At 74.8% G+C, this 57,671-nt stretch carries 25 protein-coding genes (1 of these 25 running past the window's edge); 13 read left to right on the forward strand and 12 right to left on the reverse strand.

Annotation, left to right across the window (positions count from 1 at the left end; genetic code table 11):
• The 4 genes from K7396_RS33075 to K7396_RS33090 all read left to right on the forward strand — a co-directional run.
• On the forward strand, positions 1-8,263 hold the end of the coding sequence (locus tag K7396_RS33075) for a non-ribosomal peptide synthetase (protein WP_152104485.1). The gene continues 10,367 nt to the left of window position 1, outside the view; only the last 8,263 of its 18,630 coding nucleotides appear in the window; the start codon falls outside the window, past its left edge; the stop codon is at positions 8,261-8,263.
• Between the two features lie 11 nt (positions 8,264-8,274).
• On the forward strand, positions 8,275-28,308 hold the full coding sequence (locus tag K7396_RS33080) for a non-ribosomal peptide synthase/polyketide synthase (RefSeq protein ID WP_152104484.1): 20,034 nt from the start codon (positions 8,275-8,277) through the stop codon (positions 28,306-28,308).
• 260 nt (positions 28,309-28,568) lie between these two features.
• Complete coding sequence (locus tag K7396_RS33085) at positions 28,569-28,772, forward strand: MbtH family protein (protein ID WP_152104527.1); 204 nt, start codon at positions 28,569-28,571, stop codon at positions 28,770-28,772.
• Positions 28,773-29,617: 845 nt separating this feature from the next.
• Positions 29,618-30,256 (forward strand): GNAT family N-acetyltransferase, encoded by a 639-nt coding sequence (locus tag K7396_RS33090; protein ID WP_086717392.1) that lies wholly within the window; start codon positions 29,618-29,620, stop codon positions 30,254-30,256.
• Positions 30,257-30,276: 20 nt separating this feature from the next.
• Here K7396_RS33090 and K7396_RS33095 read toward each other — a convergent pair whose 3' ends face one another.
• Positions 30,277-31,032 (reverse strand): dienelactone hydrolase family protein, encoded by a 756-nt coding sequence (locus tag K7396_RS33095; protein ID WP_086717391.1) that lies wholly within the window; start codon positions 31,030-31,032, stop codon positions 30,277-30,279.
• Positions 31,033-31,207: 175 nt separating this feature from the next.
• Here K7396_RS33095 and K7396_RS33100 point away from each other — a divergent pair, with 175 nt between their 5' ends.
• The gene (locus K7396_RS33100) at positions 31,208-31,690 is read left to right on the forward strand and encodes a hypothetical protein (RefSeq protein ID WP_167392743.1); all 483 of its coding nucleotides are present in this window, start codon (positions 31,208-31,210) and stop codon (positions 31,688-31,690) included.
• Here the strand turns inward: K7396_RS33100 and K7396_RS33105 are convergent.
• Together K7396_RS33105 and K7396_RS33110 are read right to left on the reverse strand one after the other, a co-directional pair.
• Positions 31,639-32,217 carry a hypothetical protein gene (locus tag K7396_RS33105; RefSeq protein ID WP_086717390.1) on the reverse strand — a complete coding sequence of 193 codons (579 nt, stop codon included), beginning with the start codon at positions 32,215-32,217 and terminating at the stop codon, positions 31,639-31,641. The genes K7396_RS33100 and K7396_RS33105 overlap by 52 nt on opposite strands.
• A gap of 116 nt (positions 32,218-32,333) precedes the next feature.
• Positions 32,334-33,125 carry an SDR family NAD(P)-dependent oxidoreductase gene (locus K7396_RS33110; protein ID WP_086717393.1) on the reverse strand — a complete coding sequence of 264 codons (792 nt, stop codon included), beginning with the start codon at positions 33,123-33,125 and terminating at the stop codon, positions 32,334-32,336.
• Between the two features lie 201 nt (positions 33,126-33,326).
• On the opposite strand from K7396_RS33110, the gene K7396_RS33115 reads away from it, so the two are divergent.
• The 4 genes from K7396_RS33115 to K7396_RS33130 all read left to right on the forward strand — a co-directional run bounded on the left by K7396_RS33115 (position 33,327) and on the right by K7396_RS33130 (position 39,758).
• Complete coding sequence (locus K7396_RS33115; protein WP_086717389.1) at positions 33,327-33,896, forward strand: TetR/AcrR family transcriptional regulator; 570 nt, start codon at positions 33,327-33,329, stop codon at positions 33,894-33,896.
• Between the two features lie 359 nt (positions 33,897-34,255).
• Positions 34,256-36,919 (forward strand): LuxR family transcriptional regulator, encoded by a 2,664-nt coding sequence (locus K7396_RS33120; protein WP_152104483.1) that lies wholly within the window; start codon positions 34,256-34,258, stop codon positions 36,917-36,919.
• A gap of 452 nt (positions 36,920-37,371) precedes the next feature.
• On the forward strand, positions 37,372-38,604 hold the full coding sequence (locus K7396_RS33125) for an acyl-CoA dehydrogenase family protein (protein WP_086719284.1): 1,233 nt from the start codon (positions 37,372-37,374) through the stop codon (positions 38,602-38,604).
• Positions 38,601-39,758: an acyl-CoA dehydrogenase family protein gene (locus tag K7396_RS33130; RefSeq protein ID WP_086719283.1), complete on the forward strand. Its 1,158-nt coding sequence runs from the start codon at positions 38,601-38,603 to the stop codon at positions 39,756-39,758. Before K7396_RS33125 ends, K7396_RS33130 begins: the two co-directional genes overlap by 4 nt.
• A gap of 107 nt (positions 39,759-39,865) precedes the next feature.
• Here the strand turns inward: K7396_RS33130 and K7396_RS33135 are convergent, their stop codons facing one another.
• From K7396_RS33135 to K7396_RS33150, 4 genes are all read right to left on the reverse strand, one after another.
• A complete protein-coding gene (locus K7396_RS33135) occupies positions 39,866-42,796 on the reverse strand; it encodes a helix-turn-helix transcriptional regulator (RefSeq protein ID WP_143589148.1) in 2,931 nt (976 codons plus the stop codon).
• A gap of 117 nt (positions 42,797-42,913) precedes the next feature.
• Positions 42,914-45,076 carry a 3-hydroxyacyl-CoA dehydrogenase NAD-binding domain-containing protein gene (locus K7396_RS33140; protein WP_152104482.1) on the reverse strand — a complete coding sequence of 721 codons (2,163 nt, stop codon included), beginning with the start codon at positions 45,074-45,076 and terminating at the stop codon, positions 42,914-42,916.
• Between the two features lie 61 nt (positions 45,077-45,137).
• Positions 45,138-46,343 carry an acetyl-CoA C-acetyltransferase gene (locus tag K7396_RS33145; RefSeq protein WP_152104481.1) on the reverse strand — a complete coding sequence of 402 codons (1,206 nt, stop codon included), beginning with the start codon at positions 46,341-46,343 and terminating at the stop codon, positions 45,138-45,140.
• 103 nt (positions 46,344-46,446) lie between these two features.
• A complete protein-coding gene (locus K7396_RS33150; RefSeq protein WP_086715035.1) occupies positions 46,447-47,595 on the reverse strand; it encodes a CaiB/BaiF CoA transferase family protein in 1,149 nt (382 codons plus the stop codon).
• A gap of 779 nt (positions 47,596-48,374) precedes the next feature.
• Between K7396_RS33150 and fabG the strand changes: the two genes are divergently transcribed.
• Both fabG and K7396_RS33160 read left to right on the forward strand, forming a co-directional pair.
• Positions 48,375-49,136, forward strand: a complete 762-nt coding sequence (gene fabG / locus K7396_RS33155) for a 3-oxoacyl-ACP reductase FabG (RefSeq protein WP_086715033.1) — start codon at positions 48,375-48,377, stop codon at positions 49,134-49,136.
• Positions 49,133-51,139 carry an AMP-dependent synthetase/ligase gene (locus K7396_RS33160; RefSeq protein ID WP_086715031.1) on the forward strand — a complete coding sequence of 669 codons (2,007 nt, stop codon included), beginning with the start codon at positions 49,133-49,135 and terminating at the stop codon, positions 51,137-51,139. The genes fabG and K7396_RS33160 overlap by 4 nt, the downstream gene beginning before the upstream one ends.
• Before the next feature lie 145 nt (positions 51,140-51,284).
• Here K7396_RS33160 and K7396_RS33165 read toward each other — a convergent pair whose 3' ends face one another.
• Together K7396_RS33165 and K7396_RS33170 are read right to left on the reverse strand one after the other, a co-directional pair.
• Entirely contained in the window at positions 51,285-52,427 is a 1,143-nt protein-coding gene (locus K7396_RS33165; protein ID WP_086715029.1) for a serine hydrolase domain-containing protein, read from the reverse strand.
• Between the two features lie 443 nt (positions 52,428-52,870).
• Entirely contained in the window at positions 52,871-53,629 is a 759-nt protein-coding gene (locus tag K7396_RS33170; RefSeq protein ID WP_086715027.1) for a class I SAM-dependent methyltransferase, read from the reverse strand.
• 221 nt (positions 53,630-53,850) lie between these two features.
• Here K7396_RS33170 and K7396_RS33175 point away from each other — a divergent pair, with 221 nt between their 5' ends.
• Positions 53,851-54,390: a hypothetical protein gene (locus K7396_RS33175; protein ID WP_086715025.1), complete on the forward strand. Its 540-nt coding sequence runs from the start codon at positions 53,851-53,853 to the stop codon at positions 54,388-54,390.
• Positions 54,391-54,411: 21 nt separating this feature from the next.
• On the opposite strand, the gene K7396_RS33180 is transcribed toward K7396_RS33175, so the two are convergent.
• The gene (locus tag K7396_RS33180; RefSeq protein WP_373866903.1) at positions 54,412-54,609 is read right to left on the reverse strand and encodes a helix-turn-helix domain-containing protein; all 198 of its coding nucleotides are present in this window, start codon (positions 54,607-54,609) and stop codon (positions 54,412-54,414) included.
• A gap of 40 nt (positions 54,610-54,649) precedes the next feature.
• Positions 54,650-55,807 carry a serine hydrolase domain-containing protein gene (locus K7396_RS33185; protein WP_086715023.1) on the reverse strand — a complete coding sequence of 386 codons (1,158 nt, stop codon included), beginning with the start codon at positions 55,805-55,807 and terminating at the stop codon, positions 54,650-54,652.
• A gap of 177 nt (positions 55,808-55,984) precedes the next feature.
• Here K7396_RS33185 and K7396_RS33190 point away from each other — a divergent pair, with 177 nt between their 5' ends.
• The gene (locus K7396_RS33190) at positions 55,985-56,653 is read left to right on the forward strand and encodes a hypothetical protein (protein WP_174886888.1); all 669 of its coding nucleotides are present in this window, start codon (positions 55,985-55,987) and stop codon (positions 56,651-56,653) included.
• Here K7396_RS33190 and K7396_RS33195 read toward each other — a convergent pair.
• On the reverse strand, positions 56,650-57,636 hold the full coding sequence (locus tag K7396_RS33195; RefSeq protein WP_086715021.1) for an IS481 family transposase: 987 nt from the start codon (positions 57,634-57,636) through the stop codon (positions 56,650-56,652). The genes K7396_RS33190 and K7396_RS33195 overlap by 4 nt on opposite strands.
• Positions 57,637-57,671 lie beyond the last annotated feature (35 nt).

Raw genomic sequence — 57,671 nt, forward strand, 5'->3', positions numbered from 1 at the left:
CCGCGAGGACCACCTCTTCGACGGCGTCGACCTGTCCCGTACGGTCGGCTGGTTCACCACCCTGTTCCCCGTCGCCCTGGACGTCCCGGACGGTGGCTGGGCCGCGGCGCTGAAGTCCGTCAAGGAGCAACTGCGCGCGGTGCCCGGCCGGGGGCTCGGCCACGGGGCGCTGCGGCACCTCGCCGGAGCCGCCGGACTCACCGGTGCCCCGCAGCCGCTGATCAGCTTCAACTACCTCGGCCAGTTCGACTGGTCCGGCGACGGCGGGCTGATCCGCGCGGTGCACGGCGGGCTGGGCGGCGCCGACGCGCCCGAGTCCGTCCGGCCGCACCTGCTGGACGTGGTGGGCCGGGTCGAGGAGCGCTGCCTCGAACTCACCTGGTACTACAGCGGCGCGGTGCACCGCGAGGAGACAGTGTCCGCGCTGGCCACCGGCATGCTCACGGCGCTGGAGGACATCGTCGCGCACTGCGCGGCCCCGGACGCCGGCGGCCGCACCCCCTCCGACTACCCGCTCGCCCGCCTCGACCAGGCGGGAGTGGACCGGGTCGCGGCGGACGGCCGCGCGGTGGAGGACATCTACCCGCTGACGCCCATGCAGGCGGGCATGCTGTTCCACAGCCTGATGGACCCCGACTCGCACACCTACTTCAACCAGGTCCAGCTGGTGCTGTCCGGCGTCACCGACCCGGCCGCGCTCGCCACGGCCTGGCAGCAGGCGGCCGACGCCAACCCGATGCTGCGCACCCGTCTGGTGTGGGAGGAGACCGCCGAGCCGCTCCAGGTCGTCCAGGCGCGGGCCACCGTGCCCGTCGCCCACCACGACTGGACCGGGTGGAGCGACGAGGACCGCGAGCACGCACTGACCGCCCTGCTCGCCCAGGACCGGGCGGCCGGTCTCGACCTCGCCGCCGCCCCGCTGATGCGGCTGGCCCTGATCAAGCTGTCCGAGGACCGGGTCCGGCTGGTCTGGACGTTCCACCACATCCTGCTCGACGGCTGGAGCGCGGCCCAGGTCTTCGACGAGATCTGCGAACGGTACGCGGCGCTCACCGCGGGCCGCCGCCCCGAGGTCCCGGCCCGCCCGCCCTTCGGCAGCTACCTGCGCTGGCTCGCGGAGCAGGACAGCACCCGGGCCGAGCGGCACTGGCGCACCGCGCTGGCCGGCTTCACCTCGCCGACCGAACTCCCGCGTGACCGCAAGCCCCTGGAGGCCCACCGCGCCTCGTCGTCGGGCTCGGTCCACGTCACGCTGGACGAGGCGGACTCCGCCCGCCTGCGGGAGACCGCGCAGCGCGCCGGCCTCACCATGAACACGGTGCTGCAGGGCGCCTGGGGCCTGCTGCTGTCCCGCTACAGCAACAGCGACGACGTGGTCTTCGGCACCACCGTCTCCGGGCGGCCCGCGGCCCTGCCCGGGGTGGAGGCCATGGTCGGCCTGTTCATCAACACCCTCCCCACCCGGGTGCGTACCGACGGGCGGCGCGGGCTGCTGGACTGGCTGCGCGACCTGCAGACGGCCCAGTCGGAGTCGCGGCGCTACGACTTCGTCTCCCTGACCGACCTCCAGACCTGGAGCGAGGTCCCGCGCGGGACGAACCTGTTCGACAGCATCGTGGTCTTCGAGAACTACCCCTTCGACAGCGACGCCCTCGCCCGGCACGGCCTGGGCATCCAGCAGGAACGCGACCTGGAGCCGACCAACTACCCGCTCAGCGTGATCGTCGCCCCCGGCGACCGCCTCACCGTGGCCCTGGACTACGACCCGGCGGCCTTCGACGCGGCGACCGTCGAGCGGATGGGCACCTGCCTGCGGGTGCTGCTCACGGAGATGGCGGCCGACCCGGACCGCCGCCTGGGCGACCTGCCGCTGCTCACCGGCGACGAACGCGGGCGCATCCTGCGCGAGTTCGGGGGAGCGGCCGCCACGGCGCCGCGCCGCGTCCTGCCCGAGGTGTTCGAGGCGCAGGCGGGCCGCACCCCGCACGCCACCGCCGTGCTGGCTGGCGACGACCGGCTCACCTACCGGGAGCTGAACGAGCGCGCCAACCGGCTGGCCCGGCTGCTGGTCGCCGCCGGCGCCGGCCCGGAGCGGTTCGTCGCCCTCGCCCTGCCCCGCACGGCCGACCTGATCACGGCCCTGCTGGCGGTGCTCAAGAGCGGCGCCGGCTATCTGCCGGTCGACCCCAAGTACCCGGCCGAGCGGGTCTCCTTCCTGTTCGACGACATCGGTCCGGACATCGTGCTCACCACCGCCGCGCTGGCCGGCCGGCTGCCCGACGGGCCCGCCACCCGGATCGCGCTGGACGACCCCGCGACCGCGGACCGGCTCGCCGCGCAGTCCGCCGCCGACCTCGGCGACGGCGAGCGGAGCGGCGCGCTGCTGCCCGCCCACCCGGCCTACGTCATCCACACCTCGGGCTCGACCGGCCTGCCCAAGGGCGTGGTGGCGACGCATGGGTCGGTGGTCGCGCTGGCCGACTGGGCGGCCGGCGAGTTCGGCGGCCGGGGCCTGTCCCACGTCGTGGCGTCCACCTCGCTCAACTTCGACGTGTCGGTCTTCGAGATCTTCAGCCCGCTGCTGTCCGGCGGCTGCGTCGAGATCGTGAGCGACCTGCTGGCTCTCGCCGAACGCTCGGCGCCCTGGACCGCGAGCCTGCTCAGCGCCGTGCCCTCCGCCCTCGGCCAGCTCCTCGCCGAGGACACCGTGCACGTCACCGCGGACACCGTGGTGCTGGCCGGCGAGGGGCTCGCCGCCCGTACCGTGCGGGAGGTGCGCGCCGCCGTCCCCGGCTGCCGGGTCGCGAACATCTACGGCCCCACCGAGGCCACCGTCTACGCCACCGCCTGGTACTGCGACCCCGCCGACCCCGACCGCACCCCGCCGATCGGCAGCCCCGTCGCCGGCGCGCGGGCCTACGTCCTCGACCCGCACCTGCGGCCGGTCCCGGTCGGCGTACCCGGCGAGCTCTACCTCGCCGGAACCGGCGTGGCGCGCGGCTACTTCGCCCGGCCCGGACTGACCGCCCGGCGCTTCCTGGCCGACCCGTTCGGCCCGGCCGGCGAGCGGATGTACCGCACCGGCGACCTCGTGCGCTGGGACGCCGACGGGCAGTTGGAGTACCTCGGCCGTGGTGACGACCAGGTCAAGGTGCGCGGCTTCCGCATCGAACTCGGCGAGGTCGAGGCCGCGCTGGCCCGGCACCCCGACGTCGCCGAGGCCGCCGCGCGGGTGGTCGAGACGGGCGGGCACAAGCGCCTGGTGGGCTATGTGGTCACCCGCGGCACGGCGGAGGCCGACCCCGCCGCGGTGCGCGCCTTCCTCGCCCGGAGCCTGCCCGACCACCTCGTGCCCGCGGTCGTCGTCCCCCTGGAGCGGCTGCCGCTGGGAGCCACCGGCAAGCTCGACCGGCGTGCCCTGCCGGCGCCCGACTGGTCCGCCCCGGCCACCGCGCACGTCCCGCCGCGCACCGACACCGAGAAGGCGCTCGCCGGGATCTGGGCCGAGGTGCTGGGCGTGGCCCGGGTGGGCGCGGAGGACAACTACTTCGCGCTCGGCGGGGACTCGATCCTCAGCATCCAGATCGTCTCCGCCGCCCGCCGCGCCGGCCTCGCGCTGACCCCGCGGCACCTGTTCGTCCACCAGACCGTCGCCGCGCTGGCCGCGGCCGCCGAGGCGCTGCCCGCCACGGTGTCCACCGCCGAACAGGGCCCCGTGGTGGGCGAGGTGCCGCTCACCCCCGTCCAGCACTGGCTGTTCGACAGCGTCCCCGACCGCCCCGGCCACTTCACCCAGTCGCTCTCCTTCCAGCTGGCCGCCGAGGTCGACGAGGGCGCGCTGCGCGCCGCCCTGGCCGCGGTGCTGGAACACCACGACGCCCTGCGCACGGTGTACGAGACCACCGGCGACGGCCACCGGCGCCAGTACACCGCGGCGCCCGGCGCGGCACCCGACCTGGCGGTCCACGACCTCTCCGGCCTGGAGCCGCAGGACCGCGCGGAGGAACTGCGCCGGCTGACCGACGCCCTGTGCGCCGGCTTCGACCTCGCGCAGGGGCCGCTGCTGAAGGCCGCGCTGTGCCACCGCGGCGAACAGGACCGCCCGGTCCTGCTGCTGGCGGCCCACCACCTGGTCGTCGACGCGGTGTCCTGGCGGATCGTCCTGGAGGACCTCGACACCGCCTACCGCCGGACGCGAGCGGGGGAGCGGGCCGGGCTCGGCCCCAAGACCACCTCGTTCCGCGCCTGGGCGCAGCGGCTGCACGACCACACCGCCGCCGGCGGCTTCGACGGCGAACTCGCCCACTGGAGCGCCGCGGACGGCCTGACGGACCTGCCCACCGACCACACCGGCCGCAACTCCGCGGACTCCGAGGACACCGTGACCGTCCGCCTGGAGGCCGAGGAGACCCGCCGGCTGCTCCAGGACGTCCCGGACGTCTACCGGACCCGGATCAACGACGTCCTGCTGTGCGCCCTGGGCCGGGTGCTGGCCCGCTGGACCGGCCACGACCGGGTGCGGATCGGGCTGGAGGGCCACGGCCGCGAGGAGATCTTCGACGACATCGACCTCTCCCGCACCGTCGGCTGGTTCACCACCATGTTCCCGGTCGCCCTGGACCTGCCGCCGCACGCGGACCTCGCCGCGGCGCTGAAGTCCGCCAAGGAGGGCCTGCGGGCCCTGCCGGGACACGGCCTGGGACACGGCGCGCTGCGCCATCTGCGCACCCCGGAAGAGGGCGCGGAGCTGCCGGCCGACCCGCAGATCGCCTTCAACTACCTCGGCCAGCAGGACTGGAGCGCGTCCGCGGGCGACGGTCTGCTGCACGCGCCGTACGGCGGGCTGGCGGGCGACATGGACCGGGCGGCCGACCGGCCGCACCTGATCGATGTCGTCGGCCTGGTCGCGGACAAGCGCCTGGAGTTCACCTGGTCCTACTCGGCCAACCTGCACCTGCGCGCCACCGTGGCCGCGCTGGCCGAGGAGATGACCGCCGAACTGCGGGAGATCGTGCGGCACTGCGCGGAGCCGGGCGCCGGCGGGCGCACCCCCGCCGACTTCCCGCTGGTCCGCCTCGACCAGGAGACCGTCGACCGGCTCGTCGGCGACGGCCGGGACGTCACGGACGTCTACCCGCTGACGCCGACCCAGACCGGCCTGGTCTTCCACGGGCTCGACGAGCCCGACCAGGGGCTCTACGTCGAACAGGCCACCTTCGTCCTGGACGGCGTCCCCGACACCCACCTGCTGGCCGCCGCCTGGCAGCAGGTCGTCGACCGCACGCCCGTGCTGCGCAGCGCGGTGATCCTGCACGAGGTGCCGGAGCCCCTGCAGACCGTCCACCGCTCCGTCACCCTGCCCGTCACCGAACTCGACTGGAGCGCGCTGACACAGGAGCGGCGCGACGCCGAACTGGCGCGGCTGCTCGCCGACGACCGGGACCGCGGGCTCGCCCTCGACCGGGCGCCGCTGCTGCGGCTCACCCTCGTCCGGCTCTCCCCGGCCGAGGTGCGGGTCGTGTGGACCTTCCACCATGTGCTGCTCGACGGCTGGAGCGTCTTCCAGGTCCTGTCGGACGTCTTCGCCTGCCATGCGGCGCTGACCCGCGGCGACGCCCCGGACCTGCCCGACCGCAGGCCGTTCGCCGACTACGCGGCCTGGCTCGCCGCCCGCGACACGGCCCCGGCCGAAGCCCACTGGCGCACGGCGCTGGCGGGCCTGACCGCACCCACCCCGCTGCCGTACGACCGGCGCCCGGCGCCCGGCGCGGCCACCCGCGCCGGCACCTGGCTCTCCGAGCGGCTCGGCGAGCGGGAGAGCGTGGCGCTCCAGGACTTCGCCCGGCGCCACCACCTCACCCTCAACACCGTCGTCCAGGGGGTCTGGGGCCTGCTGCTGTCGCGCTGGAGCAACGAGCGGGAGGTCTGCTTCGGCACCACCGTCTCGGGCCGGCCCGCCGACCTGCCCGGTGCCGACGCCATCACCGGCCTGTTCATCAACACCCTGCCGGTGCGGTGCGCCGTGGACGGCGGCGCGGCCCCGGCCGACTGGCTGGGCGCCCTGCAGTCCGTACAGGCCGACGCCCGCGGCCACGACCACGTCCCGCTGTCCGACCTGCGGGCCTGGAGCGAACTGCCCGCCGGAACACCGCTGTTCGAGAGCCTGGTGGTCTTCGAGAACTACCCGATCAACGACACCGCGGCCACCGCGCACGGCCTGCGCGTCCGCGACCTGCACGCCCTGGAGGCCACCAACTACCCGCTCACCGTGGTCATCTCGCCCGACACCCGGCTGAGCGTGGAACTCGGCTACGACCCGCGGTACTTCGAGGGGTCCACCGCCCGGTCCCTGGCCGCCCAGCTGGTGCACACCCTGGGCGCCCTGGCGGCCCCCGGCGGCGCGACGACCGTGGACGGGATCGACATCCTGCCGCCGCAGGAGCGCGCGCGGCTGACCGTCGGTTCCGCGCCGGAGCCCGAGGACGCCGTGCCGCCCGCCACCCTGGCCGCGCTCGTCGAGGCGGCCGTCGACCGGTTCCCCCAGGAGCCCGCGGTGACCGCCCCGGACCAACAGCTGACCTTCGCGCAGCTGGAGGCGCGGGCCAACCGCCTCGCGCACCACCTCCTGGCCCGCGGGACCGGCCCCGGTGACCTCGTCGCCCTGGTCCTGCCGCGGTCGGCCGACATGGTCGTCGCCCAGCTCGCCACCGCCAAGACGGGCGCCGCCTACCTGCCGGTGGACCCCGGGTACCCGGCCGAGCGGATCGCGCTGATGCTGCGCGACGCCGCACCGGCCGTCACCCTGGAGGCCGCCGAGGTCCACGGCCTCCTGGCCGGCGGGGACGACGACGCACCCGCCCACCGGCCCACCGACCGGGACCGGGTCCGCCCGCTCGACCTCGACGACCCCGCCTACGTGATCTACACCTCCGGCTCCACCGGCACCCCCAAGGGCGTGGTCGTCACCCACCGCGGCCTGGCGGCCTTCGCCGCGGCCGAGGCCGACCACTACCAGGTCCGGCCGGGCGACCGGGTGCTGGCCTTCGCCACGCCCAGCTTCGACGCCTCGGTGCTGGAGCTGTGCATGGCCCTGCCGGCCGGTGCCAGCCTCGTGGTGCCGCCGCCCGGACCGCTGCTCGGCGAGCAACTCGCCGAGGTGCTGCGCCGGGAGGGCATCACCCACACCCTGCTGCCGCCCGCCGCGCTCGCCACGGTGCCGCCCGCCACCGCGGGGAGCCTCCCGGACCTGCGCACCCTCATCGTCGGCGCGGACGCCTGCGGCGCCGACCTGGTCGCCCGCTGGGCCCCGCACCACCGGATGATCAACTCGTACGGGCCCACCGAGACCACGGTGGTCGCCACCTGGTCCGGGCCGCTGGTGCCCGACGGCACCGCGCCGCCCATCGGGCGCCCCCGCGCGGGCAGCCGCAGCTATGTGCTCGACGCGCGGCTGCGGCCGGTCGCCGACGGGGTCCCCGGTGAACTGTGGATCAGCGGACCGTCGCTGGCCCGCGGCTACCTCCACCGTCCCGGCCTGACCGCCACCCGGTTCCTCGCCGACCCGTTCGGCGCACCGGGCGCGCGGATGTACCGCACCGGCGACCTGGTCCGCCGCGACGCCCACGGCGAACTCCACTACCTCGGCCGCACCGACCACCAGATGAAGCTGCACGGCCACCGGATCGAGGCGGGCGAGGTCGAGTCCGTCCTGGTGGGCCACCCGGCCGTCCGGGACGCCGTGGTCGCCGTACGGGAGGACGAGCCCGGGACGCCGCGCCTGGTCGCCCACCTGCTCGCCGCACCGGACACCGACGTCCCGGCCGGCGCCGAACTGCGCGCGTACGCCGCCCGGACGCTGCCCCCGCACATGGTCCCCTCGGCCTTCGTCGTCCTGGAGCGCTTCCCGCTCACCGAGAACGGCAAGACCGACCGCGCGGCCCTGCCCGCGCCCGGCCCCGACCCGCACGAGCCCGCCGCCCAGGTCGCCCCGCGCACCCCCACCGAGCAGTTCCTCGCGGACGTCTGGTCCGAGGTCCTGGAGACGGCCGTGGGCGCCGAGGACGACTTCTTCGCCCTCGGCGGCGACTCGCTGCGCAGCCTGCGCATCGCCTCCCGGGTCAACGAGACCTTCGGCGTGGAACTCACCCCCCGGGACGTGCTGACCACCCGCACGGTCGCCGCCCTGGCGGACCTGGTGGAGGAACACGTCCTGCGCGAACTCGAAGACGCCGCACGCGGCACCAGCGACCACAACGAACGGTGAGGAACGACGACATGACGTCTTCGCATTCGAAGAAGGACCGTGCCGCGGCCCTGCCCCAGGAGTTGCAGGAGGCGCTGCGCCGCCGCCTGGCGGGCCAGGCCCCGCCGCCCGCCGCCAAGGCCCGGCAGCAGATCCCGCGCGCCGACCGGTCGCGGCCCCTGCCGCTCGCCTTCGCCCAGCAGCGGCTGTGGTTCCTCGACCAGCTCCGGCCCGGCGACTCCCGCTACAACAGCGCCGTCGCCCTGCGGCTGACCGGCCCGCTGGACCGGGCCGCGCTGTCCCGGGCGCTGGACGCCGTGGTGGAGCGCCACGAGTCCCTGCGGACCACGTTCGACGACATCGACGGCCGGCCCGTGCAGACCGTGCACCCATCCGCCCCCGTGCCGCTGCCGGTACGCGACCTGGCTGCCGAGCACGCCCCCGCACCCGGCGAGGCCGGCCCGGCCGCACCGGGCCCCGACGCGCTGGACGGCGCGCTGCTGGCCGAGTACTCCCGCCCCTTCGACCTGCGTACCGGTCCGCTGCTGCGGGCCCTGCTGCTCCGCCTGGCCGACGACGCGCACGTCCTGCTGCTCACCGCGCACCACATCGTCACCGACGGCTGGTCCATGGGCGTGCTGCTGGACGAACTGTGCACGCTGTACGACGCCCTGGCCCACGGGGAGAGCCCTGCCCTCGACCCCGTCGCGACGCAGTACCCGGACTTCGCCGTGTGGCAGCGCGAGCGGCTGTCCGGCGCCCTGCTGGCCGAGCAGCTCTCCTACTGGACCAAACAGCTCGACGGGGCCGTCCCGTTGGAGCTGCCGCTGGACCGTCCCCGCAGCGGGGAGGAGGCCGGTGACGGCGCCGTCCACGCGTTCCGGGTCCCGGCGGCCACGGCGGCCCGGCTGCGGGAGGTGGCGGCGCAGCAGCACACCACCCTGTTCGCGGCGCTGATCGCGGCCTGCCAGGCGCTGTTCGCCCGCTGGTCGGGCCAGGACGACATCGCCGTCGGCTCGCTGACCCCCGGCCGCGGCCGCACCGAACTGGAGCGCGCGGTCGGCCTCTTCGTCAACACCGTGGTGCTGCGCGCCCCCGTCGACACCGCGCGCTCCTACCGCGAACTGCTGGACACCTCCGCCACCGCCGTCCTCGACGCGTTCGCCCACGGCGACACCCCCTTCGAGCGGCTCGTGGAGGCCGCGGGGGCGGTCCGCGAAGCCGGCCGCAACCCGCTGTTCGACGTGATGGTCCTGCTCCACCCCGCCCCGCCCGCGGCCCCCGGCCTGCGCGGGATCACCGCCGGCACCGTGACCGTGCCCCGCCGCGCGGCCACCTTCGACCTGAGCGTCGAGTTCGTCCCCGACGGCGACGAACTGACCGGGCTGCTGGAGTACCGCACCGACCTCTTCGACGCCGCCACCGCCGAACGGATGGCCGAACAACTGGTCCTGCTGCTCGGCGGCGTCGCGGCCGAACCGGACCGCCCGCTGGGCGAGATGTCCCTGCTGTCGGAGCGGGAACACCACCGGCTGACCACCGAATGGAACGACACCGCCCTGCCCGTCGCCCCCACCACCTACCCCGCCGCCTTCGAGGCGCAGGCGGCCCGCACCCCGCACGCCACGGCCCTGGTGGCCGGGGACACCACCCTCGACTACGCCGCGCTCAACACCCGCGCCAACCGGCTCGCCCACCACCTCATCGAGCGCGGCGCCGGCCCCGAACAGCTCGTCGCGCTGCGGCTGCCGCGCACCGCCGACATGATCGTGGCGATCCTCGCCGTCCTCAAGACCGGCGCCGGATACCTGCCGGTCGACCCCGAACTCCCCGACGAGCGGAGGCGTCTGCTGCTCGACGACGCCCGGCCGGCGCTGGTGCTCGACGAGGCGGCGCTGCGCGCGGCACCGGCCGCGGCCCCCGCGCACGACCCCACCGACGCCGACCGCCGTGCCCCGCTGCACCCCGGCCACACCGCCTACGTCATCTACACCTCCGGGTCCACCGGACGCCCCAAGGGCGTGTCCGTGGAGCACCGTGCGCTGATGAACCTGCTGGCCGGCCACCGGCACGGCTTCGTCGCCGAGGCCGGCGGCGGCCCCCTGCGGACCGCCCTGACCGCCTCGTTCTCCTTCGACACCTCCCTGGAGGGCCTGCTGCTGATGGCCGACGGCCACCGGCTGCACCTGGTCGACGAGGCGACCCGGCTCGACCCGGCCGCCCTGGTCGAGTACGTCGTCGAGCACCGCGTCGACTTCCTCGACCTGACGCCCTCCTACCTGCGCCAGCTCCTGCCCGCCGGGCTGCTCACCGACCCGCGCCACCGCCCCCGGGTGCTGATGCTCGGCGGCGAGGCCGTCGGCCCCGCGCTGTGGCGGGAACTCGCCGGCCTGGACGACGTCGCCGCCTACAACTTCTACGGCCCCACCGAGTGCACCGTCGACGCCCTGGCCTGCCGTATCGACGGCACCACCCGTCCGGTGGTGGGCCGGCCGCTGGCCAACGTGCGCGCCCATGTCCTCGACCACCGCCTGCGGCCGGTGCCGCCCGGTGTCGGCGGCGAGCTGTACCTGGCGGGCGACCAGCTCGCCCGCGGCTATCTCCACCGGCCAGGACTGACCGCGGCCCGGTTCGTGGCGGACCCGTTCGGGCTGCCCGGCAGCCGGATGTACCGCACCGGCGACCTGGCCCGCTGGACCGCCGACGGACGGCTCGACTACCTCGGCCGCGCCGACGACCAGGTCAAGATCCGCGGCCACCGCATCGAGCCCGGCGAGGTCGAGGCGGCGCTGCTGGACCTGCCCGGCGTCGCCGAGGCGGCCGTCGTCGCCGTCGCCGGCGAGGGCGGCCACGCCCGGCTCGCCGCCTACGTGGTGCCCGCCGCGCAGGCCGGCCCCCCGGCCGCCTCCGAACTGCGGGCGGCCCTCCGGCGCACCCTGCCGGGCCACATGGTGCCCGCCGCCTTCGTCGTCCTTAACGCCCTGCCGCTCAACACCAGCGGCAAGCTGGACCGCCGCGCGCTGCCCGCCCCCGACCTCGACGCGGCCCCGCGCGAGCGGGAGTTCGTGGCCCCGCGCACCCCGGCCGAGCGGGAGCTCGCCGGGATCTGGTCCGCGGTGCTCGGCCTCGCCCGGGTGGGCGTCACCGACAACTTCTTCGAGCTCGGCGGCGACTCCATCCTCAGCATCCAGGCCGTCTCCCGGGCCCGCGCCGCCGGACTGAGCCTGACCTCCCGCGACGTCTTCCTGCACCAGACCATCGCCGAACTGGCCGCCGCCGTGGCCCTGCGCACCGCCCCGGAAACCGCACCGCGGCGGCCGCACCACGAGGGACCGGCCCCGCTCACCCCCATCCAGGAGTGGTTCTTCGCCACCCACGGGCCGCAGCGCCGCTTTTCCATGTCGATGCTGCTCGACCTGCCGCACGACCTCGACCACGGCGCCCTGGAGCGCGCCCTGTACGCGGTCGCCGCCCACCACCCGGCGCTGCGCACCCGGTTCGTCCGCACCGGCGACACCTGGCACCAGCACCCCGTCGACACCGTGGCGCCCGGCCTCCTGGCCGTCCACGACCTGTCCGGGGCCACCGGCGCCGCCCGGGACGCCGCGCTCACCGAGGCGGCCGACGCCGCCCGCGCGGGCCTCGACGCCGCCACCGGCACCCTGCTGCGCGCCGTCCTGTTCCCGGCGGAGCCCGGCAGCCGGCCCCGGCTGTTCCTGACGGCCCACCACCTGGCCGTGGACAGCGTCTCCTGGCGCATCCTGCTCGCCGACCTGGAGAGCGCCTATCGCCGGGCCACCGCCGGCGAGCCCGTCCAACTGGAGCCCGCCACCACGCCGTTCACCGACTGGGCCGCGCAGCTCGCCCGGCAGGTGCAGGGCGGCGCACTCGACGGCGACCTGCCGTACTGGCGAGCCGAGAGCGAAGCGGTACGCACCCCGCTGCCCGTGGACCGCCCCGGTCCCGCCCACGCCGGCTCGGTCCGCACCGTGCGCGCCCGCCTCGACCGCGACACCACCGACGCCCTGCTGCGCCGGGTGCCCGGCGTCTACCGCACCCAGGTCAACGACGTCCTGCTCAGCGCGCTGGGCCGGGTGCTCGCCGACTGGGCGGGCACCGACCGGGTGACGGTGGCCCTGGAGGGCCACGGCCGCGAGGACATCGACGCCCACGACGGCCAGGACGGGCCCGGCTTTGCCGCCGACCTGTCCCGCACCGTCGGCTGGTTCACCACCCAGTACCCGGTCACCCTCACCCTGGACGGCGCCGCACCGGAGCCGGACTGGGGCGCCACGCTCAAGGCGGTGAAGGAACAGCTGCGGGCCGTCCCGCGCCGCGGCCTCGGCTACGAGGCGCTGGCCCGCCTGGGGTCACCGGACCCGGCCGCGCGCGCCCTGCGCGAACTGCCCCTGCCGCAGGTCTGCTTCAACTACCACGGCCAGTGGGAGAGCGCCCCCGGCCGGGACTTCGCGCCCGCCGGCGAGGTCCCCGGCCGCGACCAGGCCGCCGACGCGCCGCTCGACCACCTGCTGGACGTCTCGGCCGTGGCCGCCGACGGCGAGCTGGAGCTGACCTGGCACTACAGCGACCAGGTGCACGACGAGAGCACGGTACGGGAACTGGCGGACGGTACGGTCCGGGCGCTGGCAGCGATCGCCGCCCACTGCGCACGGCCGGAGGCGGGCGGCCGCACCCCCTCCGACTTCCCCCTCGCCCGGCTGGACCAGGCCGGCGTGGACCGCCTGGCCGGGGACGGGCGCGCCGTCGAGGACATCCTCCCGCTCACCCCGCTCCAGGAAGGCATGCTCTTCCACCGGCTGATGGGCGGGGCGGACGACGTCTACCTCGACCAGGCCACCCTGCTGCTGGACGGCGTCGCGGACCCGCGGGCGTTCGCCCGGGCCTGGCAGCGGATCGCCGACCGCACGCCGGTGCTGCGCACCGGTGTCGTCTGGGAGGACGTGCCCGTACCGCTCCAGATCGTGCACCGGCGGGCGACCGTGCCCACCGTCCACGTCGACTGGCGCGAGCTGGACGACGAGCGGCAGGAAGCCGAACTCGCCCGGCTCCAGGCCGAGGACCTCGCCCTGGGCCTGGACCTCGGCACCGCCCCGCTGATGCGGCTCACCCTCATCCAACTGCCCGGCGGCAGGCTGCGGCTGCTGTGGACCTCGCACCACCTGATCCTGGACGGCTGGAGCCTGGCGCAGGTACTGACCGAGGTGTGCGAGGAGTACGCCGCCCTCGGCGCCGGCCAGGACCGGACACCCCCCGTGCGCCGCCCCTTCGGCGACTATGTCCGCTGGCTGTCCGGCCGGGACGGCCGCGAGGCCGAGGAGCACTGGCGCAGCGTCCTCGCGGACTTCGCCACCCCGACCCCGCTGCCCTGCGACCGCCCGCCCCGCGAGGCCCACCGGGCCCGCTCCGCCGCGGTGGTCACCGCGAGCCTGCCCGTCGCACTGTCCGAGCAACTGCTGGACACCGCCCGCCGCGGCGGACTCACCCTCAACACCCTCGTCCAGGGCGCCTGGGCGCTGCTGCTGGCGCGCTACAGCGGCGAGCGGGACGTGGTGTTCGGCACCACCGTGTCCGGCCGCCCGGACGCCCTCCACGGCGTCGAGTCCATGGTGGGCATGTTCATCAACACCCTGCCCACCCGCGTACGCGTCGACCAGGACCGCACCGCCGCCGACTGGCTGCGCGACCTCCAGGACGCCCAGTCCGAGTCCCGGCGCTTCGAGGCCGTCTCGCTGGCCCAGCTGACCTCGCTCAGCGACGTCCCGGCGGGCACCGCGCTGTTCGACAGCATGGTCGCCTTCGAGAACTACCCGTTCGACGACGCCCGGACGTCCGGCGCCGGGGTCCGCATCCTCGACGTCGCCTCGCGCGACGCGACCAACTTCCCGCTGGTCCTGCGCGCCCACCACAGCGACCGCCTCGGCTTCGACCTCGCCCACGACCCGGACCTCTTCGACCCCGCCACCGCCCGCGCGCTCGCCGACCGGCTGTGCCTGCTCCTCGCGGAACTCGCCGCGGGAACGGACCGGCCGCTGCACGAGCTGGCGTGGACCACCGCGGAGGAACGCCGCCGGATGCTGGTGGACTGGAACGGCACCGAAGAAGGGCGGCCCGGCGCCACCCTGCTCGACCTGTTCGAGGACCGGGCGGCCCGCACGCCCGGCGCCCCCGCGGTCACCTGCGCGGGAAGCACCCTGTCCTACGCCGAACTCGACGCGCGGGCGGGCCGGCTGGCCCACCGGCTGGCCGAGGCGGGAGCCGGCCCCGAGCGCTTCGTAGCGCTCGCCCTGCCCCGCTCCCCGGAGATGATCGTGGCGATCGTCGCGGTGCTGAAGACCGGCGCCGCCTACCTGCCCGTCGACCCGGAGCTGCCCGAGGGCCGCATCGCCCACCTGCTCACCGACGCCGCCCCGGCCCTGCTGGTGACCACCGGGGCCGTCGCCGGACGGCTCGGCGACGCCGCCTGCCCCCGGCTGCTCCTCGACGACCCGGGCGTCCGCGCCGACCTCGAACGGCGCCCCGCCACCGGCCCGGAACCGGCCCGCCGCCCGCTGCCCGAGCACCCCGCCTACGTCATCTACACCTCCGGCTCCACCGGCCGCCCCAAGGGCGTGGTCGTCCCGCACGCCAACGTGGTGCGGCTCTTCTCCCGCACTCAGGACTGGTTCGTCTTCGACGAGCACGACGTGTGGACGCTGTTCCACTCCTACGCCTTCGACTTCTCCGTCTGGGAGATCTGGGGCGCGCTGCTGCACGGCGGCCGCCTCGTCGTCGTCCCGCACGAGGTCACCCGTTCCCCCGAGGAGTTCCTGCGCCTGCTGGCCGACGAGCGGGTCACGGTCCTCAGCCAGACGCCCTCGGCGTTCTACCCCCTGATGCGCGCCGACGCCGAACACCCCGAGACCGGGGCGCGGTTGGCGCTGCGGCGGGTGATCTTCGGCGGTGAGGCACTGGACCTGGGACGGCTGGCCGACTGGTACGCCCGGCACCCGGACACCGCGCCCGTCCTGGTCAACATGTACGGCATCACCGAAACCACCGTGCACGTCTCCTACGCGCCCCTCGACCGCGCCACGGTCACCGCCGCCACCGGCAGCACCATCGGCCGCGGCCTCCCCGACCTGCGCGTCCGGGTCCTCGACGGCCGCCTCGCCCCGGTGCCGCCCGGTGCCGTCGGCGAGATGTACGTGGCCGGCGAGGGTCTGGCCCGCGGCTATCTGAACCGGCCGGGACTGACCGCCGCGCGGTTCGTGGCGGATCCGTTCGGCCCGCCCGGCACCCGGATGTACCGCACCGGCGACCGGGCCCGCTGGCGGCCCGACGGCACCCTGGAGTACCTCGGCCGGGCCGACCAGCAGGTCAAGATCCGCGGATTCCGGATCGAACCCGGCGAGATCGAGGCGGCCCTGACCGCCCACCCGGACGTCGCCGAGGCCGTCGTCGGGGTGCGCGAGGACACGCCCGGGGTACGCCGGCTGGTGGCCCATGTCGTGGGCGCGGGCCGGACCGCCCCGTCCGCCGCCGCGCTGCGCGCCCACCTGGCCGCGACCCTGCCCGCGCACATGGTGCCCGCCGCCTATGTCGCCCTGGACGCGCTGCCGCTGACCGTCAACGGCAAGCTCGACCACCGTGCTCTGCCCGCGCCCGGCCCGGACGGCTTCGCCGCCGGCGAGGACCGCACCGCACCGCGCACCGAGGCGGAGCGCCTCGTCGCCCGGGTGTGGGGCGAGGTGCTGGACACCGGGGACATGGGCGTGGAGGACAGCTTCTTCGCCCTGGGCGGCGACTCGATCCTCGCCATCCGCGTCACCTCCCGGCTGCGCGCCGCCCTCGGTGCCGAGGTCTCGCCCCGGCTGCTGTTCACCCACCCCACCGTCGCCGAACTGGCCGCCGCCCTGCCGGACCCGGCCGCCGCCCACCGGGCCCCGGACGACGGGATCCCCGCGGCCGACCGCACCGCCGCGCTGCCGCTGTCGTTCCCCCAGCAGCGCCTGTGGTTCCTGGACACGTTCGAGCCGGACAGCACCGCCTATGTGACCTTCTTCGTGCTGCGCCTGCGCGGCCCCCTCGACGAAGCGGCCCTGCGCACCGCCCTGGACGCCCTGGTGGCCCGGCACGAACCGCTGCGCACCACCTTCGCCGAACAGGACGGCCACGCCCGCCAGCACGTCCACGCCCCCCGGGCGGTCGACCTGCCGCTGGACGACCTGTCCGCCGTCCCGGCCCACGCCCGCGACGGCGCGCTCGACGCGCTGCTGGCACGCGAGGGCGCCGTCCCGTTCGACCTGGGCAACGGGCCGCTGCTGCGGACCCGGCTGGTCCGGCTCGGCGACGGCGAGCACGTCCTGACCCTGGCCATGCACCACATCGTCACCGACGGCTGGTCCACCGCGGTGCTCGGCCGGGACCTGGGCGAGCTCTACGCGGCCGCCCTCCAGGGCCGCCGCCCCGACCTGCCCGAACTGCCGCTCCAGTACGCCGACTACGCGGCCTGGCAGCGGGCCCGCGCCGCCGACACCGGGGACGCCCCACTCGCCTACTGGCAGCACAAGCTGTCCGACGTGGCGCCGCTGGAGCTGCCCACCGACCGGCCGCGGCCCGCCGTCCGCACCGAGAACGGCGCGCTGCTGGAGTTCTCCCTGCCCGCCGGGCTGACCGACCGGCTGCGGGAGACCGGCCGCCGCGCCGACGCCACCCTCTACATGACCCTGCTCGCGGCCTGCAAGGTGCTGCTCGCCCGCTGGGCCGGCCAGGAGGACGTCGCGGTCGGCACGGTGGCCTCCGGGCGCGAACGCCCCGAACTGGAGCACCTGGTCGGGATGTTCGTGAACACCCTGGTGCTGCGCAGCCGGGTGCCAGGGGACCTGCCGTTCACCGCGCTGCTGGCCGAGGTGCGCGCCACCGTCCTGGACGCGTTCGCCCACCAGGACGTGCCCTTCGAGCAGCTCGTCGATGTGCTCCAGCCCGAACGCGACACCAGCCGCACTCCCCTCTTCCAGGTCATGGTGGCCCTGCACAACCTGGGCGGCGAGGCACCGCACCTGCCGGGCCTCGACGTCGAGACCGTCCAGCCGCCCGGCCGGCACGCCGCCTTCGACCTCGGCTTCGACTTCGTGGAGCGCGACGGCGGCCTCACCGGCTATGTCGAGTACAACACCGACCTGTTCGACGCGGACACCGTCGAGCGGGCGACCGCCCGGCTGCGCCTGCTGCTGGAAGCGGTCGCGGACGATCCCGCCCGCACGGTCGGCGACCTGCCGCTGCTGTCCGGCGCCGAGCGGCGCCGGGTGCAGGAGGAGTGGCAGGGCGAGACCCTGCCCGTCCCTGACCGGACGTTCGTGGACCTCTTCGAGGCACAGGCGGCCCGCACCCCGCACGCCACCGCCCTGGTGGCCCGGGACGCCACCCTCGACTATGCCGCCCTCAACGACCGCGCCAACCGGCTGGCCCACCACCTGATCTCGCTCGGCGTCGGCCCGGAGCGGGTGGTCGCCGTCCAGCTGCCGCGCACCTCGGACATGCTGGTGGCGCTCCTCGCCGTCCTCAAGGCGGGCGGCACCCAGCTCTCCCTCGACCCCGGACTCCCCGCCGAGCGCCGCGCGTTCCTGCTCTCCGACGCCGCGCCGCGGACCGTCCTGACGGCCGACGCGCTGCGCGGCATCGCCCTGGAGCGGCAGCCCGCCCACAACCCCACCGACGCCGACCGCATCTCGCCGCTGTACGGCGCCCACACCGCGTACCTCAACTACACCTCGGGCTCCACCGGCCGGCCCAAGGGCGTCGCCGTCGAACACCGCCAGCTCGTCAACCTCTGCCACGACCACCTGGCCGGGCTCGTCACCCCGCACACCGCCGACGGCCGGCCGCTGCGCTTCGCGCTGAGCGCCGCCTTCTCCTTCGACACCTCGTGGGAGGGCCCGCTGCTGCTGGCGCTGGGCCAGGAGGTCCACCTCGTCGATGAGGACGTGCGCCTGGACCCGGCCGCCTTCGTCCGGCAGGTCGCCGAAGGCCGCCTGGACTGCGTCAATGTGACACCGTCCTTCCTGCACGAAATGCTGGCCGCCGGACTGCTCACCGGCGGCCACCACCGCCCCCGCCTCGTCATGGTCGGCGGCGAGGCCGTCGGCGCCCCGCTGTGGCGGGAGCTGCGGGAGACCGAGGGCGTCACCGCCTACAACGTCTACGGCCCCACCGAGTGCACCGTCGACGCCGTGTACGGGCCCTTCGACGGCGACGCCGAGCGTCCCGTGATCGGCCGTCCGGGCCGCAACCTGCGCGCCCATGTGCTCGACGGCGCCCTGCGGCCGGTCCCGGTCGGGGTGCCGGGCGAGCTGTACCTCGCCGGCGCCCAGGTCACCCGCGGCTACCTGGGACGCCCCGGGCTCACCGCCGCGCGCTTCGTCGCCGACCCGTTCGGCCCGCCCGGCACCCGGATGTACCGCACCGGCGACCGCGCGCGCTGGGACCGGCACGGCCGACTGGAGTACCTCGGCCGCACCGACGAACAGGTCAAGATCCGGGGCTTCCGCATCGAACCAGGCGAGATCGAGGCCGCCCTGCTCGGCGACCCCGGGGTGGCCGACGCCGTGGTGGTGGCCGCCGACCACGCCGGACGGGCCCGGCTGGTGGCCTACGTGGTGCCCGCCGGGGAGCGGACGCCCCCGGCCGAGGAGCTGCGGGTCCGGCTGCGCCGCACCCTGCCCGACTACATGGTCCCCGCGGTGTTCGTCCCCCTGGAGCGGATCCCCCGGACCAGCAGCGGCAAGACCGACCGGCGCGCCCTGCCCGCGCCCCCCGCCCAGCCCGACACCACGACCCCGTACACGGCACCGCGCACCGACACCGAGACCTGCCTCGCCGGCATCTGGGCGGAGGTGCTCGGCGTCCCCCGGGTCGGCGTCGAGGACAACTTCTTCGCCCTGGGCGGCGACTCGATCCTCAGCATCCAGATCGTGTCCCGGGCCCGCCGGGCCGGACTCGGGCTCACCTCCAAGGACGTCTTCCGGCACCAGACGGTCGCCGAACTCGCCCTGCGCACGGCCGCCGTGAGCCCGCCGCCCGCCGAGGACACCGCGGCGCCGGCCGGCCCCGCGCCGCTCACCCCCATCCAGCACTGGTACCTCGACGACCGCCGGCCCGGGGACGCCCTGCGCTTCACCATGACCAACCGGCTGGAGCTGGCCCCGCACGCCGACGAGGCGGCGCTGCGGCACGCGACCGCCGCACTGGTGGCCCACCACGAGGCGCTGCGCACCCGCTTCCACCGCACCGACGGCACCTGGCACCAGGAGGTGCTGCCGGACGCCCCCGGGGACGTCTTCGCGCGCCACGACCTGACCGGCCTCGACGCTCCCGGGCGGGAGGAGGCCGTCCAGCGCGCGACCGCCGCCGCCCAGTCGTCCCTCGACGTCACCGAGGGCCGGGTCGTGCAGGTCCTGTACTTCGACTGCGGACCCGATGCCCCCGCCCAACTCGTCGTCACCGTGCACCACTTGGTGGTCGACGGCGTCTCCTGGCGCATCCTGCTCGGCGACCTGGAGGCCGCCTACCGCGATGCCGCCGCCGGCCGGCCGCCCGCCCTCGCCCCGGCGAGCAGCGGCTACGGACACTGGGCGGCCCGGCTGGAGCGGCACGCCCGCTCCGGCGCCCTCGACGGCGACCTGGCGTACTGGACCCGGGCCTGCCGGGCGCAGGCCGGCCTTCCCACCGACCGGCCGGGCGGCAACACCCACGGCACCGCCGCCACCCTCACCGTCGGCCTGGGCCGCGCCGAGACCGACGCGTTGCTGCGCCAGGTCCCCGACGTCTACCGCACCCAGGTCAACGACGTCCTGCTCAGCGCCCTCGGCCGCACCCTGGCCCGCTGGAGCGGCCAGGACACCGTCCTGATCGGCGTGGAGGGCCACGGCCGCGAGGACCTCTTCGACGACCTGGACCTCTCCCGCACCGTCGGCTGGTTCACCGCCGAGTTCCCGCTCGCGCTGAACGTCGCCCCCGACGCGGACTGGCGCGACACCGTCCGCTCCGTCAAGGAGCAGCTGCGCGCCGTACCGCTGCGCGGCCTGAGCTACGGCGCCCTGCGCCACCTCCTGCCGCAGAGCCCGCTGCCGGACGCCCCGGCGCCGCGCATCGGCTTCAACTATCACGGCCAGTGGGACATCGCCGCCGCCGGCCGCCCCGACGACGACGGCCTGTACCGGGCCGCCCTGCCGCCCGCCGGCCAGGACACCGACCCCGACGAGACCCGCACCTACCTGCTCGACGTGACCGGCGTGGTCCAGGACGGCCGGCTCGAACTCGGCTGGACCTACCCGCCGGAGCGCTACGACGAGGCCACCGTCCGCCGCCTCGCCGAGGACACCCTCGCGGCGCTCACCGAGATCGTCGCGCACTGCGCCCTGCCGGACACCGGCGGCCGCACCCCGTCCGACTTCCCGCTCGCCGGACTCGACCAGCACCAGGTGGACCTGATCGCGGGCGACGGACGGGACGTGGCGGACATCCATCCGCTCACCCCGCTGCAGGCCGGCATGCTCTTCCACGGGCTGGTCGACTCGGCGGGCGCCTACTTCGACCAGATGGCGGTCCGGATCGCCGGCGTCGCCGACCCGCGGGCGTTCGCCGCGGCCTGGCAGCGCGTCGCCGACCACACCCCGGCGCTGCGCAGCAGCGTCCGCTGGCAGGGCCTGCCCCAGCCGGTGCAGGTCGTGCACCACCGCGCCGTCCTGCCCGTCGCCCACCACGACTGGCGGACCCTGACCCCCGACGAGCGCGACCGTGCCCTCGGCCGGCTGCTCGCCGAGGACCGGGCGGCCGGGATGGACGTGACCACCGCCCCGCTGAGCCGGATCGGCGTGGCCGCGCTGCCCGGCGACGAGGTCCTGCTCGTGTGGTCCTCGCACCACCTGATGCTCGACGGCTGGAGCACCGGCGCGCTCTTCGCCGACGTGTGCGCGCAGTACGCGGCGACGGTCGGGGGACGCACCGTCCGCCCGCCGGCCCGCCGCCCGTTCCGCGACTTCCTGCAGTGGCTCGCCCAGCAGGACGAGGAGGAGGCCGAGCGGCACTGGACCGGCACCCTCGCCGGGTTCACCGCCCGCACCCCGCTGCCCTACGACCGGCCGCCCGTCGAGGCGCACCGCGCCCGGTCCGACGCCCTGGTGCACCTGGAGCTCGCCGCCGAGGTCTCCGACCGGCTGCGCGAGACCGCCGCGCGCAACGGCCTGACCGTCAACACGGTCGTGCAGGGCGCCTGGGCGCTGCTGCTGGCCCGCTACAGCGGCCGCCGGGACGTGGTGTTCGGCACCACGGTCTCCGGCCGCCCGGCCGAACTGCCGGGCGTGGAGTCCATGATCGGCATGTTCATCAACACCGTGCCGACCCGCGTCCGGACCGACGGAGACCAGGGCGTCCTGCCCTGGCTGCGCGACCTCCAGGACCGGCAGAGCGAAGCGCGGCGCTTCGACTTCGTCTCCCTCGCCCGCATCCAGGCCCTCAGCGAACTCCCGCCGGGCGAGGCGCTGTTCGACAGCATGATGGTCTTCGAGAACTACCCCTTCGACGAGGCGGCCGCCGCCGACGCGGGCATCCGCATCCGGGACGTACGCGCCGAGGACGCCACCAACTTCCCGCTGTGCCTGCGCGCCTACCTCGCCGACCGCCTCGGCTTCGACCTCGCCTACGACGGGGCACTGTTCGACCGGACGACAGTGGAGCGGGCCGCGGCCCACCTGGAGGCCCTGCTGACCGCGGTCGCCGACGGCACCGACCGCTCCCTGGACGACCTGGGCCTGCTCACCGCCGCCGACCGCGCGGTCCTGCACCGGTGGAACACCACCGCACGCCCCACCGCGCCCGGCTCGCCGGTGGACCTGTTCGCCGAGCAGGCGCGGCGCACCCCGGACGCCGTCGCCCTCGCCGAGGTGGACGGGCAGGAGGTCACCTACCGTCAACTGGCCGACTGGTCGGACCGGGTGGCCGCCCGGCTCCGGGCGGACGGCCTGGCCCCCGAGAGCCGGGTCGCCCTGCTGATGGACCGCTCGGCCGCCCTCGTGGTGGCCCAGCTGGCGGTGCTCAAGGCCGGCGGCGCCTACGTGCCCGTGGACGGCCGCGCCCCCGAGGAGCGCCGGCGGACGCTGCTCGACCAGGCGGGCGCGACGACCCGGCTGACCGCCGAGGACGTCGCCGTCGCCCGCACCGCCGAACCGGCCGGCGCCCCCGCCCCGCCGCCCGCCGACCCGGACCGGCTCGCCTACGTCATGTTCACCTCCGGCTCGACCGGCACCCCCAAGGCCGTGGGCGTACGCCACCGCGACGTGGCGGCGCTCGCCACCGACAGCCGCTTCACCGGCCCCGGCTGCGCACGGGTCCTGCTGCACTCCCCGGTGGCCTTCGACGCCGCCACCTTCGAGGTCTGGGCGCCGCTGCTGAACGGCGGACGCGTCGTGGTGGCCCCGCCGGGCGCCGTGGACGCGGCCCTGCTGCGGCGGCTGGCCGCCGGGGGAGAGGTGACGGCCCTGTGGCTGACGGCCGGCCTCTTCCGGCTGCTGTCCCAGGACGCGCCCGACTGCTTCGACGGGCTGCGCCAGGTGTGGACCGGCGGCGACGTGGTCCCGGCCGCCGCCGTGCGCCGGGTACTGGCCGCCTGCCCCGCCCTGACCGTGGTCGACGGCTACGGCCCGACCGAGACCACCACCTTCGCGACCTCCTTCGCCATGACCGACGCCGCCGCGGTCCCCGACACCGTCCCCATCGGCCACCCGCTGGACGACATGCGGGTCCATGTCCTCGACGCCCGGATGCGGCCCGTACCGCCGGGCACCGCGGGCGAACTCTTCCTGGCGGGCGAGGGCGTGGCCCGCGGCTACCTCGGCCGCCCCGGCGCGACCGCGGACCGCTTCGTCGCGGACCCCTCCGGCCCGCCCGGCGGCCGGATGTACCGCACCGGGGACCTGGCCCGCCGGCGGCTCGACGGCACGGTGGAGTTCCTGGGCCGCGCCGACGACCAGGTCAAGATCCGGGGCTTCCGGGTCGAACCCGGCGAGGTGGAAGGCGTGCTGGCCGCCCACCCCGGCGTCGCGGACGTGGCGGTGGTGGCCCGCGAGGAACGGCCCGGCGCCAAGCGCCTGGTCGCCTATGTCGTGGGGCACGCCGGCCTCGACACCGAGGCGCTGCGCGCCCACGCCCGACGGACCCTGCCCGACTACCTGGTCCCCACCGCCTTCGTCCCGCTGACGGCGCTGCCGCTCAGCACCAACGGCAAGGTGGACCGGGCGGCCCTGCCCGCGCCCGGCACCGACCGGCCCGCGCCCCGTGCCCCGCGCACCGAGGCCGAACGCCGTACGGCCGCGATCTGGGCCGAGGTGCTCGGCGTACCGGACATCGGGATGGAGGACGACTTCTTCGCGCTCGGCGGCGACTCGATCCTCAGCATCCGCCTCACCTCCCGGCTGGCGGAGGCGTTCGGGACCGACCTCACCCCGCGGGCGGTCTTCACCCACCCGACCCCGGCCGGGCTCGCCGCCCTCCTGACACAGGGGGAGCAGGCCCCCGCGGGGCACGACGCGATCCTCCCGGCACCCCGGGACACCGCGCCGCCGCTGTCCTTCGCCCAGCAACGCCTGTGGTTCCTCGACGCGTTCGCGCCCGGCAGCACCGAGTACATCACCCCGCTGGCCCTGCGCCTGCGCGGCCGCCTCGACACCGCCGCGCTCGGCGCCGCCCTGACCGCGCTGGCGGCCCGGCACGAGTCGCTGCGCACCACCTTCGACTCCGAGGACGGCCAGGGCATCCAGGTGATCCACCCGCCGCAGGACGTGCCGCTGCCGCTGCACGACCTGTCGGAGCTGCCCGCCGGCGACCGCACCGCGCGGCTCGAACGGCTGCTGGCCGAGGACCGCACCCGCCCCTTCGACCTGCGCGAGGGACCCCTGCTGCGGGCCCAGCTGATCCGGCTGGCCGACGACGAACACGTCCTGACGCTGACCCTGCACCACATCATCACCGACGGCTGGTCGACCGCGGTCCTCACCGGCGACCTGGCCCACCTCTACCGGGCCGCGCTCGGCGCCACCACGGCCGAACTGCCGCCGCTGCCCGTGCAGTACGCCGACGTCGCCCACTGGCAGCGCACCGCGCACGGCACGGCCGCCGAGGAGCAACTGCGGTACTGGCAGCAGCGCCTGACCGGCGTCGAACCGCTGAACCTGCCCACCGACCGGCCCCGCCCGGCCGTACAGACCAGGAACGGCGCGACGGCCCCGATCGTCCTGCCGCCCGAAACGGCCCGCAGGCTGGCGGAGTTCGGCAGGTCCCGGCAGACCACCCTGTTCACCACGCTGATCGCCGCCGCCCAGACCCTCTTCGCGCGGCTGTCCGGACAGCGCGACATCGCGGTGGGAACCGTCACCTCGGGCCGCGACCGCGCCGAGACCCAGCGCCTGATCGGTTTCTTCGTCAACACGCTGGTGCTGCGCTCGACCGTCGATCCGGACGCGGACTTCCCCGCGTTCCTGGCACAGGTGCGGGAGACGGTGCTCGACGCCTTCGCCCACCAGGACGTGCCGTTCGAGCAGGTGGTGGACGAGGTCCAGCCCGTCCGCGACACCAGCCGCACCCCGCTCTTCCAGGCCATGGTCGTGCTCCAGAACGCGCCCGGCGCGGCCCTGGACCTGCCCGGCCTCGACGTGAGCGACATCGAACCGGACACCCACCACGCCGGTTTCGACGTCACCCTGGAGTTCGCCGAGACCGACACCGGCGCCCTGCACGGGCTGCTCACCTACAACACCGACCTGTTCGACGACGCCACCGCCCAGCGGATGGCCGACCAGCTCACCACGCTGCTGACCGGCATCGCCGAGGACCCGCACCGGCCCCTCGGCGCCCTGCCGCTCGCCCCCGACGACGCGCTGCGCCGCCTGCTGGCCCACGGCAGCGGCACCGCCCGTCCGGTGCCCGCGGCCACCCTGCCCGAGCTGTTCCAGCGGCAGGCGGCCCGTACACCCGACGCGCCGGCGCTGGCCGACGGCACCCGCGAGCTGACCTACGCGGAACTGGAGCGCGCGGCCAACCGGCTGGCGCACCACCTGATCGGCCGCGGGGTCGGCCCCGAGAGCGTGGTGGCGCTGGCGCTGCCCCGCTCGGCGGAGACGGCGGTGGCCCAACTCGCCGTCACCAAGGCCGGCGGCGCCTTCCTGCCCGTGGACCCGGCCTACCCGGCCGAGCGGCGGGAGTTCATGGTGCGCGACGCGGGCGCCGCCGTGGTCCTCGACGACCCGGCCGGCATCTGGCGCACCGAAGGACCCGACACCGCGCCCACCGACGCGGACCGGATCCTGCCGCTGACGGACGCCCACCCCGCGTACGTCATCTACACCTCCGGCTCGACCGGCACCCCCAAGGCCGTGGTGGTCCCGCACACCGGACTCGCCTCGTTCGCCGCGGCCGCCGCCGCCCGGTACCAGGTGCGCGCGGGCGACCGGGTCCTGCAGTTCGCCTCGCCCAGCTTCGACGCCTCCGTCCTGGAGCTGTGCGTCTCCCTGCTCGCCGGGGCGACGCTGGTCGCGGGCGAGGAGGGACCGCTGGTCGGCGACCGGCTGGCCCAGGTGCTCGACGAGCGGCGGATCACCCACACCCTGATCCCGCCCGCCGCCCTGGCCACCGTGCCGCCCGAGACCGCCGGCGCCCTGCCGCACCTGCGCACACTGATCGTCGGCGCCGAGGCCTGCCCCGCCGACCTGGTGGAGCGCTGGGCCCCCGGCCGCCGCATGATCAACTCCTATGGCCCGACCGAGGCGACGGTGGTGTCCACCTGGACCGGCCCGCTGGCCCCGGAAGCGGGCGCCCCGCCCATCGGCCGCCCTGTCGGCACCAGCCGGGCCTACGTCCTGGACGCCGCCCTGCGCCCCGTACCGGTCGGGGTGACCGGTGAGCTGTACGTCGCCGGGCCCGGCCTCGCCCGCGGCTACCTGGCACGCCCGGGACTGACCGCGTCCCGGTTCGTCGCCGACCCGTTCGGCGCCCCCGGCGAGCGGATGTACCGCACCGGCGACCTGGTGCGCTGGGGCGCCGACGGCGACCTGCGCTACGCCGGACGCGCCGACGACCAGGTCAAGGTGCGCGGCTTCCGCATCGAGCCCGGCGAGATCGAGAGCGCGCTGCGGCGCAGCCCGCACGTACGGGACGCGGTGGTCGCGGTACGCGCCGCGGCCGGCCAACAGCCCGCGGGACCCGCACGGTTGGTCGCCTACGTCGTCCCCGCCGACGGCACCCCGCGGCCGCTGCCCGTCCCGGAGCTGCGCGACCACCTGGCCGGGCTCCTGCCCCCGCACATGGTCCCGTCGGTGTTCGTCCCCCTGGACCGGCTGCCGCTCACCCCGAACGGCAAGACCGACCGGCGCGCCCTGCCCGACCCCGACCCGGCATCCGTCACCACCGGCCCGCACATCGCGCCGCGCACCGACACCGAACGCCACATCGCCCAGATCTGGGCCGATGTCCTCGGCCTCGACACCGTCGGCGCCGACGACAACTTCTTCGACCTCGGCGGCGACTCCATCCTGAGCATGCAGGTGGTGTCCCGGCTGCGCCGGGCCGGCCTGCACCTGGCCACCAAGGACCTGTTCACCCACCAGACGGTCGCGGAACTGGCCACCGTCGTCACGACCGAAGCGGACCGGACCGACAGCGGCCCGGTGACCGGCGACCTGCCGCTCACCCCCATCCAGCAGTGGTTCCTCGCCACCCCCCGGGCCAACCACCACCACTTCAACCAGTCGGCGCTGCTCGAACTCGACGGCGCCCCCGACCCGGCCGCCCTCCGGACGGCGCTGGCCGCCCTGCTGGAGCACCATGACGCGCTGCGCATGCGGTTCACCGAGGACGGCGGCGGCTGGCGCCAGCACAACCCGCCGCCCGCGGAGCCGCACGGCCTCCTCGTCCGGCACGACCTGACCGGCCTGCCGTCCGACGAGGCCGACACCGCCATGGAGAAGGCGGCCGACGACCTGCACACCGGCTTCGACATCGGCGAGGGCCCGCTGCTGCGGGCGGCGCTGTTCACCGGCGACCCGGACCGCCCCGCCTTCCTGCTCCTGGTGGCCCACCACCTGGTCGTGGACGCGGTGTCCTGGCGCATCCTGCTGGACGACCTGGAGACCGCCTACCAGCAGGCCGCGGCGGGGCGGGCGGTCACGCTCGACGAGCGCACCACCGCCTTCCGGGACTGGGCCAGGGGCCTGGCCGCCCATGTCGCCGACGGCGGGCTGGACCACGAACTCCCGTACTGGGAGGACGTGGTGACCTCGGCCCCGCTGCCCGTCGACCATGACACCGACACCCCGTCGGGCGCGTCCCGCACGGTCTCCGTGACCCTCGACGAGGCGGACACCACGGCGCTGCTGCGCGCCGCCCCCACCGCCTACCGCACCCGCATCAACGACGTCCTGCTGGCCGCCCTGGCCCTGGCGCTGGCGCGCTGGACCGGCCAGGAGCGGGTCTGCGTCGACCTCGAAGGACACGGCCGTGAAGACGTCCTGGAGGGCGTGGACCTCTCGCGCACCGTCGGCTGGTTCACCACCGTCTACCCGGTCGGCCTCCAGGTCTCCGACCCCGCGGACCTCGGTGCGGCGCGGGACTGGCGGGCCCTGGTCAAGTCGGTCCGGCGCCAGTTGCGCGCCGTCCCCGGCAACGGGCTCGGCTTCGGCGCCCTGCGCACCCACGGCCCCGCCGAGGTGCGCGAGCGACTGGACCGCACCGGCCGCGGGCAGGTCGTGTTCAACTACCTGGGCCAGTGGGACGCGCGGCCCGGCGGCGGCGCGGACGGCGCGCTCGTCCGCACCGAGCACGGTTCCTTCGGCCAGGACCACGACCCCCGCGACGGCGGCTCCCACCTGCTGGAGGCCGTCGGCGCGGTGCAGGACGGCCGGCTCGCCTTCACCTGGCACTACCGCCCCGACATCCACGAGGAGGCGACCGTACGGGCGGTGGCCGACGACTTCGCCGAGGCCCTGCGCCGGATCGCCCAGCACGCCCGGGACGGCGCATGAGGGGCCCGGCGGCCGGTCCGCCCGCACCCCGCCGCACCGCGCGTACGGCGGATTGCCGAAAAGCACCCCGTGCACCGGCCGTTGACGGCAGCCTGAAGGAGATCAACCCCCGCCCGCCCTGCGCCCCCGGCCCCACCACCTGACCGCCCGGCCCGCCACCCGACCGCGCCCCGTGGCCCACCGCCACCCGACGCACCCGCCCGACCCGACCGACCGGACCCGCACGAACAGCAAGTCAACCCACGATGGGAGAGCGTGACATGGACGAGAACGCCCGCTACCAGGTGCTGCGCAACGACGAGGACCAGTACTCGCTGTGGCTGGCCGACCTGGAGGTCCCCGACGGCTGGCAGCCCGTGGGCAAGGAGGGCACCCAGGACGAGTGCTCCGCCTACGTCGACGAGGTCTGGACCGACATGCGCCCCCGCAGCCTGCGCGAGCGCATGGACCACGCCGCCTCCTGACCGCCCCGCCCCGCAGGGCCGCGGCCGACCGCCGCGCCCTGCCCCACCCGCACCACCACCGTGCGGGCCGCGACACGGCCACCGGCCGGCGCGGCCCGCACGGCCCGTTCACCGCCTGCCTCGTGCCGCCGCACCGCTCCCGGGCGTTGAGCCGCCGCACCGGCCGACCGCTCGCCGCGCACCGCGCCGCCCGCCGGATGTCCCGGCCGGCCGCCGGGCCCCCTCCGCGCCGCCCGGCCGCCCTGCGCTCCCTCCAAGACATCGCCCGGCCGCCGCGGAGTCCTCGCTGCTCACCGCCGCCGGAATCGTTTTCCCGGAGCCCGCTTCCCCTTTCCCGCCCGGCCACCGCCGGCGCCGCCTTGCGGCAGGCATCCCGTTGCCTACGGAAAATGGCAGGGTACGCCTTAATTACCTGGCATATCGGATTTGGCGCCAGGTAGTGACGATAGGGCGTTATTACGCTATACCAGTGACATGCGCCGCACAGGCCGGATGCCTGGGAGCGGAGTTCAAGACTTTTTACGGGGTGAGGGAACTGCGGATCGCGGGGGATTTTCTCAGTGGCCGGTCCGTGACCTGGGCCTGTTTCGCCCGGCCGGCGCGCCGGGCACCGTTCCGCTCCGTCACCGGACCGCGGCGGTCGACGGCATGACGGGATAACTGCCGCCGCAGGGCGCGGAGTTCACACGATTTCACGCACTTTCCCACATGCCCGGACACGGCCTGCGTCGCGCCCCACCTCATGACCGGCGCATTCCCCGGAAGCCGGCTCTTCCGTTCCGCGCGGGCATTGCCTTTCACCCCACCTGGATCACTTGCGTTTTCCCATGAGAAGGGACCTTGGAATGACCCCGACCCTGCGCACCGAACGACTGGTTCTTTCGCCCTACCGGCCCGAGGACGAGGAGGTCTTCGTGGCCCTGCTCGGCGACGAAGAGGTCTGCCGCTGGATGGGCCAGGACCGCGTACCCGAAGAAGAGGTCCGGGGCATTTTCCAGGCGATTCTCCACGAGATCTATGGAAAGAACCTGTTCGACGTGTGGGCCGTGTGGTCCGACGGCGTCTTCGTGGGCCACGCGGAGATCAAGAAAACCGGCAATGTCGACGGCTACGAGATGGTCGCCGCCCTGGTCAAGGAGAGCCGGGGGAGGGGCGTGGGCAACGAATTGATCCGCGGCCTGCTGCGCTACGCCGCCGACACCCTGCAACTCGACGAGGTCTACGGCATGGTGGGCGCCGAGAACGCCGCCAGCCTGGCCCTGGGCAGGAAGCTGGGATTCACCCACGTCCGCGATGTGGTCGGGGACGACGGCACGGTGACGAAGATGCTGGTCCTCCCCACCGGCAACAGCCGGTCCCCGGGCGCCGGCCCTTCTCCGGACCGCGGCCGTGCCCTGGGCGGTGTCCCCTCCCAGGGCAGCAGCCCCTCCCGGGGCGCCGATTCGTCCCCGGGAGCCGGCCCTACCGCCGTGTCGGTGGGCTGAGCGCGCCCCGTACGCACCCTCTAGAGGCACTGCCCGAAGAGGTCCAGTAGGTTGCGCCAGTGACGGGCGTCCGCCTCGGCGTGGTACGCGGCGGTGTCGGCCTGGGTGTAGCCGTGGTGGGCGCCTTCGTAGAGCTCGCTGCGGTAGCGCACGCCCGCGGCGTCCAGCGCCTGCTCCAGGTGCTCGATCTGCTCGGGCGTCATGGACTGGTCCTGGTCGGCGTGCCCGAAGTGCAGCCGCGCGGTGATCCGGCCGGCGAGCCGGTGCGGGCTGTCCTCGGCGTCGGTGGCCAGGCGCCCGGCGTGGAAGGCGGCCGCGGCGGCGATCCGGTCGGGGTGGGCCGCGGCGGTGCGGACCGCGAGGACGCCGCCCATGCAGTAGCCGGTGGTGCCCACGGGGCCGTCGGTGGCCAGCGGGGAGGCGGCCAGCCAGTCGAGGTAGGCCCCGGCGTCCCGCATCGCCGGCTGGGGCGTGAGGGTCTGCATGATCGGGAAGAGCCGCTCGAAGATCTCCGGCCGCTGGGACGGGTCGATGACGTCGGGCAGCTCCACCAGCGGGGCGCGGCCGGAGCGGTAGAAGACGTTGGGCACCAGCACCGTGTAGCCGTGCCCGGCCAGGCGCTTGGCCATCTCCTCCAGCGAGGGCCGCAGCCCGAAGGCGTCCATGTACAGCAGGACGCCGGGGTGCGGCGCGCCGTCGTCGGGATGGGCGAGGTACGCGTCGGCGACGCCGTCCGGAGTGGGGATGTCCAGGGAGCCACCGTGCACGCTCGTCATGTCCGCGCCTTTCGTCGGGTCCGGGGGCGGCGCAGGGCGGGCCGCCCGTCCGCCGGCCGGGCCGGCGTCGTTCCCACCGTAGTCAGCCGATCTGTCCGGAGCCCACCACCCGTGCCCCGCAAGTCTGTGCCCGCACGCACAAGTCCCGTGCGTTTCGCCTGTGTTGGAATCAGGCATGGCCACCACTCCTCCCGGCCCCGTGTCGGTTTCCCCCAACGATCCCGCGAACCGGCCGCGGGCCGAGGTCGAGCGGTTGTGCGACGAAGCGACGCGGCAGAAGGACCTCGCGCACCGCCGGGCCGAATTCTGGGTCAAGGCCGATATCGCGCTGGGCTTCCCCGCGGCGCTCCTGGCCGGCGTGTCCGGGGCCGCGGGGCTGGCGTCGGCGAACGCCCGGGTGCCCGCGGCGCTGGTGGCCCTGGTGGCCGCCGGGTTCGCGGCGGGGGCGGGCTTCCTCCGGAGCGGCAGCCGGCGCCTGGCCAACAAGCGCGCCCGGCAGGCATGGGCGTTCGTCGAGGCCAGGGCCCGGATGAAGCTGGCGAAGGAACGGGTGCTGCCCGAGGATCTCGGTGAGGTGCTGGAGAGCCGTCAAGCCGCGCTCGCCGCCTACGAAGGGGAGGAGTCCCCGCCCGGTCCGGCGTCGGCGCTCCCGGGCTGACGCCGGGCATCCCGTTCGGCCAGCTTCTTGAGGGTCAGCAGCTGCTTGCGCATCATGACGAGGTCGCCCCAGGCGAGAAGCCGGCGGCGCAGCCGGCGGGGGAGCGGCCCCCCGGCCTCGGTGACGACCTTCACCACCAGGCGGCAGCCCCCTTCGCGCGGGCTCAGGGTGTAGCTCACCGCCATCTGCCCGTGCCGCTCGGCGAGCCGCGCCGGGAGCACACCGGTGAGGTGGGTGCCGGTCTCGAAGCCCGCGATCTCGAACACCAGGAAGGGCTGTCCCGGGGCCGGTTCCGGCAGCTCCGGGACGAGCGTGCGCGGGCTTCGCTGTCCGCGGAAGTCGATCCAGTCGTAGCTGTACGGCGCGATCGTCAGCTGCCGCACCCAACGGAAGGCCAGGCCCGGCGGTGCCGCCACGTCCACGGCCCGGAACCACGCCTCGGCAGGCCCCGCCACCAACGCGTCGCAGGGGTAGGGTGCGGCCCGCTCCGGCCGGGTGGCGCCCCAGACTGTGCCGCTCAGGTCCATGCCGCGACCCTACGTGACCGCGCTCGCGGCCACCGCGCCCGTGGCCGGGCCCGGTGCGCTTCGCTCCGCGCCGTCCGAGCGAGGCGCACCGGCCACACGGATCGGGCCACGACGGGTCAGCGCTGGTGGCGCTGGGCCTGGGCGATCTGCCGGACGAGGGCGGCCGGCGCGGCCCGGCGCTGGACGGCGGCCGCCAGGGTGGGGAAGAGCCCGCCGATGGCGCTGCCCAGGCGCAGTTCGAGCGGGGCCACATTGACTTCGGCGCGGTCGCGTTCGATCGCCTTGAGGGTGCCGGCCACGACCTGTGCGGGGCTGACGGTGCGGATCCCGGCGGGTGGTGTGGCGCCCGAGTCGGCGAACATCCCCGCGTCGCGGACGAAGCCCGGCTGTACGAGGGACACCCCGACGCCCGTGCCGTGCAGGTCCTGCCGCAGGCCGTGCGTGAAGCCGCGCAGGCCGAACTTCGCGGCGCTGTAGAGCGAGGTGGAAGGGGAGGCCGTCCGGCCCGAGATGGAGCCGATCATGACCAGGTGGCCGCGCCCGGCGGCCACCATGCGCGGGGCCAGGAGCCGGGCGAGCATGAGCGGCGCGCGCAGGTTCACGTCCAGCGACCGGTTCAGCTCGCGGGGCGTGTAGTCGAGCAGCGGGCCGCTGGACGGCAGGGCCGCGTTGGCGACCAGGATGTCCACCGGCCCGGCGCGTTCGGCGAGATCCTCGACCGCCTCGGGATCGCTCAGGTCCGCGACCAAGGGCCGGGCGCCCAGCGACGTTTCGAGCTGCCCGAGCGCGTCGGCACGCCGGCCGGTGACCACCAGGTGGGCACCTCGGGCCGCGAGCGCCCTGGCCAGCGCATGGCCGATGCCACCGCTGGCGCCGGTCAGCAGAACGGTCGATCCCTTGATGGTCAGCACATCACCCTCCGTTGCTGTTCGTTCGAACGAACGGTATCGGAGGGCGGCCGAATCCGCGAGACCCGATCCGCGTCCGGTCGCATCCGATCGGCATCCGATCCGCATCCGGTCCGTGCCCGGCCCGCGACAAACCCGGCGGCTGTCCCGTATTCCGACCGTCCCGGATGATGTCCCGGCCTGCCATGGGACGATGACGTCATGCCGAACACCTCCCCGGCCCGCGCGCGCATCATCGCGGCCACGCTACGGATCATCGGCGACGACGGGATCGCCGCGGTCACCAACCGTCGTATCGCCAAGGAGGCCGGCGTCTCACTCGGCTCCGTCACCTACCACTTCGCGACCCAACACGACCTGCTGCGCGAGAGCCTGCGGTCCTTCGTCGACCAGGAGACCTGTCGTTTCACCGAGCTGGCCGCGCGCCACTGCGACGGCCCGACCACCCCGCAGGACGCCGCCGCCGTGATCGGCCAGGTCGCCGCCGACACCGCCTTCGACAGCGAGCACATCGCCCCCTTCGAGCTCTACCTCCAGGCCGGCCGCGACCCCCAGCTCCGCGCCGCCGCACAGGAGTGCTTCGCGGCCTACGACCGTCTGGCCGCCTCCCTCCTGGGCGCGATCGGCGCCCCCGACCCCGAACGCCTCGCCGGCCCCGCCGTCGCCCTCGTCGTCGGTCTCCAACTCCGCCGCCTCGCCACCGGCACCGGCACCGACGACCTCGTCGACGCACTGCTCCTCCTCGCGGGCGTCCCCTCACAGACGACCTGAGCGATAGGGCCGGGGCCCGCGCCACCACTCGCGACTCCGCTGCCATCCGGGGGGAGGCTCTCCGGGTGGCACAGAGCGCTTGCCTCCATGTCTCCCGGAGGCGCGCCGGGGAAGGCGCCCCTGACCCGTGCGGTCTCTCCGTCCCCCGGGCCCTCCGCCCCGAACCGCCACCAGTGCTTCCACGGATGCGCACCCCCGCCTGCGCCCGCTGAGCTGGACCTCTGTCAGGGAACCCGGGGTCTCCGGGGCCCGGTGGGTGACGCGAGGAAGCGGGACGGCCCGGTGGGGCGGTCCGGCGGCAGGGCGGCCCGCTCGTGCCGCCGTGCCCCGTCGCCCGCTCGACGTCTGGGAAGGACACCATGGCCACCGCCGTGCAGACCGCGCCGTACGCCTCGCCGCGCCCCGTGCCGGAAGCGCAAGGAACGGCCCTCGTCGGCCGGACACCACTGGTCGGGCGGGAGCGGGAACTCGCCGTCGCCCTGCACTGCTTGAGCCGGCAGGCCCGGGGCGGCGGGATCTGGATCACCGGGGAGCCCGGGGTCGGCAAGACCCGGCTGGCGCAGGAGGTCGTGGCGGCGTCGCAGGCGGCCCCACGCGGTGCCCGTCCGCTGCTCGCCGTGGATCCTGGGGAGCGGCCGGGCGCCGGCGATCTGCCGTACGAGCCGCGGGCGGGGGCGGGCGGGGCGGCGCGGATCGAGTGTCTGACGGCGGTCGAGGTCCCGGACGCGGCGGGGCCGTTGCTGCGGACGGATGCGCGTCGTCCCAGGACGCTGTGGATCGAGGACGCCCACCTGCTGGACGCGCAGGGGGTCGCGGTGGTGCTGCGGATCGCCCACCGCGGGACGCACAAGCTCCTGATCACCGCGAACGCCGACGAGGCCGCCCCCCGACTGCACACGCTCTGGAAGGACCAGTACCTGGCCCGCCTCGACCTCGCCCCGCTGGACGCCGTGTCCGCGCGCCGGCTGGCCGCCGCCCTGCTGGCGGGCCGGCTGACCCGGCCCGGCGCCGTCCGGCTCGCCGAGATGTCGGCCGGCAACCCGATGCTGCTGCGCGAACTGCTGCGCGCCGCCCTCTGCCAGGGGCTGCTGACACGGGACGGCGATCAGTGGCACCTCGGCGACGGGACACCCACCTCCAGTGCCCTGCGGGACCTGGTGGCCCCCGCTCTCGCGGCGCTGCCGGACGCCGAACGCGATGCGCTCCAGCTGATCGCCCTGGCCGAACCGGCGCGCCTGGCGGTGCTGGAGACCGTGGTCGGCGCGGCGACGCTGCTGCGCCTGGAGGACCGGGGACTGGTGCGGGGACGGGCGCACGGCGGGAGCCCCGGACCGCCGCCCGTCGGGGCGCTGAGCATCGCCCACCCCTATCTCGGACAGGTGCTGCGGCAGGACGTCGCGCCGCTGCGCAGCGGGGAGTGGCTACGGACCTGGGCCGCGGCGCTCGACGCCCGGGGCGGCCAACTGCCCGTCGAGCGGGTCAGGGTGACCCAGTGGCAGCTGGACGCCGGGCTGGTGCCGGATGAGCCGTCCCTCCTCGACGCCGCCGGGCACGCCCTGCGCGGACACGAACTGCCCGTCGCCGCCCGGCTGGCGAAGGCAGCCTGGCGCACCCACCGCACCGCGCTCGCCGCCGAACTCCTCGGCCGGGTCCTGCTGGCCGGCGCGGACCTCGACGAACTGATCGGCTTCGCCGCCGACGCCGGCGCCGACCGCCCGGACATCGCCGCCCGCCTCGATCCCCTCGCCGCCCGCGCCCTGGCCCTCCAGGGCCGGCACGCCGAGGCGGACCGGCTCATCGAGCGGCTGCACGGCGACGAACAGCAGGCCGCCCGGGCCGTGGCGGACTGCTTCCGCGGCGGTGCCGACCGCGAGCTCGCCGGCGCCGCCCCACCGGTCGCCCGGCCCGGCGCATCCCACCGCACCGAGTCCGCGCTGCTCGCCATGTCCGCCCTGTGCCGCCGGGGACGGCCGTTGGACGCGCTGGAGATCCACCGTCGACTCCAGCGGCAAGGGGCCGGTGAACGGGGCACGGGCGGCCTGTGCGACGCGGACTGGCTGGCGGAGGCGCACGCCGTCGCGCTGCTCCACGCGGGGCGGCTCGAAGCCGCCGAGACCCTGCTCACCCGCGCCTACCGGTCCGCCGCCGAGGGACACCGGGTCAGGGTGGACGCCCAGCGCGGGCTGGCGCTCGGCTGCGCCCTCTACGAACGCGGCCGGCTGCGCGAAGCGCTCCCGTACGTCACCTTCACCCCGGCCTACCGCGTCGGCTGGCCACCGTGGCAGACCAAGGCCCGTGTCTACGCCGCACTGATAGCCGGCTGCCTGCCGCCGCACGGACTCCCGGCCGACGACGACACCCTGCACGGCCTGTCCGCCGGACGCCATGCCACCGCACTCGCACTGGCCCGGGCGCGCCTCGCCCACCGGGACGGCGATCAGGACGCCGCAGCCCGCCTCCTGGGCGCCGCCACGGACGCCGCCCTCGACGACGAGGCGTACGGCGACGCCGTGACAGCGCTGCACGAGCACGCCCGGCTCGGCCTGCCGCCCCACCCGGGCGCCCTCGTCGGCCTGCCCGTCCAGGGGCCGTTCCTGCGCGCCCGACTGCACTACGCCCGTGCCCTGGCGACCGGCGATGCCAAGCTGCTGGGCCGCACGTGCCACGCCCTGGCCGACTGCGGGGCGAGCCTGTACGCCGCCGAGGGCTATGCGGAACTCGCCCGGCTGCAGCGGGACGCCGGCCGGGAGCGCGCCGCCACCGCCGCGACCGCGCAGGCCCGCACCCTGCTCCGGCGCTGCGGCGACGTGGCCACCCCGCCGCTGTACTTCCTGGGTGACGGACCATCACTCTCCGTGCGGGAGCGTACCGTTGCCGCGCTCGCCGCCCGCGGCATGGCCGACAAGGAGATCGCCGCACGACTGGTCGTCTCCCCGCGCACCGTCAGCAACACGCTCTACCGCGTCTACCGCAAACTCGGCGTCGGTGACCGGCGCGACCTGCGCCGGATGCTGTCCGCCTGACAGCTGACCGACCGGGCCCGCCGTCCCCCTCCGGCGAAGGAGTAACGATCACCCACCCGGTGCCGTCCGGCCGGTGGTCCACTGGAGAGCAGCGGCAGGGACGTGGGGACGTCCCGCCGGCCGCGGGCTCCGGGCGCCTTTTCCCTGGGTGGCCCGAGCCGTTCCTTCCCCGCCCCCGTGAGCGAAGAGCGGAAGCCCACGGGGGCGGAGGAAGGGCCCGTCGAACCTCAAGCCCGCGGCCGGGAGTTCCGCCGCGCGCACCCACCGGGCGGACCGGCTTCCGGGACACCGGAGAACCGTGACACCGCAGGACCGGGACGGACACCATCCCCCGGCCCGCCCCCACAACACCCCTGCGCCACGGCCCGGCACCCCGGTCCGGCCGGACCGCGCCACACCCCGCGTCCTCCCACGAGCCGCGGGCCACACCCGAATCCCGAGAGGTAATCCGCATGGCACCAGCACAACCAGGGCGCGGCAGGCACGCCGCCGGCCCCTGGACGGCCGACCGAATCCGGACCGCGGTCCGGGACCGACTCGCCGACCACGACCCGCAGGCCACCGCCCCGGCGGCCTTCCTGGGCGCCCTCTTCGACGCGGGTCTCGCCTGGGTCCACTTCCCGCCGGGCTACGGAGGGCTGGGCGCCCCGCGCGCCCTCCAGGCCGTCGTGGACGGGGAACTGGCGGCCGCCGGCATCCCCCCGGCCGCACCCGGCCTGCACACCATTGCCCTCGGCATGGCCGCGCCCGTGCTGCTGGCCTTCGGCGACGAGGCGCAGAAACGGCGGTTCCTGCGGCCGCTGTTCACCCGGCAGGAGGTGTGGTGCCAGCTGTTCAGCGAGCCCGGCGCCGGCTCCGACCTGGCGGCGCTCGCCACCCGGGCCGTCCGGGACGAGGCGTCGGGGGACTGGATCGTCAACGGGCAGAAGGTGTGGACCTCCGTCGCGCACGAGGCCCACTGGGGGCTCCTCGTCGCCCGGACCGACCCCGCTCTGCCCAAGCACCAGGGCCTGACGTACTTCCTCGTCGACATGACCGCCCCCGGCGTCGAGGTGCGCCCCCTGCGCCAGGCCACCGGTGAGGCCGAGTTCAACGAGGTGTTCCTGACCGACGTACGGATCCCCGACAGCCGGCGGGTCGGGGCGGTGGGGGACGGCTGGAAGGTCGCCAACGGCACCCTGATGAACGAACGGGTCGCCATCGGTGCCGGCGCGCTGCCCCGCGAGGGCGGCATGGTCGGGGCGCTGGCCCGCACCTGGCGCGAGCGGCCCGAACTGCGCACCCCCGGGCTGCACGCGGACGTGCTGCGGTCCTGGGTGGAGGCGGAGGCGCTGCGGCTGACCGCGGAGCGGCTGCGCCAGCAGCTCGCCGCCGGCCAGCCCGGCCCCGAGGGCTCGGCCGCCAAGATCGCCTTCGCGCGCCTCAACCAGCGGCTGTCCGGGCTGGCCCTGGAACTCCTCGGCGAGGAGGGCCTGTCGTACGACGACTGGACCTTCCGGCGCCCCGACCCGGACGAGGACCTGTCCGGGCGCTCCTTCGGCTTCCTCTACCTGCGGGCCAAGGGCAACTCGATCGAGGGCGGCACGACGGAGATCCTGCGCAATGTCATCGCCGAACGGGTGCTGGGCCTGCCGCAGGAGAGCCGGACCGACAAGACGACCCCGTGGAAGGACCTCCCCAGGTGACCACCTCACCCCGTACCGCAGCCGGCCCCGGCTCCGCCGACACCGGCCTTCTCTACAGCGACGTCGAGGACGACCTCCGCAAGGAGCTGCGGACCCTGCTGACCGACCGCTGCCCCGCCGCGGACCTCCCGGCACGGGTGGAGGCCGAGCAGCCGCACGACACCGGCCTGTGGACCGCCCTCGCCGCGGAACTCGGCGTGACCGGGCTGCCCGTACCGATGGAGCGCGGTGGCGCGGGCGCCGGCTGGCGGGAGACCGCCGTGGTCCTGGAGGAGCTGGGCCGGGCCGCCGCCCCCGTGCCCTACCTGGCCAGCAGCGTCCTGGCGACCGCGGCGCTGCTCGCCGCGGGAGACGGCCGGCTGCTGCCCGAAGTCGCCTCCGGGGACCGGATCGCGGCGCTCGCGGTGCCGTTCTCCAGCCCGCCGGACCTGCCCTTCCCGGACACGGTGCGGTACGCCGACGGCGGGCTCAGCGGCACCGTCACCAGCGTCGCCGGAGCCCGGTCGGCGGATGTGCTGCTGGTCCCGGCGTCCGGCGGCGACGGCCCCGGGCTGTACGCCGTCGACACGGCCGCCGTGGGGCACACCGTGCGCCGCACCGCGCGCTGCTCGCTGGACCTGACCCGGCCGCTGGCCGACGTCGCCCTGCACGCGGCGCCCGCCACCGCCTTGGCCACCGGCGACGAGGCCGGTCGCCTGCTGCGCCGCGCGCTGACCACCGGGGCCGCCCTGCTGGCCTCCGAACAGCTCGGCGTCGCCCAGTGGTGCCTGTCCACGACGGTCGCCTATGTGCGGGAGCGGCACCAGTTCGCCCGGCCCGTCGGCTCGTTCCAGGCGGTCAAGCACCGGCTGGCCGATCTGTGGACGCTGGTGATGCAGGCCCGCGCGGTGGCCCGGCACGCCGTCGCGGCCCTCGATTCCGGGACCGCGGACCCGGCGCCGGAGGCCGCCCTGGCGAAGGCGTTCGTCTCCGAGGTCGTCGTCGAAGCCGCCGAGACGGCGCTGCAGTTGCACGGGGGGATCGGCTTCACCTGGGAGCACCCGGTGCACGTGTATCTGAAGCGGGCCAAGAGCAGCGCCCTGGCGCTCGGCACCGCCGACCGGCACCGCGCCGCGCTGGCCCACCTGGTGGACCTGCCGGCGGCCGGCGCCTGAGACCGGCCACGACGACGGACGCCCCGTCGCGTGCCCGTGCCGCGCCAGTGCGGTACGGGCACGGCCCGTTCGCGCCCGCGCACGGCCCGCAGGCGGCGGACGGGCCGTCAGCCGAACAGGTCCGGGTCCTCGTGGAAGAGCCGCACCAGCTCCCTGCGGGACGTGATGCCCAGCCGGGGAAAGATCTTGTACAGGTGGTACTCGACGGTCCGGGAGCTGAGGAAGAGCCGCGCGGCGATCTCCTTGTTGGTGCTCCCCTCCGCCGCGAGCCGCGCGATCCGCACCTCCTGCGGGGTGAACCGCCCTTCGCCGCTCCGCGCACCCGCCCCGTCGGCCTGCGGGCTCTCGCCGGCGGCCCGCAGCTCCTGCCGCGCCCGCTCGGCCCACGGCCCGGCCCCCACCCGGGCGAACGTCGCGGCGGCCGAGCGCAGATGCCCACGGGCCTCCCGCCGCCTGCGGGCGCGCCGCAGGGACTCGCCGAAGTACAGCTCGGTGCGCGCCTTCTCCACCGGCACGCTGCCGCTGTGCAGCTCCAGCGCCTCGGCGAAGAGCCCGGCCGCCGTGGCGTCGTCGGACGCCAGCAGGGCTCGCGACCGGGCCAGCAGCGCCCTGGCCTCGCCGTGCGTCGCCCGGCCCTGCCATCGCTCGAACGACTCCAACGCCTCCTCGGCGGCCTGCCGCTCCCCGGCCCTGACGGCGGCCTCGATCCGGTCCGGGAGGGAGAAGAACGCCACGAGCGGATGCCCGGAGCCGGGCTCGGGCACCGCCACCAGGTCCAGCAGCCGCAGCGCCTCGCCGTACGAGCCGTGCATCAGCGCCACACAGGCCAGCGCGTGCCGGGCGGTCGCGGCGGCGATGCCGATCCGGCGCGCGAGGGCCGTGGCGAGGGCGGCCTCGGCCGCCTCCCGGCAGCGGCGTTCGTCCCCGCGCAGCGCGCACATGAAGGCCCGCCGCGCCAGGTGGATGGCGGCCAGGTTCTCCTGCCCGGACTCCCGGGCCAGCCGCAGCCCCTCGTCGTTGAGGGCCTCCGCACCGGTCATGCGTCCGCTGAACATCTCCAGCTGGGCCGTGAACTCCAGATTGCTGGAGAGCACCCCCGCGTGGCCCGACGCCCGGGCCTCGTCGGCGACCCGGGCGAGCAGCTCCAGCGCCGCGGCCGCCTCCCCGAGGTAGAACGTGCCCACGCCGGCCCAGGCGACCAGCAGCGGATCACCCGCGGTGTGCGCCGCCGCGACCCCGGCGGTGATGAGCCGCGTGCCCCGGTCCGTGTCCGCCGCCACGACGTGCCCGATGCCGGTGAGCAGCAGCCGGGTGCACTCGACGACGGGGGAGCGGCCCGGCAACCGGCCCGCGGCCCGGCCGAGTTCGCCGTACCGGGCGAGATCCCCGATGTGGGAGGCGGCCTCCGCGGCCTGTATCAGGGTCCGGGCCGCGTCGTCGGGCGCGTCGGCCGCCAGCAGCCCGGCCGCCCTGACCAGGGTCGGGCAGGCGTCGGTGAGGACCCCGCCGCGCAGTTCGACGGCGCCGCGCAGCCGCAGCAGCCGGCCCGTCGTCCCCGGCCGGTCCGTGAGGGGCAGCGCCTCGCGGACCAGCTCCTCGGTGCGTGCGGCCTGCCCCGCCTGCCAGGCGGCGCGGGCGGCGTCGTGGAGCCGCTCGGCGCGCCGGTCCGCGTCCGCGGTGAGCTGCGCGGCGCGGTCCAGCAGCGCGGCGCAGCCGGCGTACTCCCCGCGCCGGTGCGCGAGTTCGCCGGCCTCCTGGAGTTCGGCCGCCACCGCCTCGTCCGGGCCGAGCGCGGCCGCCGCGAGCTGCCGGGCCCGGCGGCCGTCCCCGGCCCGGGGGCGCAGCACCTCGGCCAGTGCCCGGTGCACCAGCCGCCGCCGGGCCGGATGCGTCGCGCCGTAGACGGCGGTACGCAGCGCCGGGCTGCGGAACGCGATCCGCCCTCCGGTGACGCTCACCAGGCCGGACGCCTCCGCGGCGTCCACGCTCGACGGCTCCGCCCCGAGGCGCCCGAGCGCGGCGGCCACCGCCGGCAGATCGCCGCTCTCCTCCGCGGCCGTCACCAGCAACGCCAGCCGGACCGCGGCGGGCAGCGCGCGCACCGGCCCGAGGAACGCCCTGAGGACCCCGGACTCCAGGGGGAGGGGACGGGGCAGGGCTTCCCTGCCCGTGAGGTGACGCGACGTCAGATTCGTGCCGAGTTCACTCAGCAGCAGCGGGCTCCCGCCGGTCGCGGCCGTCACCTCGCGCACGACCGCCGCGTCCGCCCGCACCCCCGACCGCCGCGACAGCAGCGCGCCGGCGGCCTCCGCGTCCAGGCCCGGCAGCGCGAGACGGGGCAGTACGGGGTCGGCGAGCCGGGGCGGCCCCGGATCCCGCCGCGCCAGCAGCAGGCCCACGCCGTGGGGCCCCAGCCGCCGGGCCACGAACAACAGGGCGTCCACGCTGGGCCGGTCCAGCCACTGGGCGTCGTCGATCAGGCAGACCAGTCCGCGGCCCGCCGTCGCGGCCCCGGTCAGCAGCGACAGGGCCGCCGCCGACACCAGGAAGCGGTCCAACCGGTCCGCGTGCGGCGCCGCGGTCAGCCGCAGTGCCCCCGAGAGCGCCTCGGCCTGGGCCGGCGGCAGGCCCGCGACACCCGGCAGCAGGGGGCGCAGCACCTGGTGCAGCCCCGCATACGCGAGGGGGAACTCGGCCTCGGCGCCGTGTGCCGTGACCACGGTCGCCCCCAGGGCCCGCGCGCGCCGCCCGGCCTGCTCCAACAGGGCGCTCCGGCCGCAACCGGGTTCGCCGTGCAGCAGGAGCAGGCCGCCGCGGGAGGCCGTGACACCACCGAGAACGCGGTCGATCTCGGCCAGTTCGTCGTCACGGCCGAACAGTTCGGTGTCCCTGTCGATGATCCTTGCCTCCGTACCGGGAGCCGCCGCCGGCGGGTGGGGCCGGTCCCGGGCCTGTCGCCAACGTCCCGTCGTCCGCCCGGGCAGGAGGGACGGTGCGGACCGGCCCTGCGGGCCCGGGCCCCGGCGGCGAGGTTTCATCGTAGAGCGGGGCCGGCCTGCGGGAGCGGGGGAGCGGGTCCGGACGGCCGCGGTGCGGGGCGCGGCCCGCACCCCCCCCGGCGCCCGGCCCCCGGTGAACCGCCCGCCGCCGGCGGACTACTCGTACACCTCCCCCCGCTCGGCGCGCGCCACCAGCGAGGCCGGTGGCGTGAACCGCTCCCCGTAGCGCGCGGCCAGTTCGTGCGCGCGGGCGACGAACCCGGCGGGCCCGCCCTCGTACTGGTTCACGTACTGCAGCACGCCGCCCGTCCACGCGGGGAACCCGATCCCGAGGATCGAGCCCACATTGGCGTCCGGCACCGACCGCAGCACCCCCTCGTCCAGGCACCTGACGGACTCCAGTGCCTCGGCGAACAGCATCCGTTCCTGCATGTCGGCGAAGGGAACCGGCGGGTCGTCCGCCGGGAAGGCGTCGGCCAGCCCCGGCCACAGCCGCACCCGCTCGCCGTCGGCGTAGTCGTGGAAACCGGCACCCTCCAAGCGGCCGGGGCGCCCCCACTCCACCATCCGGTCGATGACGTCATAGGCCGCCTGATGGGGCAGTGTGCGCCCCTCCGCCGCGTAGGCGGCCTGGGTCTCCCTGCGGACGTGCTGGGCCAGCTTCATGTTCAGCTCGTCGAACAGGGCCAGCGGCGCGGTCGGATAGCCGGCCTGCATCCCGGCCTGCTCCACGGACGCCGGGGCGGCGCCCTCGGCGATCAGGCTCAGCGCCTCGTTGAGGAAGGTGCTGATCACCCGGCTGGTGAAGAAGCCGCGGCTGTCGCCCACCACGATCGGTGTCTTGCCGATCTGCCGGGCGAGGTCGAAGGCCCTGGCCAGCGTCGCGTCCGAGGTCTTCTCGCCGACGATGATCTCCAGCAGCGCCATCTTGTCGACCGGGGAGAAGAAGTGCAGGCCGACGAAGTCCTCCGGCCGGCGCACCCCCTCGGCGAGACCGGTGATGGGCAGGGTGGACGTGTTCGAGGCGAGCACCGCGTCCGGTGCCAGATACGGCTCGATCTCGGCGAACACCTGCTTCTTGAGCCCGGCGTCCTCGAAGACCGCCTCGATCACCAGGTCCGCCCCGGCCGCGTCCTCGGCCCGGTCCGTGGGCGTGATCCGGTCCAGCACCGCCGCACGGCCGTCCTCGGTCAACTGCCCGCGGGAGACCGCACGGTCCAGGATCTTCCGCGAGTACGCCTTGCCCCGCTCGGCGGCCGCCCCGTCGATGTCCTTCAGGACGACGTCGATACCGGCCGCGGCGCACACATACGCGATGCCCGCGCCCATCATGCCGGCGCCCAGTACCACCGCCCTGCGCACCCGGTGCGCGGGGAAGCCCTCGGGGCGGCTGCCGCCGTTCGCGATGTGCTCCGTGTCGAAATGGAACGCCTTGATCATGTTCGAGGAGATCTGCCCGCAGGCCAGCTCGGCGAGGTAGCGCGTCTCGATGGCCAGCGCGGTGTCGATGTCGACCTGGGTGCCCTCGACCGCCGCGGCCAGGATGTGGTGCGGGGCGTCCATCTTGGTTCCCCGGCCCCGGTTGCGGACGGTCGCGGAGAACGGCACCACGACCGAGTGGTTGAAGGTCCGGGAGGTCGCGGCACCACCGGGGATGCGGTAGCCCTCGACGTCCCACGGCTGCGCCGCCCCGGGCGTCCGGGCGATCCACTCCCGGGCCCGCAGGAACATGTCCCCGGCGGACTCGGCCACCTCGTCGACCAGGCCCTTCGCCAGCGCCTGCGGCGGGGTGAACAGCCGGCCCGTCAGTACGACGGAGGACAGCGCCTCGTGCAGGCCCAGCATGCGCACCGTACGGGTCAGCCCGCCGGCGCCCGGGAGCAGCCCCAGGGTCACCTCGGGCAGCCCGATCCGGCTGCCCGCCGCGTCCAGCGCGATCCGGTGGTGGCAGGCCAGCGCGACCTCCAGGCCGCCGCCGATCGCCGCGCCGTTCACCGCCGCGACCACCGGCCGGCCCAGCGTCTCCAGCCGGCGCAGCAGGCCCTTGAGGTGGTCCGAGGCGCGCGCCAGCTCCGCCGCCCGGTCGGGCGCGGTCCGGCGGAGCACGGTGAGGTCGGCGCCGGCGAAGAAGCTCCGCTTGGCGGACGTGAGGATCACGCCGGTCACAGTCTCCCGCTCGGCCTCCAGGCGTGCCACGGCGGCGTCGAGCGAGGCGGCGAAGACGGCGTTCAGCACGTTCACGGAGCCGGTGGGGTCGTCCATGGTCAGGACGACGATGCCGTCCTCGTCCTGCTCCCAGCGGATCATGGTGTCGGTCATGCGAGGGGTCCTGTTCGGTAGCGGTAGCGGTGGCGGACGGCGGGGCGGGCGGAGCGGGCGGTCACAGCCGCTCGATGACGGTGGCGATGCCCATCCCGCCGCCGACGCACAGCGTGACGAGGGCGCGGCGGGCCTGACGGCGCTCCAGTTCGTCGACGACGGTGCCGACGAGCATCGCTCCGGTGGCTCCCATGGGATGCCCCATCGCGATGGCGCCGCCGTTGACGTTGACCTTCTCCATCGGCACGCCCAGCTCCTTGACGAACTTCAACACCACCGAGGCGAACGCCTCGTTGAGCTCGAAGAGGTCGATGTCGTCGAGGGTGAGCCCGGCCAGGTCGAGCACCTTGCGGGTCGCCGGGGCCGGTCCGGTCAGCATGATCAGGGGGTCGGTGCCGGTCAGGGCGGCGGCCACGATCCGGGCGCGCGGCGTGAGGTCGAGAGCGGCGCCGGCCCGCTCGCTGCCGATCAGCACCAGGGACGCCCCGTCGACGATGCCGGAGGAGTTCCCGGGGGTGTGCACATGCTCGATCCGCTCCACCCAGTGGTACTTCTGCAGGGCGATCGCGTCGTAGAGGGCACCCGGCGCCGCGAACGACGCGGGCAGCGCGCCGAGCCCGCTCAAGGTGGTGTCCGGCCGCACCAGTTCGTCGTGGTCCAGCACCGGCACGCCGTGGTCCACCACCGGGACGACGGACTTGGCGAAGTAGCCGCCGGACCACGCGGCCGCGGCACGCTGCTGCGACCGCAGCGCGTAGGCGTCCACGTCCTCGCGGGTGAAGCCCTCCATGGTGGCGATCAGGTCGGCGCTGACGCCCTGCGGCACGAAGGCGCCCTTGCGGCTGGTCTCCGGGTCGAAGGCCCACGGGCCGCCGTCCGAGCCCATGGGCACCCGCGACATCGACTCCACACCGCCGGCCACGATCAGCTCGTCCCAGCCGGAACGCACCCGCGCCGCGGCCGTGTTGACCGCCTCCAGGCCCGAGGAGCAGTAGCGGTTGAGCTGGACGCCGCAGACCGTGTCGGGCAGGCCCGCGGCCAGCGCCGCCGCCTTCGCGATGTTGCCGCCCTGGTCGCCGACCGGCATGACGGAGCCCAGGACGAGGTCGTCGATCGCCGCCGGGTCCAGGTCGGGGTGCCGGCGCAGCAGCTCGTCGATCAGGCCGGTCAGCAAGGTGATGGGTTTGGTGCCGTGGAGGGCGCCGCTCTTCTTGCCGCGCCCGCGCGGGGTGCGGATCGCTTCGTAGAGGAATGCCTCGGTGGTCATGGAAGGTCCCTTGTCCGGGGGATGGATGGAAGAGAGAAGGAAGAGAGGGAGGGGCGGAGGGGCGTGGGCGATGCGACGCGCGGCCGCCGCCCGCTGGGTGCGTTCACCCGGCGGACGAGGCGGCGGCCACCACGCCGGCGGCCAGGAGCTCCTCCGTCTCCGCGGCCGAGTAGCCCGCCTCGGCGAGCACCGCGGCCGTGGCGTCGCCGGGCCGGGCGGCCCGGGTCGGCGGTGCGCACGGGGTGTCGCCGAAGCGGGGCGCCGGCGCGTGCTGCACCAGCCCCTCGCAGGTCACGAAGCTCTCGCGGGCCGCGAAGTGCGGATGCCGGGGAGCCTCCTCCAGGGAGAGGACCGGCGCGAAGCAGGCGTCGACGTCCTCGAACACCGCACACCACTCGTCGCGGGTGCGCTGCCGGACCACCTCGGCGATCCGCTTCTTGTACTCCGGCCAGCGGCTCCGGTCCCACGCGTCGGCGAAGTCGGCCGGGTCCAGCCCCAGGGCCCGGTACATCGCCTGCTGGAACTGCGGCTCGACCGCACCGAAACTCACATGGCGGCCGTCGGCGGTCTCGTACGTGTCGTAGAAGTGCGCACCGCCGTCCAGCCAGTTGGTGCCCGCCCCGGGCAGCCAACTGCCCTGCTGGCTGAGGCCGTAGAAGATGCCCATCAGCTGCGCCACGCCGTCGGCCATCGCCGCGTCCACCACCTGACCGCGGCCGGTGGTGGTGCGCGCCTGCAGCGCGGCGAGGATCCCGACGGCCAGCAGCATGCCCCCGCCGCCGAAGTCGGCGAGCAGGTTGAGCGGAATCACCGGGCCGCTGCCCGGCCGTCCGATGGCCGACAACGCCCCCGACAGTGCCGTGTAGTTGATGTCATGGCCGGCCGCGTGAGCCAGCGGCCCGGTCTGTCCCCAGCCCGTCATCCGCCCGTAGATCAGGCGCGGGTTGGTGTCGAGACACGGCTCGGGACCCAACCCCAGCCGCTCCATGACACCGGGCCGGAAGCCCTCGATGAGCACATCGGCGCGGTCGGTCAGCCGCTGCGCCACCGCGCGGCCTTCGGGGGCCTTCAGATCGACGGCGACCGACCGCCGGCTGCGGCCCAGGATGACGTCGTCGAACGGGCGGTCCACTTCGGCCGGCCGGTCGATCCGTACGACCCGGGCGCCGAGATCCGCCAGGACCGTCGCACAGAACGGCCCGGGGCCCTGAGCACCGATTTCGACTACCTGCAGACCGGTCAACGGCCCCATGCGCGCCTCCTTGCGCTGCGCCGCGGAGACCTCGCTCACGGGACGCCCGAGTGCCCCGCGGCACGCCCGGGACGGCACAGGGCGCCGGCCGGACGAGGCGGGATGTCGGAGGTCTGCTCCCGGTCCGTCACGGACCGGCGGGACGCCGGCCCACGGGAAGGAGGGAGCGGTGAGGGGAGGTCCGCCGCGGATGTGCGGATGGGTTCCCGCGCGGTGGCGGGACGGGACGCGACCCCGGGACTCCGTAGGGCACATGGTGCGCACGGGCTCTACGCCCGGAGGAATCCCGCGGTGGGTGACCGCCCGCTCGGCGGGCGCCGCTGGCCACAGTGTTAACGGCGATCAGCGCCGGTGTCCAGCGAACCGGTGCCGTGGCAGCCGTCACATCGCAGGCATCCGCTCCGGCCCGCCCCGCGGGAGTCCGGCCCGCCGTGGAGGCCGCACTACGAACCAACAGGCAAGTGTCACAAGGGAGTTGCGTCCCGCAGGACACTTCCCCGGCCCCGCCCGGCGGACCGCAGGAGCCGGACCGAAGCCCCCGGGGCCGCACCGGCGACCGTCGCCCCGACCAGTGGTCCTACGGATGCGGTGCCCCGCCCCCGGACCGTTGGATGCAGGGAGCGCGGCGGTGCCGCCCCGGGTGACGGTGGCAGCGCCGCGCACACGCCGTGCACCACCCCACCTGTGCCGGGCACCCCGCTGGCCGCCCGGCCCCGCTCGCCGTACCGAGCGGCTCACCGCACCGCCCTGGACCACAGGGCCCTCCCGGGAGGAACACCATGCCGGACCCGTCCCACCGCGTAGCCGTTGTCACCGGCGGTGCCCGAGGCATCGGCGCCGCCACCGCCAGACGCCTCGCCGCCGACGGCATGTCCGTCGCGGTCCTGGACCTCGACGCCGCCGCCTGCGAGCCCGTGGTCGCCGCCATCACCGCGGCCGGCGGCCGGGCCCTGGCCGTCGCGGCGGACGTCTCCGACACCGACCAGGTCGACGCCGCCACGGCCCGGATCGCCGGCGCACTCGGCCCGCCGACGGTGCTGGTCAACAACGCGGGCGTGCTGCGCGACAACCTCCTGCACAAGATGTCGGAGGCCGACTGGGAGACGGTCATGGGCGTCCATCTGCGCGGGGCCTTCCTGATGACCCGGGCGGCCCAGCGGTACATGACCGAGCAGCGCTGGGGCCGGATCGTGAACCTGTCCTCGACCTCGGCCCGCGGAAACCGGGGGCAGGCCAACTACGCGGCGGCCAAGGCGGGACTCCAGGGATTCACCAGGACGCTCGCCGTGGAGCTGGGCAAGTTCAACATCACCGCCAACGCGGTCGCCCCGGGCTTCGTCGTCACCGAGATGACCCGCGCCACCGCGGCCCGCGTGGGCGCCGACTTCGAGGAACTGCGGGCGCACATGGCCGGGCTGATACCCGTCGCGCGGGTCGGCGAGCCCGAGGACATCGCCCACGCGGTGTCCTTCCTGGTGGGGGAGGAGGCCGGCTTTGTCTCCGGCCAGGTCCTCTACGTCTCGGGCGGTCCGCAGGGATGAGCGTCCCGGGCACCCACCCCGCCGGCGCAGCGAACCCGGCGCCCCCGCAACCGTCCGCAGCCGGCCGCGCGGCGCCGCGCGGCCGCAGAGAGGTGACCGTGAACCTTCCGCCGACCGACGGGGACCGCCCGGTCTCCCTCGCCCATCTCTTCCTCTCCCGCGTCGCCGCCACCCCGGGGGCGGAGGCGTACCGCTCCCCCGTGCCCACCGGACCGGGCGGTGGCGAGGAGCCGTGGCAGTCGCTGACCTGGGAGCAGACGGGGCAGCGCGTACGGGCCGTCGCCGCCGGACTGCTGTCCCTGGGCATCGGCGCCGAGGACCGGGTGGCGATCGCCTCCGGTACCCGCCTGGAGTGGATCCTCGCCGACCTGGGCATCCTGTGCGCCGGCGCGGCCACCACCACCGTCTACCCCAGCACCGACGCCGACGAGACCGCGTACATCCTGGCCGACTCCGGCAGCCGCGTGCTCTTCGCCGAGGACGCCGGGAAGGCGGCCAAGGCCCTCGCCCACCGTGCCGAACTGCCCGCGCTGGCCGCGGTGGTTACCTTCGACCCCGTGCCGGTGCCCGATGACGACGGACCGGCCGCGGCGCTCCCGGTGCTCTCCCTCGCCGACCTGGAACGGCGCGGCGCGGACCACCTGCGCGCGTACCCCGAAGCCGTCGAGCAGGCCGTCGCCGCCATCGACCGGGAGCACCTGGCCACCCTCATCTATACCTCCGGCACCACCGGCCGGCCCAAGGGCGTACGGCTGGTGCACGACTGCTGGGCCTTCCAGGCACAGGCCGCCCGCGACCTGGGCCTGCTCACCACGGCCGACCTGGAGTACGCCTGGCTGCCCATGGCCCACGCCTTCGGCAAGAACCTGCTGTGCGGTCAGATCGCCGTGGGTTACGCCCTGGCGGTGGACGGCCGGCTCGACCGGATGACCGCCAACCTGCAGCGACTCCGGCCGACCCTGATGGCCGCGGTGCCCCGGGTCTTCGAGAAGATCTACAACTCGCTGGCCGCCGAGGCGCGCGGCCAAGGCGGCCTGCGGCGGCGGGTCTTCGACTGGGCAGCCCGGGTGGCCCGCGACTACGCCGCGGCCGCCCAGGAGCGGGGAGCCGAACACGGCGGCGGCATGGAAGCCGGCCGCCGCCTGGTGCCGTTCCCGCTCGCCGCCCGGCACGCCCTCGCCGACCGGCTGGTCTACGCCGGCGTCCGCGACCTCTTCGGCGGCCGGATGCGGGGCTGCCCCACCGGCAGCGCGCCGCTCGCCCCCGACATCGGCCGGTTCTTCAGCGGCGCCGGGATACCGGTCCTGGAGGGGTACGGGCTGACCGAGTCGGCGTGCGGGGCGTCCATGAGCCTGGCGGAGTTCCGTACCGGCACGGCAGGCCGGCCGCTGCCCGGGGTCGAGGTGCGCATCGCCGACGACGGGGAGATCCTGATGCGCGGCCCGAACATCATGCGCGGCTACCACAACCTCCCCGAGCGGACGGCCGAAGTCCTCGACCCCGACGGCTGGTTCCACACCGGTGACCTCGGGGAACTCACGCCCGACGGCTATCTCCGCATCACCGGCCGCATCAAGGAACTGATCAAGACCTCCGGCGGCAAGTACGTCGCCCCGCTGGAGATCGAGAGCCGCTTCAAGGGCGTCTGCCCGTACGTCTCCCACATCGTCGTCATCGGGGACCACCGCAACTTCTGCACCGCCCTGGTCACCCTCGACGAGGCGTCGATCATGTCCTGGGCGAAGTCCCGTGGAACGACCGGCCGTTCGTATGCCGAGGTGTGTGCCGCGGACGAGACCCACGCGCTCGTGGGGCAGTACATCGGCCAGGTCAACGCCGGCCTCCAGCGCTGGCAGACGATCAAGAAATTCGCCGTGCTGCACCGGGACTTCGACCTCGCCCACGGGGAGCTGACCCCCAGCATGAAGGTCCGGCGGCCCCAGGTCGAACGCAGCTTCGCCGACCGGATCGAGGCCATGTACGAGGGCGCCCGGGAGCGTTGAGCCGGGCCGGAGGCGGCGGGCACCGGAACCGTTCCGGCGCCCGCCGCCTTTGGCCTGCCCGCGTCCGAGAGCCCGCGGCCCGCGGATCCGGTGTCCCCGGGGAGCCGCCCGGCACGGCACCCCGGAGCCCGCCGGGCCGGACCTCTCAGCCGAGCAGCGTGCCGTAGACGGCCGCGAGGAGCTTCATACAGCGGTCGTCCGTGGTCGCGCCGTGGTCCACCATGCGGTTGGGGACATAGGCGAACGCCATCCCGGCGTCGCGGTCGACGAGGCAGGCGGAGCCGCCCGCCCCGCCCCAGAACCCGACGCGGGCGTGGGGCGAGACGGGCAGGCTGTCACTGGGCAGCGCGAACCCCAGCCCCCAGCGGACCGGGAACTGCAGGATGCGGTCGAGCCCGTCCGTCTGGGTCACGAACACCGCGTCGCAGGTGGCCTCCGACAACAGCCGCACGCCCCGCGCCTCGCCGCCGCCCGCCAGTACGGACTGGATCGCCGCGATCGCGTACGCGTTTCCGTGCCCGTTGAACGCGGGAAGTTCCGCCTCCCGCCATTCCGTGGTCCAGGCGACCTTGTGACCGGTCTCGTAGATCGGCGGATTGTTGAGGGCCCGCACCATCGGATGGTCCATGGGCACGCCCTCCGCTATCACCGGCGGAGGAATGACGGGGGACACCCGGTGGTGCTGTTCCCGGGGCAGACCGATATGGAAATCGGCGCCGAGCGGGCGGGCGATTTCCCGGGCGAGAAAGGTGCCCAGGCTCAGGCCGGTGATCCGGCGGACCACTTCGCCGACGAGGTGCCCCTGGGTGTAGCCGTGGTAGCCGCTCGCCGTGCCGGGCTCCCAGCGGGGCGTCTGCCGGGCGAGGAGGGCGGTGGACTTCCGCCAGTCGTAGACGTCCTCGAAGGTCACCGGCTCGTCCCAGGCCGGCAGCCCGGCGGAGTGCGCGAGCAGGTGCCGGACCAGTACGTTCTCCTTGCCGGCCTGGGCGAACTCCGGCCAGTACCGCGCGACCGGGGCATCGAGGTCGAGCGTGCCGCGGTCGGCCAGCACCAGTGCGCACAGGGCCGTGACCGTCTTGGTGGTGGAGAAGACGTTGGTGAGGGTGTCGCGCTGCCACGGGCGGGTGCGGGCCTCGTCGGCATGGCCGCCCCAGAGGTTCACCACCGGCTCGCCCGCCAGAAACACGGCGACGGACGCCCCCACGTCCGTGCCGTTCGCCAGATTCTCCCGGAACAATTCCTCGAGGGCGGAGAACCGCGCGTCACAGGAGCCATATATGTCGTTCATGCCGGCCAACTTAAAGGCGGCAGACTGCCGTTGCACGGGGCAGGGGGCGGTAATTCGGAAATGGAGTAGCCCTTGCTCACCGCCCCCACCCGGAAAAGACGATGCCGTCCTACATTTCGTCGATCAGTTCCGTCAGCCGCTGGGTGAGTTCGGTGACGGCGGAGCGCTGTTCGGGGCCGAGGTCGCGAGAGGCGCGCAACTGCCCCTCGCGCCCGTAGCTCGACACCCATCCCCTCGACGACGCCCAGCGCGCCGCCATCGAGCGAGGCAACGCCGAAACGCTCTTCCCGCGGCTGGCCGCCTGAGCCCGGGGAGGGGGAGGCCCGCCCACCCAAGGCGGGCCCGCACGGACCGGGCACTCAGGGATGAACGCCTACGGACGAGCACCTACGGATGAGCGCTCGGCAACGAGTACGCACGGGCAGCTCCTCGCGAACGCCCCCTCAGGGACGGGCGGCCACCAGCAGATCGACCACATAGCGCTCCTCCACCATGCCCGCCGGGAAGAGCTCGTGCAGGCGGGCGTGCTCGTCGGTGAGGAACGCCTGCGCGGCAGCCTCGCCGAGGACGAGAAACGCCGAGTGGCTGCTGATATTGGCGAGATGCGTCTCCAGGGAGACGGTCCGCCCCCAGCGCACCTGCCGCCGCGCGACACGGAGCCCGGACAGCCCCGCGAGCCGCACGGCGTCGTCGTCCGGAAGGGCTGCGGACGTCCGCTTGCCCCCGCAGTGCCGGGCGATGCGTTCGTGCTGCGCGGCGATCCACGGCACATCGAGGGCGTGGGTGTTCCACCAGACCGCCAAAGCCCCCTCCGGACGCAGCACGCGCAGCGCCTCGGGGACGGAGCGGCCGGTGTCCGTCCAGTGCCAGGACTGCGCATACGTGACCAGGTCGCAGGAGGCATCGGCGAGCGGCAGGGCATTGCCGTCGCCCCGGACGACCGGCACGTCGGGGAGAGCGCCGCGGAACTGCGCGGCCATGCCGTCGCCCGGCTCGACGGCGAGAACGTCGGCGCCGCGTCCCCGTAAGAGGGCGGTGGCGATGCCCGTGCCCGCACCGACGTCGGCGACGCGGGCCCCGGCGAGGGGGCGGCCCATGAACTCCTCGACGGCGTCCAGGAGAGCGGGCGGGTAGGAGGGCCGGTTCGCGGCGTACCGGGCCGCCGCCGTGTTGAACGAGTGGGCACGCGAAAGAGAGGTCATCCCTCCATCCTCACCTACTGCCCACCGCCCCCGGCCCTTCTCCGACGGGCGCTCGTACGCCATCTGACGCGGTGTGCCCTTCGCCCGTCCGGGTCGACCGTGCCGCCGTGGAAACCTGACCGCCCGCCCTTCCCGCGGGCCGCTCGCCGCGGCGGTTAGGGTGCGCACCAGGTGCCCGGGCGGCAGTCGGACCGCCGGGCCTGCCCGGAACGGAGCGCAAGGTGACACTCTCGCCCTCGGTGCGAAAAGGGATCTGGATCGCACCCCTTCTGCTGGCGATTCTGGGTATCGGCGTGGCGGTCGTCGTGGGCATCGCGGATGCCAGCCCCACCGAGCAGACCGAACCGGCCACCTCCGGCAGCCCGCTGCTCACCGAGGTCGGCGAGCAGATCGCGCTGCCGGCGCGGACCTGGACGGCTTCCGGCACCCACACCGCACAGGGCTATACGACCGAGGCGGCCAGGACCATCAGCGTCGAGGGCATGAAGGCCGACTGCGACAACATCAACCTCAACAAGAAACTGGCCGCCGACTTCCGCAGCGACGTGTTCGGCCCCGGCATGAAGGGCTTCTTCTACAAGTGCCAACGGGTCGGCTCGGGCACCAACAAGTACTGGTTCACCCTCAGTTCCGCGCACCGCGCCCAGATCGACAAGCTCTGCGATCCCCGCACCACGTACGCGCTCGTCCACGACGCGCAGCACCGGACTTACTGGATCGACAAGCCCTTCACCTGCACCAGCCGCGTCGGCCCGTCGTAGCGCGTCGCCCCGGCGCACCGCTCACCGGCCCCCGGATCCCCCGTCGGGCGTGAGGTACGCGCCCGGTGGCACACCGACCGCCCGCCGGAACGCCGCGACGAAGGCGCTCGGGGAGGCATAGCCGACCCGCGCGGCGACCGCCGCCACCGTGGCGCCGCCGGCCAGCAGCGGCATCGCGGCCCGGAGCCGGACGCGGGTGCGCCACTGCCCGAACGGCACCCAGCGCCCGGGCAGCGGAGTGCCCCCGCCCCCGGCGTCGTCAGGCGATGGCGGCCTCGTGGACCGCCTTCGACAGGCGGGCGTTTTCCGGGGCGGCGCCGCCCGGGAAGGCGAAGCGGCGGCGGGTGTAGCCGTAGGCGAGGCCCGAGCGGGGGTCGCCGAAGGCGAGGGAGCCGGCGGCGCCGCTGTGGCCGAAGGTGTTCGCGGCGAGGGCGGGGAACAGCACGCTGACGGCCTCGAAGCCCAGGGCGAAGGTGCTCGGGTTGTGGAAGACCAGGTCGGTGCCGGCCGAATGGATGCGGGAGAACTCGGCGGTCGTCTCGGGCTTGAGCAAAGCGCCCAGGCCGTGGAACGCGCCGATGGCCGCGGCGTACATCCCGGCGATGCCGCGCGCGTTGCCCACACCGCCGACCGAGGCCGGGCTCTTGGCCAGCGAGGCGTCGGAGTTGACGAACGCGGTCAGGTCGAAGGCGGGGTCGGCGCTGCGATTGAAGGCGATGCCGACGAGGCTGTGGCGGCCGCCCGCGTTCGCGGTCAGCTCGGCGAGCTGCTCGGGTGTCGGCAGCATCGGCAGCACGTCGCGGTGCCGGGCCCGCTCGGACTCGGGAAGCCCCAGGAAGAAGTCGAGGGCGTACGGTGCGCGGACCCGCTCCTCGTAGATCTCCTGGATGGAGCGGCCGGTGGTCCGCCGTACGACCTCCCCGGTGAGCGCGCCGATCACCAGGGCGTGATAGCCGTGGCCGACGCCCGGCTGCCAGAACGGCCGCTGCCCGGCGAGCCGTTCGGCGATCACGCGGTCGTCGGCGAGTTCCTCCGAGGTGAAGCCGTCGTCCGCGCCGATGACGCCGGAGCGGTGCGCGAGCAGCTCGCGCAGGGTCAGCGCGCCCTTGCCCTCGGCGGCGAACTCGGGCCAGTAGTCGGCGACCCTGCGGTCGAGCTCCAGGACACCGTCCTGCACGAGCAGCGCGACCACCAGGTGCGCGGCGCCCTTGGTGGTGGAGAAGACTCCGGTCAGCGAGTCCCCGGTGACGTCTCCCGCCCACAGGTCCACCACCAGCTCGCCGTCCTTGTACGCGGCGAGCTGCGCGCCCGGGTCGTGCTCCTCCTCCGCGACGAACGCGGCGAACTCCTCGCGCACGCCCTCGTAGCCCTCGGCGACGGTGCCGTGGACGGTGGTGCCGGCCGTGTCGTTCGACATGTGTTTCCCCTCGTGTCCCACTCATCGGTGCCGTGCGTCGGCGCGCTGCCTACGGAAGAGACCAACCGGCGGCCGGGGCCGGTCATTCCCGCCGTACGGAAGATCCGGAGCCGCCTGGTGCCAGGGGGAGGAGGAAGAGGAGAAGGCCAGGGGAGAGACACGTGCAAGACTGCTGTGATGACTGTGCACCTCATCTCCGTCATAGGAAGCAGCCCAGGTGTCGGGAAGTCCACCCTGTGCCGTGCGGTGGCCGGTTTCCTCGCCGAGGACGGCGCATCGGTCGACCATTTCGAGGAGGCCGACATCCTCACCCGGCCGGCTTTCCGGCCCGTGGCGGAGGAGTTCGCCGAAGGAGCTTCCGGCGTCCGGCCCGCGACCCTGGTCGACTGCACTCGCACCTACATCGCGGAGTCGCTGGCGGCGGGCAGGGACTACCTGGTGACGGACGCCCTGGTGCCGTTCCTCCCGTCGCTGGTGGCCTGGGGCCACGACGAGGCGGCACTCGTCCACGTCATGGCAGAGCTGACCCGTGCCGTGGAGCCGGCCCGGGTCACCGTGGTGTATGTCCACGACGACCCGGAGACGGCGCTGCGGCGCGCTGTCGAGCGGGAGGGTGCCGCCTGGGCGGACTGGTACGTGCGGAAGCTCGCTGGTTCCCCCGGCACCCAGGCCGTTCATGACCTCGCGTCGGCCGCCGCACATCTCCGATCCGAGGCCGACCTGACCCGCCGCCTCCTCGCGCGGACCCCGTGGGACGTACTGACCGTGGACGTAGGAAAGCTCGATGCTCAGGAGGCGTACGCCTATGCCCGCCGTCACCTGACGGACGCACGGGAATGGTCCTAGGTGTACTGACCGGGGACGTTAGTCAATCGTGTGAACGGCGGCTGACTGCCACACGCGGTGTGCGGACGGTGATGGTTGTACTGGTGGAGCCAGCCGGACAGTGCGTCTCGTCGTTCTTGCTCGCTGGTGTAGCAGCGGGCGTAGGCCCAGCCGTCGGCCATGGTGCGGTGGAAGCGCTCGACCTTCCCGTTGGTCTGCGGACGGTAAGGGCGCGTGAACTTCGGCGTGATCGACAGCGCGTCGCACGTGTCCCGCCACAGGTTTGACCGATAGGCACCTCCGTTGTCCGAGAGCACCCTCTCGATGGTGACGCCGCGCGCGGCGAACCACTCCACCGCGCTGTGCAGCACGCTGACTGCGGTCATGGACGTCTCGTCATCGCGGACCTCGGCGTATGCGACGCGAGAGTGGTCATCGATGACGGTGTGCACAAATGCGTATCCGAGCTTCGGGTCGCCGTAGGCGTTGCGTGACTTGCCAGGAGTCGCGGAGCGGTGTTTTTCGCCTTGGCGGCGACCGACGTAGCGCCAGCCGCCGCCGTCGGGGATGTTCCCGAGCTTCTTCACGTCCACGTGCACCAGCGATCCCGCATGGTCGTGCTCATACCGGCGGACGGGCTCGCCGGACGCGCGGTCGACGTAGGCGAGTCGGTTCAGGCGGGCCGATCGCAGGATTCGGTGCACTGTCGACGGGGCGATGTTGAGTCTCGCAGCGAGCTGGACCGGCCCTTCCCGCAGACGTAGTCGTAGGCTGACGCACCTCTTCGTCACGGTCTTGGGTGTCTTGGCCGGCGAGCTCCGCGGTCGTGAGGATCGGTCCTGCATGGACTCGTCTGCGAGGTAGCGGTCGAGCCAGCGCTTCACGGTCGGCCAGGACACCTGGAACCGGGCCGCGACTTCGCTGATGGGCCAGCCGTCGTCAGCGACGAGTCGAGCGACTTTCAGACGGTGGCGCGGTGTGAGGGCCGCGTTCGTATGGGACATTTCTGAGCTCCTGGACAGGCCGAAGGGCCGGCCAT

Origin of the sequence: Streptomyces angustmyceticus, assembly GCF_019933235.1 — a bacterium.
Lineage (GTDB): Bacteria > Actinomycetota > Actinomycetes > Streptomycetales > Streptomycetaceae > Streptomyces > Streptomyces angustmyceticus.

Bases quoted from the DNA above. Each gene is read 5' to 3' on its own strand.
- K7396_RS33080 (WP_152104484.1), top strand. From the start codon at position 8,275: ATGACGTCTTCGCATTCGAAGAAGGACCGTGCCGCGGCCCTGCCCCAG.
- K7396_RS33085 (WP_152104527.1), top strand. From the start codon at position 28,569: ATGGACGAGAACGCCCGCTACCAGGTGCTGCGCAACGACGAGGACCAG.
- K7396_RS33090 (WP_086717392.1), top strand. From the start codon at position 29,618: ATGACCCCGACCCTGCGCACCGAACGACTGGTTCTTTCGCCCTACCGG.
- K7396_RS33095 (WP_086717391.1), bottom strand. From the start codon at position 31,032: ATGACGAGCGTGCACGGTGGCTCCCTGGACATCCCCACTCCGGACGGC.
- K7396_RS33100 (WP_167392743.1), top strand. From the start codon at position 31,208: ATGGCCACCACTCCTCCCGGCCCCGTGTCGGTTTCCCCCAACGATCCC.
- K7396_RS33105 (WP_086717390.1), bottom strand. From the start codon at position 32,217: ATGGACCTGAGCGGCACAGTCTGGGGCGCCACCCGGCCGGAGCGGGCC.
- K7396_RS33115 (WP_086717389.1), top strand. From the start codon at position 33,327: ATGCCGAACACCTCCCCGGCCCGCGCGCGCATCATCGCGGCCACGCTA.
- K7396_RS33120 (WP_152104483.1), top strand. From the start codon at position 34,256: ATGGCCACCGCCGTGCAGACCGCGCCGTACGCCTCGCCGCGCCCCGTG.
- K7396_RS33125 (WP_086719284.1), top strand. From the start codon at position 37,372: ATGGCACCAGCACAACCAGGGCGCGGCAGGCACGCCGCCGGCCCCTGG.
- K7396_RS33135 (WP_143589148.1), bottom strand. From the start codon at position 42,796: ATGAAACCTCGCCGCCGGGGCCCGGGCCCGCAGGGCCGGTCCGCACCG.
- K7396_RS33140 (WP_152104482.1), bottom strand. From the start codon at position 45,076: ATGACCGACACCATGATCCGCTGGGAGCAGGACGAGGACGGCATCGTC.
- K7396_RS33145 (WP_152104481.1), bottom strand. From the start codon at position 46,343: ATGACCACCGAGGCATTCCTCTACGAAGCGATCCGCACCCCGCGCGGG.
- K7396_RS33150 (WP_086715035.1), bottom strand. From the start codon at position 47,595: ATGGGGCCGTTGACCGGTCTGCAGGTAGTCGAAATCGGTGCTCAGGGC.
- fabG (WP_086715033.1), top strand. From the start codon at position 48,375: ATGCCGGACCCGTCCCACCGCGTAGCCGTTGTCACCGGCGGTGCCCGA.
- K7396_RS33160 (WP_086715031.1), top strand. From the start codon at position 49,133: ATGAGCGTCCCGGGCACCCACCCCGCCGGCGCAGCGAACCCGGCGCCC.
- K7396_RS33165 (WP_086715029.1), bottom strand. From the start codon at position 52,427: ATGAACGACATATATGGCTCCTGTGACGCGCGGTTCTCCGCCCTCGAG.
- K7396_RS33170 (WP_086715027.1), bottom strand. From the start codon at position 53,629: ATGACCTCTCTTTCGCGTGCCCACTCGTTCAACACGGCGGCGGCCCGG.
- K7396_RS33185 (WP_086715023.1), bottom strand. From the start codon at position 55,807: ATGTCGAACGACACGGCCGGCACCACCGTCCACGGCACCGTCGCCGAG.
- K7396_RS33190 (WP_174886888.1), top strand. From the start codon at position 55,985: ATGACTGTGCACCTCATCTCCGTCATAGGAAGCAGCCCAGGTGTCGGG.
- K7396_RS33195 (WP_086715021.1), bottom strand. From the start codon at position 57,636: ATGTCCCATACGAACGCGGCCCTCACACCGCGCCACCGTCTGAAAGTC.